Raw genomic sequence first — 54,935 nt, 5'->3', positions numbered from 1 at the left:
GTAATTTGAATACCGGAACATCGACAGGTAATTTGAATACCGGAACATCGACAGGTAATTTGAATACCGGAACATCGACAGGTAATTTGAATACCGGAACATCGCCACAGATTTTCGGTACACCTGTAGATATCGCAACACCAACAATTAATGCCCCCGGCTCAGGCAATCCTACTGGGCAATCAGCAAACACTGTTAGGGATTTATTTTACAACCTCTCAGACAGTAAGGATGATATTTTGCTGTTCTCACTGCCCTCGACGGCTACTGGCAAACAAATCTTAGCCCTATCTGGCAGCGATAATATTACCGGCACCAGCGGCGCTGATACGGTTAACGGAATGCAAGGAGCCGATACAATTGACGGAGGTACGGGTAATGACAGTTTATCCGGCGGTAAAGAGTCAGATTCCCTGGAAGGTGGTGCTGGCAACGACGATATATTAGGCAACAATGACAACGATACTATTACCGGAGGAGAAGGCAATGATACTATCCGGGGCGGTAAAGAGAAAGATAGCCTGACTGGTGGTGGTGGCGATGACTTTCTCTATGGCGATCGCCATCAAGATTTTCTCACCGGTGGCGATGGAAACGATACATTTGTCTTAGCTGGGGGACAGATAGCAGCGCTCAGTTTAACAGATGCAGATGTGATTACAGACTTCAAGACTGGCGACAAAATTGGTCTAACCGACGGGAGTACATTTGGCGGCCTCTCCTTTGAAGATGTCAGTTTGACGCTGAATGGACAATCTGCTGTCAATTCTACAGCAATTAAAGCCGGCTCCAGTTATTTGGGTATCGTTCAAGGGGTGGCGAAAAGCACTTTGACGGCAAATGCTTTTGTGATTCTGTAGCATGGGCTTTGTCCACTCTATTTGAGTGAAATTAATCGCGATCGCCTTTGAGTTTGAGAGGAGGCGATCGCACTTGTATTCTTCCTGTGCGAGGGGCGATCGCACTCATCACCATGTGCCAGTTGCGTCCATGACCACGAATTTCTTCATGTGGTACCCGCCACGTGATTTATCTCGCGCAAATCAATCCAAAATCTAAAATCTAAAATCCTTGCGTCCCCCGAATTGATCTCGCGCAAGTCAATCCAAAATCTAAAATCTAAAATCTAAAATCGAATGACTGTCCTCATCTTCCCCATCCCCCCATCTTTTCCATCCCATCATCCTCTTCTGCTCCTCAGCACCTATACTTAAAATTGGGATCTTACAGTTAATTTTTTTAAACCGAATGTTCAGCATTGACATCATTGTGAAAAATACGCCCGTCTCGCTGTCGGTGCAGCGGAAGTTGGAGGAGGACGCTGAGACTGTTTACCAGCAGGTACTGGCGGCGATTCGCAACTCCCAACCGCAAATTTTGGAACTCACCTGCGAGAAAAATCCTGAGAAAAAGGTGGCTGTACTCAGCAGCGAGATTTCTGGGGTGGTGGTTTCTCAGAAATCGGGGGCGTCATCTACAGGCAGATCCCCTGGCTTTGTCTCGATGACAGCAGAATGAGGGCTGGGGGTGTTGGTGCCGATATGAGCCCGTCAGCCGTTGCTGTGCGGGATTTGGGTTTTTGCTGGCCGTCGGGCGATCGAGTGTTGCAAGGTTGCTCTCTGGATGTACCCAAGGGCGAGTTTTGGATGCTTTTGGGCACTAACGGCAGCGGCAAGTCTACGCTGTTGAGGCTGATGGCTGGGCTGCTGCACCCCCAGTCGGGGGAAATTGACCTGAGTGGGCGAGTGGGTTTTGTGTTCCAAAATCCGGATCACCAATTGGTGATGCCGACGGTGGGTGCGGATGTGGCTTTTGGTTTGGTGGAGGAAAAGCTTTCTAACGTTCAGGTGCGGGAGAGGGTGGCGGAGGCTTTGGAGGCTGTGAATTTGCTGGATTTGCAGCGGCGGCCGATTTATGCTTTGAGTGGGGGCCAGAAGCAGCGAATTGCTCTTGCTGGGGCGATCGCCCGTCACTGCGAAATTTTGCTGTTAGATGAACCGACGGCTTTGTTAGATCCTGATTCTCAGTTGGATTTGGTGGCGGCGGTGCAGCGGTTGGTGAAAAATCGCGGGATTACGGCTTTGTGGGTGACTCACCGTTTGGATGAGTTGAATTTCTGCGATGGGGCTTTTTTGTTGGAAAAGGGCCAAGTTGTCGATCGGGGAGATCCGGCGCGTTTGAAGCAGCGGTTGATGCAAAGCCAAGATGTTTAGCTGTTAAGCAATTTGAGTCATAGTCGCGGCCGGGGCGGGTTTATCTGAATTTCTCACTTGTGTTGTAGATTAGGGTGAACCCGCCCCTACGGTATTTGTGATAATTAACCCGATATAATCTAACTAAATTCACCGCAATCCTCGATCGCGCAACCAAGCATCTGCCCAAATTGTATCGGCTTCTGACAGCGGTGGTATGACTTCCCAGTTGCGATAATCTATCTTGAGGTCGTAACTTGCTATGTCGTAAGTTTGAGTGAATAATTCCTGCAAATTGATTATAGGTTCGGTATCGCCCGATCGCAGCGGCAAAGGAAAGGCAGGCATCGGGTTTTGCAGGTTAAAAGCGTACAAATCTGCTCTGGGACGGCGATTTCCCCGACACACCAAAACACTATAGTGGCTTTCAATGTCATGGCCAATAACTGGCATTTTTTGACCGCGCCGCAATAAATCTATTTCAATTAAATGAGTGCGACTGGATAAAATTTCTTCTCGCTTTTCTTCGTACATTTGTCGTCCTTTTCCTGTGCGCTTATTGCTAGGCGAGAGGATTTCAATCAGGGTGATTAGTTCTTGGTTTCCTCTTTCTCTAATTTCTAAATAGCCTTCCCGAACCTGGTAGGGCATGGGAATATTTACTGTCAAGGGTTGTGTTGGTGGCGCTGCAACGGCTACGTTTGATGTGATTAATTCGGTTGTAGTTCTTGGCTGAATTACGTTTACATTAGGAATGCCAATTGATAAATTGTCGTCAGCGGTTTCATACATTCTCACTTCTACAGACACTAAATACTTAGGACGCAGTTGGGGAGATAATAATCTGGCAATTTCAATAATTAGCCAGTGGTGTAGGGCAGGCCAGAGTTCGGGATGCTCTAAATACGGGTCCATACCGGGAAAGGGAGATGGCATTGATGTGACTCCTTGACTCAAGTCTATTTATAGTTTAGCAACATTTCAATTCAATATTTGTGGAACAGGCATCTTGCCTGTTTTTTGGGCGGGCAAGATGCCTGTTCCACAACATATTTTAATGTTTGTGGAACCGGCATCTTACCTGTTGTTCACACTTTTCAACGCTTAAACTTCGATCGACAATTGCATCGGAATTGGAACGCTGTTTTCATCTAAGACAGACAGCGCATTCACGAAAACAATTGTATGCGGGACTGCGGGCATTAAGCGGCGCAGTGCATTTAGGTAAGATTCGGCATCGGGGCGGCGGCTGAAACGGGCGACTGTTAACCGCTGACAGTTGGGGAGGTGGCGAATTATGCACCAAGGCACAAGTCGATCGCGATATGTCGATTGTTTTGGTATCATAGGAAAATCCTTCCCACTTTTGTGGGTGGTGAATGAAAGGCGATCGCTCTAGATTTCTCAGGTCGGAGGGCGATCGCTGTTAATTGTATATTCATTAAATTACGAGTAGTCGTAATTGTCAAGGGCGGAATGGGACGAATTAGACTGCGAGTTCGAGAACTTGCTCAAGAGAAGGGTTGGACTCTTAGGGAAGTCTCCAACAGAACGGGTATTCCATACACTACGATCGCCACCTATGCCAGTTCTCCAGGTATGGCAACTGTAGACTACACAGCTTTGGACAAGATGGCCCGTGCGTTCGATATTGCGATCGAAGATTTAGTTGAGATTTTGGAACAATAAACTGATTTATCAGCGGGAAGATGGGGCTAATACGGTTGCGAGTTCGATAACTAGCCCAGGAAAAGGGTTGGACGCTGAAAGAAGTCTCTGACAGAACGGGAATTCCCTACAGCACGGTTAAAAAATACGCCCAAGCTCCCAAAATGGCAACGGTGGACTACACGGCTTTGCAGAAACTTGCTGCTGTCTTCGATTTGATGATCGAAGATTTGGTTGAGGTTTTGGAAGGGTAAACTGATTTTTGATTTAGTTTTTGCACTTCTTGCAACAGTCCGTCGGGGGTTGAAACCCCCGCCTCAAAGCTCAAGTCGTCTAAAGACGACTGAAAAGGCGATCGAGATCCCCTTCAATCCTTTTTTTGAAATTTTTAGGATTTACGCACGGGTGGTCAGAAACCGGGTTTTTGCGGGAATACTTCGTTACAGCCCGCAGATTTTGCAAAAAACCCGGTTTCTCTGACGAAGCGCATAAGTCCCGATCGCACTCAATTCGATCGCCCATTCTAAAAATCGCAAAAATCTTCAATTCCGGCACGAATTGCCAAAAGTGCGATCGACCCTGCCAGTCTTGATGGTAAGCTGGTGGTTGACGCTAAAAATTGGGCGATCGCACTTATCAGAGCCTCAATTTCTTTTTCTAAGTTTTCCTGCAACTTCTGTTCGACTTCTAATTCAATTTGCGATCGAAGTTTTGCCTCAATTTCCCGTTCTAATGTTTGGCGTAATCGATCCTCCTGTGCTTTTTCCCGTTGTTGTTGTTTTTCGCGATCGATTTCAGCTCTTTTCTTAATTGCTTCCTCAGCGATGCGAATATTTTCTTCAATGGGTACACCTTCAGGAGTACACATCTGCCCGTACCATGTCGCTTGTGAATCTGGGGGATTACGGCGACCAAAAAATATCTGAATCGCTTCATCATCATGCCGATGCGATAGCACGTAAGCTTTTAATTCGGATCTGCTCATTTCATCAAAGTTCGGTTTCATCCAAAAACCTCCAAAGTCAATTACTAGATACGATTACTTGCAGATCATCACTTACGAAAATATACACTTCTGTGGTTTGAGCATTAAAACGGAATAGTTGAATATCTCGGTAGTAGCTAGAGAACATCTGGCAGACGCGCAGACAGGCTTGGGCTTGTTCGTCAGTGGGATTAATCTGAAGTTCCTCAATTGTGGCACAAACTTTTGAATATAATATAACTTACGCATAGGAACCCAGAAACCGGGTTTTTTCGAGAAGACTTCTTGACAGTGCAAAGACTCGGTAAAAACCCGGTTTCTTTGTCGGAGTGCGTAAATCCCGATCGCATTAAAAAGAGGTAGCTTGCGATTTTTAGTTGGTGGGGGCGGGTTTTTTAGATTGTCTATCTGTGTCATAAAGGGTTGGAAAAACCCGCCACCACAGGTCGATCGAGGATGTGCGATATGTCAGATTTTACGGTTAATTCCCCTACTTCATCTCATAACCAAACAAATTCGGATCGACTTCTCCCAAATTCAAATCAGCCAAACCATACTCAGCCCAACGCCTTTCTACCATCGCCGCCACATCCGGATCTGACTCCAAAACTTCCCCCCATTCGTGATCCGTTTCCGGCGGCATCTTCGTAGTAGCATCAATCCCCATTCTGCCTCCCAAACCAATCTTTTCACTGGCAAAATCTAACGTATCAAAAGGCGTATTCGGCAGAATAAATACATCCCGCACCGGATCGACTTTAGAACTAATTGCCCAAACTACTTGACGCGGGTCGCGAATGTTGATACTTTTATCGACAACAATCACAAACTTAGTGTAAGTAAACTGCGGTAAAGCACTCCAAAATGCTAAAGCAGCCCTGCGCGCTTGACCGGGATATGCTTTATCGATCGAGATAATTGCCGCCTTATAACTCAGCGCTTCCATCGGTAAGAAGAAATCGACAATTTCCGATACTTGCTGCCGCAAAATAGGGGTATAAATACGGTTAAGCGCGATCGCCATCATTGCTTCTTCTTTCGGCGGCCGCCCGCTAAATGTGGTCAGATAAATCGGGTCTTTGCGGTGCGTCATGCAGTGGAACCGCACCAACGGCGAATCTTCGACACCGCCGTAATAACCCATGTGATCGCCGAAGGGCCCGTCGGGCAGAACTTCCCCCGGCGTAATCGTTCCTTCTAACACAATTTCCGAGTCCGCCGGTACTTCCAAATCTACGGTTTTGCACTTCGCCAATTGCACGCCGGAACCGCCGTAAAGTCCGGCAAATAACCATTCCGATAAATCTACAGGAATTGGGGTTGCTGCGGCGAGAATGATTAAAGGATCGACTCCCAGGGCGATCGCAACTTCCAACTTTTTACCAGCCTGCGCCGCTTTCCGCAAGTGCCGCGCGCCGCCCCGCACCGATAACCAGTGTACAGTCATCGTGTTTTTTGACTGCAACTGCAACCTATAAACCCCCACATTCGGCGTGCCCGTTTCGCAATCTTTGGTAATTACCAAACCCAGGGTGATAATTTTGCCCGCATCTCCCGGATAAGGGCGAATCATCGGGATTTTGTTCAAATCCAGCCCTTCTCCCTCAATTACCACTTGCTGACAAGCTGGGAAAAAGTCGCGCCCCGGTTTGGCTTTCACTACGTCAAACAGGACTTTGCCGAATTCTATCGCTTGGGAAATCTTTTTCGGCGGTTTTGGCTGTTGCAGCATTCCCAGTTTTTTGCCGAGCTCTTCTAGTTCGATCGGCTTTTCCATGTTCATCGCCCAGCAAACGCGCTCTTCCGTACCTAACAGGTTGATTGCGACGGGGAATTCGGCCCCTTTGACGTTTTCAAACAGCAGTCCAGGGCCGCCTTTTTGCAGCATTTGGTTGGAAATTTCGGCAATTTCGAGGTCGGAATCGACTAAGGCGCTAATCCGGCGCAGTTGTCCCCGTTCTTCGAGTAGTTTTAGGAATCCCCGCAAGTCTCTAGCCATTTTTTTTAAGAATTGTTAACGTTCTTTTGTTATTATGAGCCGATCGACTGCCACAAGTTACTCCTGAACCGCTCAAAAGATACGTATTTAACGAACCGCGAAGACGCCAAGGGCGCGAAGGAAGAGGAAGAAGAAGATAGGTAATGCCTTGTTGGGTTGGGGAGTAGGCTGCATAATGGGTTACATGAAATGTCCAAGATGCGAATCTGACGAAGTTCGTAAAAACGGCCGTCCCAACGGGCACCAGCGGTATCTTTGCAAAGCTTGCCGCAAACATTTTTTTGACCCGCCCAGTCCGCCGTCTTTCAGTCGCAAATGCACGGAAACACGGTTAAGCGAAGTTATCCCGCAAGGAATCGAGTCTGCAACCACCACAGAGTCCGGCGGGATTGCGATTTTGCTGTTAGATGCCGAAAATCTGAAACTTAAGGTTAATACAGAACAATTCTTAGCCGATTTGTGCGACTATCCCCTGCAAGTTAAAATTGCTTTTGCTAACTGGAAAAATCCGAGTATCGGCAAGTTGGATGCTGAACTTTACGATCGCGGTTACGAACTGATTCACGTTCCGGGCGGTGCTAATAGTGCTGACGGTAAAATGATTGCTTTTGGCGCGGCTATTTTATATCGATATCGGGATGTAAAACAAGTTTTTGTCTGTTCTTCGGACGGTTTGTTAAATCATCTTTGCAATCAGTTGCAAAATCAGGGAGTGACTGTGTTTCGGGTGCGTCGGCAAAATTCAGTTTTATCTGTAGAAAACTGTCAGAATGGTGAGAGCAAGCACTATTCTTGCGAAAGGGAAGAGGAAATCCCTAGTTTTGCAGAATTGGCTAATCAAGTTGCAGAGTTGTTGAAGGCTGAACACAAATCTATTGATGAGCGGATCGCTCGTTTTTCTAGTGTGGCTGAGCTTTTTCAAGAGCGCCACACTATTGTTTTCCCTTCTACAACTTCCCCTGCTGCACTGTCGGAGTCAGCAGAAGACAAAATTTCTTCTGGGACTAAAGAGTGTATAACTCCTCTTGTCGTGGATCTAGATATTGAATCCCAAAAAGTTCCCGAAACCAAGTCAGTCAATTCAATTGGGATTCATTCGCTGGATGCTTTAGAAAAGATACTTGTAGCAATGATTGCGAAAGCGATAGTTGATTTAAAACAAAATGCTATTCCCGTCACAACAATCAAGAAACAATTTTATACTAAATATCAGTGTCATGCCGATTTAATTGTGAAAAATTTTTTGCCGGATTCTAGTCTAATTAATTTTTTTAAATCGCGTCCGTCTGTTTTCAAAATGGAATTGCTCGGTAACGAACATCAAGTGGCGATCGCTCCAAAAGCAGCAGCATCTTCAAAAACACAGTCCTCAGCCGCCCTGGAAGCATCTATAGCAAATATTGTATTGGCATTAACTGCTAAATCTCCAGGCAATTACATTGGCATTAACCAGGTAGCCACCGAATTTCACAAGCAATACGGTCAACCAATTACTAAAAAGCTGCAATCGCTGCATTTGGGTAGCAATTTTCACGATTTTTTGCAGTCATGCCAAAAATTCAAAGTTCAGAAAAAGGGTAAGGAGCATCAAGTGGCGATCGCCAAAGTTACGGATTAAATATATGACTCAAAAGTCATAAATTGTGAGGGTAAGGTGCCCTTGGACGTACCTTACAAGCTATAGCAGTCGCCAAGGTGCTTCGGTAACGCTTGCTCTTGGACTACGCTCATGTACTCCCTGGCGATCGTATTCAAGATTAAGGTCAAACAGACAACTTTTCGCCTCTCAGGTTTTAATCGGGCGGCCCACTTTTCTTGCAACCAGTCCGAGGCTTTAACCCTCTGTTATCGAATTGCTTACCTATTTTTAACCATTTTTGATTAGCTATTGTGATAAATTATCAGAGGACATCAGTTATTTTAAATAACCATCTACTAGCAATCCTTAGTTATTAGTTTTTAAAGCGGATTTTTTGAGTCAGTTTGGAGCGACTCAATTACTGAATAACAATTACTCCATCACTAACTAGCACGAAAAATTAATTATTTTCAAAGTCTCAATACACTCTCGATCGCCAACAATCAAAAGCCCAGGTTTAAATGAAAACTGCCCCTTCGCATCTGCCACCTGAGTCTAAGCTTTGGCAGCGCAATTTAACCTCAGCTATGTGGAAAGAATATGCTTTACACGCTCTATTGGGAATACTCGGATGTATTCCCGCATTCATCACCCTAGGGATTATTACAGTCCTGATTTATGAAACAGCAATTTTCTTCCAAGAAGTACCTTTGTGGAGATTTTTGACAGATACGCAGTGGACGCCGCTTTTTCCCAATAAAACCTTTGGTATTATGGTACTTGCCAGCGGCACATTGTTGACAACGGCGATCGCCATGACTGTTGCCGTGCCTGTTGGCTTCCTCACTGCCATCTACCTCAGCGAATACGCTCCCCATAGAGTGCGTTATCTGCTCAAACCCTTTATAGAAACTCTATCGGGCATCCCCACTGTAGTCTATGGCTATTTTGCTCTGTTATTTGTTACCCCGCTGCTGCAAAAACTTATCCCCAATCTAGCCGGGTTTAGCCCTTTAAGCGCAGGTTTAGTCACTGGCATAATGATTGCACCTATTGTATCTTCTATGAGTGAAGACGCTATTCAAAATGTCCCAAAACGATTACAGGAAGCAGCTTATGCTTTAGGTTTTACAAAACCAGAAATTATCACTAAAATAATTTTACCAGTCGCATTTCCAGGCATCATTGCCTCCTTTACATTAGCAGCTTCTCGCTGTTTGGGAGAAACCCTGATCGCCTCCATTGCAGCAGGACAAAATCCCCAATTTGCTCTGAATCCGCTAGAAGCAGTATCGACAATGACTGCTTTTATAATTCAAGTAAGTTTGGGCGATATACCTATAAATTCTCTAGAATTTCACACTATTTTCACAGTAGGGACGGTCATATTTTTGATGACCTCGATCCTCAACACACTGAGTCACTTGCTTGTCCGGCGTCACCGCGATTTAATGTTAGAAGTCCCAATTGGCAGCCCGGAGGTAAATCAAGAACATTTAGCTATTAATTCTCGGTCAGATATCGCTCAATACTCCCCTCAAAAAATACCGAAATTTACTCACATTTTTCAGCCTGATTTCACCAAACGTCACTTCCTAGATCGAATTTTCATAATTCTCACAGTTATTCCACCTTTGGTTTTAATAACCGTTCTAGGGCTTTTATTATTTGATGTGTCTCAAGATGGTCTCTCGCGCCTTAACTGGCAATTTATCACGTCATTTGCTTCCAGAAACCCCGAAGAAGCAGGAATTTACGTAGCCTTAGCGGGAACTTTTTGGTTGCTGGGATTAACTGCAATTTTCGCTACTCCCATTGGAGTAGGAGCAGCCATTTATCTCGAAGAATATGTCCCCAATAATCTATTTAGCCAATTCCTTGAAATTAATATTGCAAATTTAGCAGCAATGCCCTCTATTATTTATGGCTTGCTAGGGCTGGGAATATTTGTTCACGGATTAGGATTTTTAACTGGCAAGTACAGTTTACTTTCTGCGTCCCTCACCCTATCCGTAATCGCTTTACCCACCATAATTATAGCGACTCGTTCAGCACTGCGCGCCGTTTCCCATAGCTTGCGGGAAGGAGGCACCGCTACAGGAATGACTCGGTGGCAGGTTTTGTGGCATCTAGTCCTGCCATCTGCAATGCCCGGTATTTTAACGGGAATTTTTTTATCCCTTTCCCGTGCAATTGGTGAAACAGCCCCGCTAATTGCGGTAGGTGCATCTGCTTTTATTACCTTTACGCCCGCTTTATCTCTGGAGGGGTTGCACAGTCCTTTTACCGCTCTACCCGTTCAAATATTTAACTGGGTTTCTCGAAGTCAAGCCGATTTCCAACAAAATGCTGCTGCTGCAATTATCTTGCTAATTGGCATTCTATTTGTGATGAATATTTCGGCTATAATATTGCGAGATTGCTATAGCAAAAAACAAGCTTAAAGCATCACAAAGCAATTAGCAAACCTCACCCAAGTAGCAATAAAATTCTGCACCTGTAAACCTAACAATCAAAGGTTAGGATTGTAACAGATAAATTATTGGTTTTTTCTTGCACTCCTATCCGCAATTCCCAATCGCCAATACCCAGTTTATTTCTACCTATGCAAACAGATTTTGAATTGCCAACACCCCTAGAAGCTATTTTGCGCGTCCAGCAACTATCGGTATCCTACAATGACACTTTAGCCATACAAGGAATCAATATGGAAATTTACAAAAATCAAGTTACAGGATTTATCGGCCCTTCTAGCTGCGGAAAAACGACCCTGCTGCGCTGTTTTAATCGTATCAACGACTTAGTTAAAGGCGCTAAAATAACCGGAAAAATTACTTTTTACGATAGAGACATCACAGAGTTCAATCTCATAGAGATTCGCCGCCGCATCGGTATGGTATTTCAAAAACCTAACCCATTCCCCAAATCTATTTACGAGAACATTGCTTTGGGACTTCGCGTCAACGGCTATCGGGGAAATATTGACGAGCTTGTCGAAGATGCTCTCCGTCAAGCAGCGCTGTGGGACGAAGTAAAAGATCTGCTTAATAAAAATGCTATGACTTTATCAGGCGGCCAGCAGCAGCGACTTTGCATTGCTAGAGCCTTAGCACTGCAACCAGAGGTAATTTTGATGGATGAACCTTGTTCAGCGCTTGATCCAATTTCAACTTTACGCATAGAAGAATTAATTAACAGGCTGAAGAAGCATTACACAATTGTTATAGTCACGCACAATTTACAGCAGGCTTCAAGAGTGGCTGACCTTGTTGCTTTTTTTAATATCAAGATTCAAGAAGGAAGGCGAGTCGGCGAGCTTGTAGAGTATGCTTCAGCTCCTTCTATTTTCCTGAATCCTCAACATAAAGCGACTTGTGATTATGTGAGCACTTACAGCCGCATAGAGAGTGTAATTAGTTAAAAAGTTAGGGTGCGTTATATCTAGTTGTAACGCACCTTACTTGAGTTATAGATTATCCAAATCGACCTTCTACATATTCTTGAGTTTGCTGCTTGGCAGGATTGTTAAAAATAGTCTTAGTTTGATTAAACTCGACCATTTCACCTAAATACATGAAAGCTGTATAGTCAGAAACCCGTGCGGCTTGCTGCATATTGTGAGTAACAATTAGAATTGTTACTTGTTCTTTCAACTCGGCAATTAAAGCTTCAATGCTGGAAGTTGCGATCGGGTCTAGGGCAGAAGTTGGTTCGTCAAATAAAATTATCTCAGGTTCCGTTGCGAGAGCTCTAGCAATGCACAACCGCTGCTGTTGGCCTCCCGAAAGATTAAACGCCAAATCATTTAATCTGTCTTTTACTTCATTCCACAAAGCCGCGCCCCGCAGAGCTTTTTCGACTTTTTCATCCATGACGCTGCGCTTCGTTTGACCCCGCACCCGCAACCCGTAGACTACATTTTCATAGACTGACTTCGGGAAAGGATTTGGCTTTTGAAATACCATGCTAATCCGCATCCGAACTTCGATGGGATCTACCTTGCGGCTGAGGATATTAATCTCATCGGAGTCCAGCAAGATTTCCCCTTCGTAACGATTGCCGGGATAGAGGTCGTGCATCCTATTAAAACACCGCAGCAGCGTAGTTTTGCCACAGCCAGACGGGCCAATTAGCGCGGTCACTTTTTTATCATCAACAACTAGGTTGATATTTTTCAGTGCCTGAGTTGAACCGTAGAAAAAATTCAGGTTTCTGACTTCAGCTTTTGCCTTAACGGTAGTTGAAGACGAAGAGTTGGTTGTGATTTTTTTTACCATTTGATGTTTTTGCGGAAAATATAGCGGAGATAAATTGCCAAGCCATTCATTGCCAAAGTCATCGCCAGTATTATCAGGCCTGCTGCGGCAGCGTTGTTTTGAAATTCCGGTTGCGGGCGGGATACCCAGTTGAACATTTGCATGGGCATGACTGTGAAGGGTGACATCAGCCATTTAAACGAAACATAAGGAAATTCGGATTGCAGGGGAGAGTCGGGCAAAAAGGCAATAAATGTGAGAGCCCCAATTGTAATTAGAGGTGCTGTTTCTCCGATCGCCCTTGACAACCCCACAATTACTCCTGTCATAATACTGCCAGCGGAGTATGGCAAAACGTGATCCGAAATCGTTTGCCACTTGGTAGCGCCTGTGGCGTAGGAAGCTTCCCTGATCTCATTAGGAATAGCCCTCAGTGCCTCGCGAGTAGTAACAATTACTACTGGTAAAATCAGCAGTGCTAAAGTCAAACCAGCAGTGAGAATGCTCTGACCCAAGTTTAATTGATATACAAAGAAACCTAAAGCTAAAAGTCCATAAACAATTGAAGGAACGCCTGCTAAATTAGTGACATTAATTTCGATAAAATCAGCAACCCAATTTTTCCGGGCGTACTCTTCCAAGTAAATACCCGACGCAATACCCAAGGGAACCGCGGCTAAAGCTGTTACTAACATTACTAAAGCCGAGCCTACCCAAGCAGACAGTACGCCTGCATCTTCCGCGCGACGGGATGGGAACGATGTCAAGAATTGCCAGGAAAGACGCGGTAAACCATCGATCGCCAAATCAATGATTAATGCTAACAGGACAACCACGCCTACTAGCATCAACAATAAGCCGATCGCAGCGAAAATGCTGTCCCACAGCTTAGCTTTTGCAATTATTTTTCGGATTTCCTGTATATTTTTTACGGCCATATTTTGGGAGTTAGTAATTGGCAATTGATGATTAGTAATTGGTGAGGAGTTTTGATTCTTGTGTTTAGTCAACTCAAGCCTTAAAACTTTCTTTTTATACCAATTTAATGGGTAGTTTCACATAGCTAGATCCCCCTAAATCCCCCTTAATAAGGGGAGTAGGGGTTGACTTTGAGAAGAATCCCCCCTTATTAAGGGCGGAGAGAAGAATCTTGTCCCCCCCTTACTAAGGGGGGTTAGGGGGGATCTGATTGTATGGAAACTCACCAAAAATGGGTATTACCCTTACTTAGTATTAGTAGATTTCCCTGTAACGCTTGCTCAGAAAATGCCCAATTATGTTAAATATCAAAGTCATCAACACTAGGGTAAGCCCCGCCACAAAAATTGTTTGATACTCTAAGCTGGCGTGCGGCAAGTCGCCGAGACTAACTTGCACGATATAAGAAGCAATTGTAGCACCGGGTTCCATTGGATTCCAGGTATAACTCGGCTGCAAACCAGAGGCGATCGCGGGGACCATTGTAAGGCCCACAGCGCGAGAAATTGCCAAAATGTAAGAAGCAGAAATTCCCGAAAGTGCAGCGGGAAAAACTACCGACGTTGCTGTTTGAAATCGTGTTGCTCCCATTGCATAAGCGCCTTCCTTGAGATATACTGGCACAGCTCGCATTGCATCTTCGCCGATCGAACTAATGAAGGGTACAATCATAATACCCACCACCAATCCAGCGCTCAACATATTGAATCCCGGTAAATCCGGCAGCACTATTTGCAACATCGGGGTTACAAATAAGAAGGCAAAGTAACCGTAGATTACTGTGGGAACTCCCGCCAGCAATTCCAACGCTGGCTTCATCACCTCGCGCACCCGACTGTCAGCAAATTCGCTCAGGTAAATCGCAATGATTGTACCCATAGGAATTGCCACCATCATTGAAACTCCCGCAATTACCAAAGTACCCGAAACTAGGGGCAAAATCCCGTAGCGAGGCTCGGAAAATAGGGGAGTCCATTCTGTACTCGTGAGAAATTCCACCAAAGAAACTTGTTGGAAGAAACCCAAGGACTCCGAAACTAGGATGTAAAGAATAGCGAAAGTAGTTACTACTGAGGAAAAGGCTGCGAGGAACAGCAAAAAAGCGATCGCACCTTCGCGCAAATCCCTCACTAGCTTTGGGGAAAACGCGGCTTGTTTGGATAATTTCAGTGATTTTTGAGCCATTAGTTATCAAGAGTTATTGGTTATTAGTCATTAGCGATCGGTCATTAGTAGTGACTCTCGGATTGGCACCCCGAAATATTGATATAATTTTTGTAAGTAAATGCAGCGCCACGATCGGGATTTACGCCAGTAACTAATGACTGCTGACTAAATAAATACCGATAAACTTGCTATCTGGCTTCGCGCTTCAACATTTCCTCAATCGTCAAACCTACAGCTTCTTCGCCACCGAAAATAGTACCTACACGACGCTTGGTAAAATGACCCATAGCAGTTGTATAAGCCTGTGGAGGTAGAGCTACGTACTTGACATCGCGCGCTAGTTTAGCACCGTTCTTGATATAGTATTCGACAAACTGCTTCACTTCCGGTTTATCTGCCGACTTGGCATTAACGTAGATGAACAGAGGACGGGATAGCGGTTGATAAGAGCCATTTTGCACTGTCTGTGCAGAAGGCAATACAGGTCCTCTACCACCATTAATTGCCACTGATTTGAGCTTGCCCTTATTTGCTTCGTAATAAGCGTAGCCAAAGTAACCTATGGCATTTTTGTCGCGAGAAACACCGTTGACTAACACGTTGTCGTCTTCGCTGGCAGTGTAGTCGCCCCGGCTAGATTTAGATTTACCGACGATCGCTTCAGTAAAATAGTCAAAAGTTCCAGAAGCCGTACCAGCACCAAAAAGCTTCAGGGGTGCGTTGGGAAATCCTGCCCGAATTTGGTTCCAGTTATTGATTTTACCCTGAGCTCCGGGTTCCCACATTTTCTTGAGTTCGGCAACTGTCAAGTTTTGCGCCCAGGTATTTTGGTTGTTAACCACCACTGTCAGAGCGTCATAAGCCACGGGGAGTTCTATATATCTAATCCCAGCTTGAGCGCAGGCCTGTATCTCCGCTTTCAAAATCGGTCGGGAAGCGTTGGAAATGTCAGTTTCACCGCGGCAGAATTTTTTGAAGCCCCCACCCGTACCGGAGACGCCCACGGTAACTTGTATGCCTCTGTTGGTTTTTTGGAACTCTTCGGCGACAGCTTCGGTAATCGGGTAGACTGTGCTGGAACCGTCGATTTTAATTATTCTTTGTCCTTGAGCCTGAATCGCTGGGACTGACATACCGATCGCCGCAGCTACAAATGCCGATGCACCGGCTATTGTCCAGCCGTTAAGCTTAAATTTCATCAAATTGAGCGCCATATAATTTGATCCTGTGCGTTAAGTATGATGAGCAGCGAATCCTATAGGAGGATAACAGTCGATCTTTAAATTTTGAATTAATTTAGATTATGAACAGTTTAAATTTTTCCCACCAACTGAGATAATGGACTGTTGAACCAATCTTTTGATGACTATAAAATTGATCGGGAAAAAGCTTAAACTAGAAAGGGCAGCGACAATTGTTTTTTTAAAGAGGCATCTCCAGAAAAGCCAGTTTTGAACAGGCATCCTGCCTGTTCCACAAGAATTATTGGAGATGTCTAATGTGCTATTTGCGATCGTCTTGAAAACTTTGTAAGGTTTTTTGCAAAAATGTCTTCACCACTTCTGAAGCGAGAGTTAGGTGTTTTCGGCGCAACTCTCATGGGCCTGGGCTCAATCCTCGGTACCGGAGTATTTGTGAGTATCGGCATTGCGGCGGAAGTTGCTGGGCAGGGAGTGATTTTGGCTGTAGGTATTGCAGCTTTTGTTGCTGTGTGCAATGGCCTTAACAGCGCTCAATTAGCGGCAAATCATCCTGTTAGCGGCGGTACTTATGAATATGGCTACAAATATCTCAATCCTTGGCTGGGTTTCACTGCCGGCTGGATGTTTTTGTTGGCGAAAACGGCTTCTGCGGCTACTGCTGCTTTGGGTTTTGCGGGGTATTTTTTAAATGCAGTTGGTGTAGCCGATCGCACTTACCTGATCCTAACAGCTTTAGTCGCCCTCGCCGCCATCACTTTAATTGTATTGACGGGAATTAGGCGATCGAATATTGCCAATACTGCCATAGTCTCAGTTACACTCCTATCCTTAGCGGTGTTTGTTGCTGTCGGTTTGCCAGAGGTAAGGTGGGAAATGGCCACCGTACAGAATCATAGCTCGATCGGCTCCATCTTCCAGGCCACCGCCCTGATGTTTGTCGCTTATAGCGGTTACGCCCGCATCGCCACAATGAGCGAGGAAGTGCGGGAACCGAGGGAAACCATTCCCAAAGCCATAATTTTCACTTTGGTGCTGACAATGCTGCTTTACGTCGGGGTAGCAGTAGTTGTCGCGGGCGCGGGGGGAGCCGATAAATTGTCTTTACAACCAGGCGGCACGACTGCACCCTTGGAAGTCATCGCCCGCAGTTTCCGAATTCCGGGAGTTTCTCAACTGCTAGCCGTCGGCGCAATTACCGCTATGTTGGGAGTCTTGCTGAACTTAATTTTAGGGCTGTCGCGCATCTGGCTGGCGATGGGGCGGCGCTTGGATATGCCCAGAGTCTTGGCGCGGCTGAATCCAGAGGGGACAACTCCCTACGTGGCTGTGGTGGTTGTGGAAGTTACGATCGCACTTTTAATCCTCGTCGGCGATGTCAAAACCACTTGGTCATTCAGTGCTTTTAGCATTTTGATATATTACGCTATCACCAACCTCGCCGCCCTGCAACTTTCCCCCGCCGAAAGACTTTATCCGCAGTGGTTGGCTTGGGTGGGTTTGGGGAATTGTCTGTTTCTGGCTTTTTGGGTGGAGAGGCAAATTTGGCTGACAGGATTGGCATTAATTGTCGCCGGTTTAATTTGGCGGGCGATCGTCCGACTCCCGGCGAAAAACTAGAATTGTGATAAATTGAAACAGCATCCCGCATTGTAGAGGGCCATGCCCGATCGAACCTCCGAGCTTGCGACTCAAGAATCTCTCGCATTCAGCGCCATCAGTCGCTATATAGCTCAAACCCTAATTACCATTCAGGAAAAGCATCCCGAATGGATAACTGAAAAATACAGGAAAACCCCCTGGGCCAAACCTGATTTTCAGTCAGTTTTGATTGGAAAATTGACAAAAAGTTTCACAGTAGCCAGCGATACAGATTCCCTGGTGCTGAGTGCGAAAAAATACCTACAAATTCTGCTGATTCCAGAATTCGTTAATTCACCTCAATTCAGTAAATTATGTGCCAAAATTCAGCAGCTAGCCCAATCTCAAACAGCACCAGCTAAATCACAAAACTCAGTTTCGTCAGAACCTCCAACTTCAACAGCCAATCAACCAGCCCCGCTTCCTAGCGGCATTGCTATCTTGCTGCTAGATGTCGAAAACTTGCAACTCACCATCGAAACCGAAAAATTCCTAGAGGGAATTTGCCACTATCCCATCCAAATCAAAGTTGCCTTTGCCAACTGGCGCAGCATGGGCAAAAAAGATGCCGAATTTCACCAGCGTGGCTATCAACTAATTCACGTCCCCCCCGGCAAAGACAGCGCCGACTTAAAAATGGCTACAGTCGGGGCATCGATTTTCGTACATTATCCCACAGCCAAGGAGATTTTTGTCTGTTCGTCCGATCGCGCCCTCACTCACCTCAGCAACACACTGCAAGCCCACGGACTAACCGTATTTCAAGTCCGCAAACAAATAGATAAAATCCTAGTTTTAAACAGCAAAACCGGACAATTGGAAACCCATTCCCTAGTAACCACACCGGAAATAACCCCCCTAGAACAATTAGTTATTCAGCTCAAAGAATTAATCAAAAAAGAGCAAAAGCGTACCTCAACTCAGTGGATAAAACTTTCTACAGTTTCAGCTTTATTTAAGGAAAATTACGGCTTAGTCCTCAATCAAGTTGTTGCCCATCATTTGCTTGGTACTAAAACCAGGGATATATTTGTCAAATATCCCACCGATTTTGTCCTCCACAAACCCTCAGAAACTTCTCAAACTTATGTCACTCTTTTTGAAGTAAGATTATCGCCCCCACCGCCAATACTTAACCAAGAAAATCTGAATAACCACCAGCCAGCACCTGCAACTTTGACCGATATTAATTCTCTCGAAGACTTAGAAAGAGCTCTTGTCAAAATCGTTGGCGACTTAACCGACAACTCTCCTGAAAATTCTGTATTTCTCTCCAATGTTGGTAGTGAATTTCACCGACAATACGGCAAACAAATTACCCAAATAATTAAAGATTTTAATTTGGGTAAGAAATTCACTAAATTTTTGCAATCCTGCGCTTCTCTCCAGCTAAAAAAAGCCGAAAAAGGCTGGCAAGTTTCTCTCAATTAATTAAAAATTAAAATATATAGCCATCCTAAATAATTTGTGAATTTCTTACTCCCTCCCCTTGATAAGGGGAGGGTTGGGGTGGGGTCAAAAATTTACGACTCCTGCAAGGATTGCTATATCAACATCCCCATTACTAGCAACTTGAGTTATCATACAATCTGGACGTAAAGAAATGTAAAGGGATATGCAGGACAAAGTTGTGGTTGTGGTGGGTGCGACTGGCGGCATCGGTTCAGCAGTGGCCCGCAAACTCGCTGATGCGGGTGCGAGGCTAGTGCTCGCCGCCAGAGACAGCAGTAAATTAGACACTTTAGCTAGCGAACTTTCGGCAACAGAGGTACTGTGCGTGCCCACAGATATCACCGATTTGCCACAAGTCGAGACGTTGATGCAGACAACTCTGGAACATTTTGGACAAATTGATGCCCTCATAAACGCCGCCGGTGCCGGAATTCTCAAGCAGTGGAACAAGTTAGAACCCGCTGATTTAGATGCAATGCTTGACTTAAACTTAAAAGGCAGTTTTTACACGTCTCAAGCAGCGGCGAATGTGATGAAAGAGCGCAAATCCGGTCACATTTGCAATGTCATCGGGATTTTGGGCAAGCATTCGATGGCGATGGGAACGGCTTATTGCGCTTCAAAGTTTGGGGTAGTTGGTTTCAGCAAGTGCATGGCAGATGAGCTGCGGCGCTACGGCATTAAGTTTACGCTATTCTATTTTGGCGGGGTGGATTCTCCCTTTTGGGATAATGTCAGTTTGAAGGTAGACAGGTCAAAAATGCTGAGTACCGAAACTGCTGCAAATGCGATTATGTTTGCTCTTTCGGCTGACCCGCAAGCTGTGCCGATGGAGATTAATATTCAGCCGGAAAGTCATTTGTTCTTTTAGCTATTGAGGAGTCAATCGATTTTCGATTTTCGATTTTCGATTTTCGATTTTCGATTTGAGAGGCGACCCCACGGATCAATGCTCTTTCTTGAGGATTTTCGATTTTCGATTTGGGATTGATTCCACGGATAAATCACGTGGCGGGTATCACCTTTGAAATTCGCTTGTCATTTGAAGGCAGAAGACAGCTTCGATTTTCGATTTTCGATTTGAGAGGCGACCCCACGGATCAATGCTCTTTCTTGAGGATTTTCGATTTTCGATTTGGGATTGATTTGCGCGAGATAAATCACGTGGCGGGTACCACATGAAGAAATTCTTGGTCATTTGAAGGCAGAAGACAGCGGCGCCTCAAGCCCCGAAAAATTATCATATCTTTAGGTTTGAGAACTTGCACAGCACCTAATTATGTAGAGTGCTCTTCTGCCGCGCACCTTACCCATATAAGTAGCACGTCAAACCATTTTTTGCCTTAGTCCTATTGGCGAAGGTCTAGCGGTCAAACCTAAGTTATCGCAGACAACGGGTTTGTTTTAAGTGCCGACTTATTTCTGCCTTCAGAGGGAGCTAGGATATTCAATCTTTAGGTTATTATTAAGTGGGCGCGCAATAAAAAGTATGAAACATCTCCATTACTCAGTCCCTACCTGGCAGTTTGACCTTGAAAATCAGCAGATTTTCCATTTTTCAGTTTCCATTTTCAATTATTGATTATGGAGTTCGATCGCATTCAATTTTACGTTGAAAACGCTCAAGTATCCTGCGACTGGTTTGTCGGCCAGTTAGGCTTTCAATCCATAGCAGGTTATGCTAACAGCCACACTCACACTGAAGTTGTCAGCAGTGGCAATGTATGTTTTGTTTTATCTTCGCCCCTGACACCCGCTAGTCCCGCTGCTAGTTGGTTGAAGTTTCATCCTCCAGGGATTGCCGATGTGGGTTTTCGGGTAAAAAATATCGAATTAGCGGTAGCTAGAGCTGGTGCCAAAGGCGCTAAAATCCTGGAACCGATTCAAGAAGACCTAAACGCAGGAGGCTATTTTAAGCGGGCAAAAATCGCAGGCTGGGGCGATTTAAGCCATACGCTGGTGGAGCGAATTGGCAGCCATTCACTGCTATCGGCTTCGGATAAGCTGCCGTTGTTTACCCGGATTGACCACGTAGTGTTAAATGTTGAATCTGGGGATTTATCAAGTGCTGTTAGTTGGTATCAAAAAATATTAGGTTTTCAACCGCAGCAAAATTTTGACATTCAGACTGAGAAATCGGCTTTGCGGAGTCAAGTTATGGTGCACGCTGAAGGTGGGGTGCAATTCCCGATTAATGAACCGGCATCAGCTAATTCTCAAATTCAAGAGTTTTTGAGCGCCAATCGGGGGCCGGGTATTCAGCACATGGCTTTGCAAACTAATAATATTGTGGGGGTTGTTGCCGATTTGCGATCGTGCGGTTTGCCTTTTCTGCCGGTTCCTCCAACATACTACTCGGAATTGCAGCAGCGGCAAAACTATTTGCCCGCAGATTGGCCAGCAATTGCAGCTTGTCAAGTTTTGGCAGATTGGCAAGAAGATACTCCCGCAGCAATGCTGCTGCAAATATTTACCCAGCCAATTTTTGCAGAACCGACTTTCTTTTTCGAGATTATTGAGCGCCGAGTTAGTTTAGTTAACGGGAAACAGGTACAAGCTGGAGGTTTTGGGGCGGGGAATTTTCGAGCTTTGTTTGAGGCAATTGAACGCGAACAAATGAAGAGAGGAAGTTTGATAGATGATTGATAAAAATTCCACTTTTTCGGTCATACAGGCGTGTTAATCAGCACTGCGATATCTTTCCAACCGTAGGCAATTTCTTTGAGGGCAACTCCTGCTCTAGTTGTTTGCTTTTCGTCTACTTTTTCACCTCCTAATAATTCATAAAACCTATAGGCTGAATTGTCTCCTAGTACCCAAACTAGCATCGAGTTCAAACTTAATTCTGCCAATTTTGTGGCAACTGTTCTCACGAGTTGCCGTCCGATTCCTTGACGCTGATATTCCTCCAAAATATAGATGGCAAATAATTCTCCTTTATATACATATTTGCCAGTGCGCTCGCCACCACCCGCAGCAAAACCCACAATTTCTCCCGATTCATTCTCAGCAACGCAGACAAAAACGCCAGTATTTTTGACGTTTGCCAGGATTTCTTGCCAATTGCTTTCTCGCTTTTCATAGGATAAGTGGGCGAGGTAATCTGCTGGTACAATTTCCCGGTAAGCTGTGCGCCAAGTATCTAGATTCACCCGTGCGATTGCAGGTGCGTCAGCGATGTTAGCTTCTCTCACAATCATCAGAACATACTCCTTTCGGGCCCTGAAATTCTATTTTCAAGTCTAGGGCAACTATACGATCGCGCCCTTCTAGTTTAGCTCGATACAGCGCTCGATCGGCTTGTCCAATCAACTCCTCGATCGATGAACCAGCAGCAGGTACAGTAGTAGCGATTCCCATACTGAGAGTTATAAACTCACTTACCTTGGAAGCAGCATGAACAATTGCCGCTGCTTTCAAATCCCTGCGAATTGCTTCAGCTACCTGCTTTGCTCCTTGCACATCAGTTCGCGACAAAATTACCGCAAATTCTTCGCCACCGTAGCGGGCGGCTAAATCTCCAGCCCGCTGAGCGTTGCTAGCTAAAATGTCGGCTACTTGTTTTAAACATTCGTCGCCTCCTTGATGCCCGTAACGATCGTTGTAAAGTTTGAAAAAATCGATATCGCACAAAATTAAAGATAGCGAATCTTTTTCTCGCTTCATCAACTGCCATTCTAACTCCAATTTTTTATCAAAACAGCGACGGTTGGGAATTTGAGTCAATCCATCCACCGAAGCGAGCCGCTGCAATTCCATGTTAGCTGCTTGTAATTCTAATTTTGCTTGTTCTAAAGCTACATTTTGCCGAGCTAATTCTTCACTTTGGCGTTTTTCTTGTTCGTACAAAAATCGGATTGAAGCTTCAGCTTCTTGCAATTCTTGCTCTGCATATTTGCGCTTGACAAATTCTCCTAATTGAGAACTTACTACAGCTATGATCTGAAGTAAATCTTGATCCGGTGGCAGTTCTTCCCGGCAAAAAAAAGTCATTACTCCTACAACTTGGCTCCTAGCGTGAATGGGGAAACCGAATCCCGATCGCAATCCCGCTTCCTCTGCCAAGCGCGATCGCACGAAAGTGGGATCGCCCACAAGATCAGTAATCCACTGCGTAGAACCGCTTCTGGAAACCGCTCCGGGCAAACCCTCACCCGCAGCCAAAGTAATCTGCCGATCGTTTTCGGCAAACTCCCTAACTTCCTCCGCTGCCTGCCAAACTGCCACCCGCCGCCAACAAGGAGTTTCCTCGATCGGACAGCAAAGCGGCAGGCACCAAAGCGGATCTGTTTCAGATTTTATTTCCTCACCCAATCTAGTTTCTTTCTCCGCCTCTGTCGGCGTCCAAAGTTCGCCAAAATCCCACCCAAAACTTTGGCAAATAGCTTGCAAAATTTTCGGAGTTGCGCTATCTAGAGAACTCGATTCTGACAGGATATGAGTCACAGCATACTGTGCTTCTTGACACTTTTTTATGCGTTGTTGCTTGGTAATGTCTTTGCCGATATAAACAAAATCTTGTATAAGCCCGCTATCTCCATCTGGGCTTCCTGGGCTTGTCTCGAAAGTAGAGCATGAAAATGCAACAATCAGCTTTAAACCTATTTTCGTTTGGCAAGCTACTTTTACTTGAGGCCAATATTGGCTTTTAAGTGCAGGAGGTAGCTGGCTGACTTTGCGTAACAATTCCTCCTCTGCCGTAATCAGGGATATGGATTGGCCGATTAATTCCGATTCGGTATATCCAAATAATTTCTGTGCAGCTTGATTCACTTTTTTGATTTTTCCCGATGTTCCGGTTACGAACAAAACATCGCCTAGGGAATTAATAATTTTGTCAATATAATCGCCAGTCGCAGCTAAGTAATCGACTTTCATACTGTTTTCGTTGGCAGCCTGAACCATGCTTTGCTGAGCTGCAATGCTATCTGTCACATCTTCGCATAAAATAATCAATCTGTCAGCATTGGCTTGTGCCTTATAACCAAATATGTACAAATTTAGATACAAATAAGATCCGTCTTTGAGAACTCTGTTAATTGATTTTAACTGAAAGTCTTGCTCTCGTTCTTCAATAATGCCTTCTAGGATTCCTTCAATTCCGATCAGTTCAGGAAAACTATCGCGCACGTCTTTTCCTTCGGCTGCTTCCTCATGAATGTAGGCAAAATCTTGCACTTTTAAAGATATTTCTTTAATCTTAAGTTCCCGATCGACTGCGAGGTATTCCATCCTGCGTAAGGATAACAGCTTATAAAGAAGAATATTCATACTTCTGAGGCTGCTCTCTACACTTAATGTTGGAAGTATTTCGTTATTGTAGAGCATCACTCTCCAAGGTTAGCCGGTAAAGTTAGTTGTTGTTTGGCTGCGATTTCTCAGGGAAATTTTTATACTGGCAGATGTCATCACCTGTTACCGCTGGCTAATTTATCCAAACAGTACACTTTAGATTCTCCAAGCAGTTTTTTGCCTATTTTTAAAATGAGGCAAAATATTAATTTTATCCACTTTTTTTTCAGAAAGTGTCGTCAAAATCAGCCTCAATTGAGGTAGAAATTTATGAACAATATGTAGCGGTTTACACTATTTATCCGGCACACTTTAATTTTAAATTACCCGATGTGGCTGACAACCGCTCAAGTTGATGAACAGCACAGTTTAATTCAAATGTTTGCTTTAATTAGCACCATTCCTATAGACTTTACCTCCCCTAGGTATTTGTGTCAATTTTTGTAAAGAAAGTGTTACCTTTAAATGATATAGTATCGAAGGATTTGTATACAAAGCTTAAAAATACTCTGCTAAATGCTGAGACTTATTACCGACTTTGACGGCCCGATTATGGACGTGTCCGATCGCTACTACCGAGTTTACCAGAAGTGTCTCGCCGAGACTCAACGTGAGGGTCAAGCAGTGCGCGAACTCCCCAAGGCAGAGTTTTGGGACATGAAGCGCGCGCGGGTTCCCGAAACCGAAATCGCCATCCTCTCAGGATTAGACGCTGCCCAAGCCCCCGATTTTGCCCAGAAACGCCGTCAAACCGTCCACACCCTACCCTACATGATTTACGATCGACCAGCTCCCGGCGCTGTCGAAACTCTCGAAAAGGTGCAGCGCGCTCGAGTAGACTTAGCCGTGATGACCATGCGCCGCGTTAGGGAACTAGATGAAGCCTTCAACCGCTGCAATTTAGGGCAATTTTTCCCCGAAAACCGCCGCTATTGCCTCCCCAACGATTACGTTAAAACCGGGGATGTCAAAGATAAGCCCCTGTTGATGGCAAGAGCTCTCGCCGAACTCCCGCCGGCTTCTGACACTTGGATGGTTGGCGATACGGAGGCAGACATTGTAGCAGCCAAAACGCACGGTGTCAAGGTAATTGGTGTTTTGTGCGGAATTCGCGATCGCACCCAACTAGAAATGCACCAACCGGATTTAATTGCTAACAATTTGAGCGAAGCAGTTGAGATTATCTTAGGTGGCAAAAATTAGTCATTAGTCATTAGTCATTAGTCATTAGTTATTAATTGTTAGCTGATGTTATTTTTCAGAGGTCTTGATTTCACAGTTATTAGTTGTTGGTTGCTGACTAATAACTGCTGACTAATGACTGCTGACTAATGACTGCTGACTATCGCAGAAAACTGCTGACCAGCCACAGAATTAAAAACGTAAACACAGCGATAAATTTCTCTGTTGTTATAAATGCCGGACTGACCAAAGAACCCAAAAAGCCTCCCAGCAACAAGCCTATAACCAAGCCAGCCACAGTCAGCAGCACGGCGCGACCAAATTTTTGTTCCTTGCGATTAATAAAATAAAGACAAGAGCCGACCCCAAGAGCCAGAGTCAACTGTAGTAAACCATCATTAGCCGCCGGATAAATACTCAGTCCGCCTAACCCCACATACACCCCAGCCGGCCACAAAATGTCCGATCGACTAGGAGTATCGATTAACCGCTGCAACCAAGCTGGGCTGCCACTCGGAGGAGACGGAGTAAAGCTTGGGGGTGGGGGAGTCAGCCGTTCGGGAAAGCGGATGCGTTCGGGCACTTTAATTTTCCCTTCCTGTCGCTGCCGCAGGCGATCCATGAGGATCGCATCGTAAGCGGCTTCGATCAATTCCAAACGTTTCTTGTCACCGCTGTACTGCTCACCTAGGCGCGTGCGGGCCTCTTGCACTTCATCAAAGGAAGCATCTTCATCGACTTCAAGCAGTTGATAGGGAGTTGGCTCACTCATTGTAATAACCCGCTGAAGACTCTCGTTATAGAGTAATCTTAACAAGAGAGGAAAGCGGGGCGGGGGCGATCGCCGCTTTCCCAAAAGTTTTGCTGCTAGTTTTTGGTGGTTTAAAACAGGAACCAGCAAACCTTACGAAAATAGAAACTAGAAGGCATTTGGCATTCGTAAATAAAAAATAATGAATCCAAAGATTTTTATTTTTATCTTGGCCGTCTAAAATTTTACCTTCTGCCAAATGCCCTCAGAAGGGACTTGTCCCGCAGGCACTCACAATTCCCGACCACTGGACTTTTTTAAGTCGATCGCGGCGGTAGGAAAAAAAGTGAGCCGAGTCAGAATAAGTACAGAAAGGAGCGATCGCCACTTGAGAAACATCGATTCCCAACTGCTGCAATTGCAGAGCATTGCAGAGGCGAACATCCAAGCGTACTTTTCCCGGTTCTGGATCGGCTAAGACAGGCGTTTCTGGCAGTTGGTGCAAAAACTCGCAGATGCCGTCGGCTGTCGCACTAACGCCACTCTTAGGAGCAATAGTGGCTCCCAGTTCCGCTGCTACTTCCACAGATACCTGGTAAACCTTTCCAGCGATCGCCGGCCCCATAGCAATCTTCAGATTTTCTAGTTGACTGCCTTGTGCCACAAGTTGAGCGATCGCCTCTGGTAATATCTTAGCAGCAGTCCCGCGCCAACCCGCGTGAACTGCCGCAACCAGTCCCGTGCGATCGTCAGCAATCAGCACCGGCACACAGTCAGCCGAGCAAACCCACAGCGCCTCCAATTCTTGATGGGCAACCAAGCCATCAGCCTCAGCATAGCTTGGGGCAGCGGTTTCCGGGCCCGGAGCCACAACGGGTGACAACTCACTCGTTTTGAGTACCGCATTGCCGTGTACCTGTTGGAGTCGGTAAACCTTAGCTCCAGGTTCGAGAACTTCCGTCAGATCGATCGGCCCCTGGGGCGAGAAATCGCGAGTAAAAAAGCCGTGAGACCAGCGAGAAAGCAAGCTGCAAGTCAGATAGGGCAAGCCTTCAAAACTCTGCCAGTCCCAACTGATACCGTCAGGTCCTCCGGCGCACTCAGAGCCAGGAAAATTTGTCAAGCGATCGCCAGCTAAAGTCATGAAATCTATCCTTACTCAAGCGAATCATCAAAAAAATGGGCGGAGCGAAGCGGAGGGCCCAAACCCCGTCCTTTTAGGAAGGCTTTACATGAATTTTTGTTAAGCTCTACCATTTCACACAAGACGTGCTATTATGTGAAATAGCGTACTTAAGGTCAGCATGACACAAAAAGCCTTCAGCTATCGATTCTACCCAACGCCGGAACAAGAAAGTTTGTTGCGACGTACTTTGGGTTGTGTTCGTTTGGTCTACAACCGTGCTTTAGCCACAAGAACGGAAGCTTGGTACGCAGAACACAAACGGGTAGGCTATGCTGAGACTTCTTCAATGTTAACCGAATGGAAGAAAACCGAAGAACTAGATTTTCTGAACCAAGTTAGCTGTGTGCCATTACAGCAATGCTTGAGACATTTACAAACGGCTTATACCAACTTTTTTGATGGGCGGGCACAATATCCTAACTTCAAAAAGAAACGCAACGGTGGTAGTGCAGAATTTACCAAGTCAGCATTTAAGTTCAAAGATGGACAAGTCTACCTAGCAAAAAGCACAGAAGCGTTACCCATTCGCTGGAGCCGGACACTACCTGATGGTTGCCGACCATCAACAATTACAGTAAAGCTTGCACCATCAGGTAGGTGGTCAGTTTCTCTGCTGGTAGAGGTTGAAATTGAAGCATTACCTAGAACAGATAATCAAGTCGGTATCGACCTGGGAGTTACAAGCTTGCTCACTCTAAGCACTGGCGAAAAGATTGCCAATCCCAAAGGATTCAAGGCAAAATATCGCAAACTTAGAAGATCGCAAAAATCTTTAAGTCGCAAACAAAAAGGGTCAAAAAACCGTCACAAAGCACGGCTTAAAGTAGCGAAAGTGCATCAAGAAATTACTGATGCAAGGAAAGATAATCTTCACAAGTTAACGACGCGGTTGGTGCGTGAAAACCAAACCATCGCCGTAGAAAACTTAGCTGTGAAGAATATGGTTAAAAACCCCAAACTTGCCGCTTCTATAAGTGATGCAAGTTGGGGGGAAGTAGTCAGACAACTTGACTACAAGTGCGATTGGTACGATCGTACTTTAATTAAGATTGACCGATGGTTTCCGAGTTCAAAACGGTGTGGTAATTGCGGACACATCGTTAACAAGATGCCGTTGAATATCCGGGAATGGGATTGTCCTAATTGCGGGACGCGCCATGACCGAGATATTAATGCGGCAAAAAATATTTTGGCGGCAGGGCTTGCCGTGTCAGTCTGTGGAGCGACTGTAAGACCAGAACAGAGTAAATCTGTTAAGGCTGGTGCGAAACCCCGTAAGGGACAGAAGCAGAAACCTGAATCGTGAGGTTTGGGAATCCCCGTGCGTTTACGCCTGGGTGGATGTCAACAGTGTGGCCGTCACAGACTTCTAGGCAAGTGCCATCGGTTCAAAAAAACCGGATATCGATCGCGACTGAATGCGTAAAGCATTTGAGCTTGTTCGATGTGCAGAAAAAATTGCCTCAAGCCCGGTAAAATCAGTTAGGCCTGTATATAAAGACAAGGATTGCCATACATTCGATCCTGACTTCGAGATCCTTGTGCCCCCTGTTGAGTTGGGAAAAAAAATCGTGAAACCAGTTCCAGACAAGCAAATAACAGCCCATTTGAAAACCAAACAGCAAAAAAAGAACCCTACAGGCGCCCGGACTCGATCGCGCCTTTTGTCCGATCGCTCACTGCTGGTGGGACTGGGTTGTCTTGCCAGTCTGGGACTGCTCAGCAAAGGCTTAGTTTGGGCCCAAGCCGAAACTCCGCCCGCAGAACAAGCCGTCCCCGGCGCAGCAGACCTCCAGCCATTATTTGAAGCTCCTCTCCCGCCCCCGGAACCCGCATACAGCCAAGTGGAACCAGAACCATACCCTGAACCGCAGGCAGAAGTTCCACCGTCCGAGCCTTTCGATCCCGAACCTGCCTGGGAGCCGGAGTACGCCAGCGAACCACCTCCTACCCAATATTATCTGCCAGAGCCCGCCCTGATTCCCCTGCCAGAAGCGACGGCCCAGGAGCCACCTTTTGAAGCGCCAGTTAACCCAGCCCACGCTGAAATCGACCAAACAGACTACAGCATTGGCGCTACCAGCGAGTACGAAGAATACCAAGAGTACGAAGCGCCAACGAGAATAGAGTTTGCAGAGCGATCGACCGGGTGCCAAGGAGAAGGCGGTTTGTGCGCGCCTCCTCCTGTTTCCGAGCCGGTGACGGCAGATGCCGGAGAACCCAACTACAGAGAGGAACCTCCGATCGCAGACGACGGCTATATTGCAGCCCCTCCTCCTCGAAATCTGCCAGAAAGCCTTCCGAGCGATGTTCGGGGAACTGTTGCCGGAAATAGTAGCGGAAATCCTGTCAGTAAACTCGGTCAAGCCGTTCAACAAATAGGCAGCCAGGTTTGGAGGGATTCAAACCCACCGGCATCTGGTTACGCACCCCCGCGCTACTCGCCGAACGCAGGATACTCCGCAGACGCAGGATACTCCGCAGACACCGGCTACTCGGCAAACACTGGATACTCGGCTAACATCGGCTACTCCGCAGACACTGGATACTCCGCAGACACTGGGTATTATGCCGGATCTGCATCTTACGGCGGCGGCGCTCCAGCGCCCAGCATGGGACTTGGGCCGGTTCAAGTCGGTGCCGTTAGTGTCAGCAGTGGCAGCAATACCGGTTTTGCTTACTACAATCTCACGCCGCGTCCCCCAGGCGTCCCCGGCAATGGCAACACCAGCTTGCTGTTCCCGCTATCTATTGCTTCGGCAATTACTTCGCCCTTTGGGTGGCGGACTCATCCAGTTCTGGGCTACGGCAGGTTTCACACCGGAACAGACTTGGGGGCCCCGATGGGAACGCCCGTACTGGCGGCCTATGCGGGTCAAGTGGCGATCGCCGATTGGTTGGGTGGCTACGGTTTGACGGTGGTTCTCAACCACAACAAAAAGTCTCAGGAAACTCTCTACGCCCACCTTTCGGAACTGTTTGTGAAACCGGGAGAGTTCGTGAAACAGGGAGAGACGATCGGCCGCGTCGGCAGTACGGGAATGTCTACAGGGCCTCACCTTCACTTCGAGGTTCGGCAAATGACCGATCGGGGTTGGGTGGCGATCGACCCGGGATCTCAGCTAGAATTCGCTCTGGCAAAAATGATCGGCAGTTTGGAAACCGCCAAAGTACCGCAAATCCCGAAAATGGTGGAAATACAAACCGCTAACTCACTCAAGGATTGGGAAAACGATCTGCCCCAGTTGCCACCTCTGCCACTGGGAATGGACATCGAAGTTCACAACCTCCAGCCGCCATTCCCGGAACTGTTAAAAGCTGACATTTCTAAGCCCAAAGATACCGAAGCCGTCAAACCCAAAACTCAGAAGCAAGCTAACAGGTAAAAATTGGGGATTGGCTAGATTAATTTTCTTGTGGAACGGTCGAAAAGCCAAACCCCTACTCCCCACAAGAAAATTAATGTTTTGTGCAACCAGCACGCTAACTCGTTGTTTTTCCTCGTTACCCGAAAGAGTCGGGTAACGAGGAAAAACTCATAAAAAATGGTAACTTGCAGCTTATGCTAATAGCGCAGCATTTGTGGGAATTAATTTTATTTCTGATTATTGTAGTCGGGCCGATTCCCTTAAGCTTGTCTCTTGCCTTTGAGAATCAGAAAGAAAACAATAACTATTCATTTCCCCATTTTCTCCTCGTACTCCTGACGGGATGGAGTATTGCCCAAGTTTGTATCGGCTTGATTTTAGGAAGTGCCGATCGACTAAATATTGCTGCGGTGATTATAGCAGAAATTCTGATTTGTGCGATCGGCTTCATCCTGATTTATACCAAAAATCACAAAACTTTTACCTTCTCCGAGTGGCAGATTCCCCAACTCAATCAACCTCGGACTCTCTCAGAATCACTAATTATTGTTGCCACCGCTTTGGCTGGATTTGTGCTGTTGGAAACTATCGCAACCAAACCCATAACCAATTATGATTCATTGTGGTTTCACCTGCCTGCGATCGCCCGATGGTATCAAACCCATTCATTTACATTATTAGATGCCACCGGAAATTGGATTTTTGAACAAGAGCAAGCACGAGTATATCCCTACAATTGGCACGTTTTATCTGCTTTGTGTGTGCTTCCCTTCGGAGAAGATTTTCTAGCAGCTTTCCCCCTGGTAATTGCGTGGGTACTTGAGGGAATTGCCGTCTATCTATTAAGCATAAAATTTGGAGCAACCCGAATTCACGGTATGGCAGCAGCATCTTTAGTATTGACAGTACCGATGATGCTCAACCAAGTTAACACCATTCAGCCCGATTTACCGCTAGCTGCAATATTTACAGTCGGCTTGTATCTAGGTTTATCCTATCATAGCAGCCGATCGCAATCCGAACTCTCGCTATTTTTGGCAAACGCAGGAATGCTAGCCGGAATAAAAATCACGGGAATAATCTATGCCGCCTCACTTTTAGGAGGATTAGCAATATTAGAAATTAAAAGATTCGCGGTTAATAAAAAATCTACACCAGCTCATTTTAGAATTCGCCACTTTCTCAAACCAGTGTTACTTGGCGGCCTAGCTTGTTGCTTGCTTTTAGGATGTTTTTGGTATGCGAGAAACTTGCTGCAAATCAATTATCCTGTCGGCGAAGTCGGCGATATTAAAATTCCCTTAGATCCTGTTTCCTTCCCGTCTCCCATAACTGCACCCATACCTCCGGTACAGAAGCAGCCCGCTTCGCCACTTCTAAAGATTTGGCAAAGCACTTTAGCAGCTCAATTTAATCCCAGCAATATTTCCCACTGGAAAACTGTCGGCGTACAAATTATCATTAGATTGCAACTGCCCTTTCTGGCGATCGCGCTTCAGGTATTGGCAGCACCTCTGGCTTTTTTCCAGGGTAAAACTAGAATAATTAATCAAAATAATATTATTTTAATTATACTTCTCGCCAGCACAGAAATTCTGTATCTAATTACACCTTACACGTCCGGTACGGCGGGAGATTCGATCGGTCAACTCAGCCCTTTACTCGGTTTTAACCTCAGATACGGATTTCCCTTTTTAAGCGTACTCGCCGTCGCAGCAGCAGCTACAGCAACTATCTTGAAAACTCCCAATCTAGTTGTTCTGATAGTGGTTTTAGTTAGTGGTTTGTTAGGAATTACTAGCAACACAATTTTTGATTATATTAAAAATGCTTCTTTCACCGGAGATAGTATTGTTTGGGGGAGCTTGTTGATTGACAATTTTAAGTCTAACCCAATAGAAGCTATTAATACTATCGGGAAAATATTAGGCCCCAGTTTGCCAGATATATTAAGATACCCAATATTTTATCTGGTGTCAGTGACGCTGGCTGCGATATTGTGGAAAATCAATCCTGGCTATAGATGGCTAAATCATCTATTTCCCACCCGAAAAAAATCGATTTACATAGTGATAATTGGTGTCTTTATCGGATTGATAGTAATTGGTAATTGGAGGGAAAAGCGAGATTTTGCACGCACCGAACTGTATCGTGGTATTTACGAATATATTGATAAAAATACAGTACCAAATGAAAGAATAGGCTTCTTTTTAAGTTCGCGCAGCTACCTGTTTTACGGGAGAAATTTGGACAGACAAGTCTTATATGTGCCGTTTAGAGCCGATCGACTTTCGGCATGGATTGACAATCTACGGCGAAATAAAATTAGGACTGTAGGATTCGGGCCCCTGACTGGGACAGACGCAGCTACCAGAAAAGCTCTATCTTGGCTGACAAGTGCCGAAGGCCCGCTGGAACCAGTTTTCGGAAAAAATTTTAATACTGAGTCGGTGTTGTATCGTTTGAAAAATTAAAATATAGCAGTTATAATTCAATACGGTTTAGTGGCTACAGGGCTGCAGAATCGGGAAAATCGATTTGTGGAAACACCACACTGCTTAATCGGAGGTATAACGGTAAACGCGCTGCCGAATAACCTCTATTCGACTGGCAGCCAGCAACTGAGCGATTACCTTTACAGCTACTATAATGCAGCGATCGCGCGGAATTTTTCAGTTCTCAAAATGCTGGATTTGAAGGCACTAATATTCAGAAAATGCAGGTGCAAAAATATGTATCTCGCCGTAAATAACCGAGCCAAAAATACCTTATAGGGAGTACATTTGGCGTTGGTTGAGATGGAGGGCAGCGGGTAAATTATCTGGAACAATCTTCTGAACCTGTGCAAGAATTAATGAAGTTAGCTCGTAATAAAATTAGCTTTTATCAACAGCGTATACAGGGAGAAACCCTGAGTCGTTCTAGTTCCTAGACATCTTTGTCACCCTCCCAGAATAAATTGCTAAGGATTGCGAATTAAATAACTTACAATTTTAATTGTTATTGTGGGATGGGCGTCCCGCCCGTCCTTTTTGGACGGGCGGGACGCCCATCCCACTTTCATTGTGGAAGTTATTTAATTCTCATTCCTTAGTTGAAAGAATGAATATATTAAAAAAAATCGTCAAGTTAAATTTATTAGGTCTCCGATAATTGGCAAAAAAAATGATAATAAAACCAGAAAAATTAGGCGGAGATAAATTTTTAGGGCTGGGATTTTTCAAGCATTCCCAGTGCTGCGAGTCAGATATGCGGAATGTGCGCTAAAGAGCGATCGCACAAAAACTGTCGCAGTTGCACACCGATCGCCTCCAGAGAAAAATGAGTTTCCACCCGAATGCGAGCGCGCTTACCCAACTCCCGCCCCCACGCCCGATCGTCTAAAACCCGACCGATCCCCCCTGCCAAAGCGGTTGCATCCTCACGGGGCACAACGATCCCGCCGTCAGCTTCGCCCCCCTCGAAAATATCAGGCACTCCAGGGGCGTCAGCAGCCACAACGGGCAACCCGCAAGCCATCGCCTCCAGCGGTGCAACCGGAAACCCCTCATGCCGAGAAGGCAAAGTATAAACGTCAGCAGCCGAGAGGTACTGTCGCATCAAAGCGCGATCGCGCACATATTCATTCACCCAAACAATGCCCGAAAGCTGCATCTGAGCGATTCGCTGGCTCAATTCCTCCGCGTCGCTACCAGTCCCCACCAGCAACAGCCGCAAATCTCGGTTGGGGCGATCGCGACAGATCCCTTCCCAAGCTTCCAGCAATATATCTAACCCCTTGCGGCGAATCTCAATCCGCCCGTGACAGGCGACAATTTCAGCGTCACCGGGAAAACCCAGCAGTTGCCTAGCTTCAGCGCGATCCATTGGTTGCCACAGTTCCAAATCCAGCGGGTTAAAAATGCGGGCAATCTTGGCTGTCGGCACGCCATAGCGACTTTGCACGCGCTGTACCTCGGTTTGCGAAGCAATAATTAAACCCGCGCTCGCTTTGAGGGCGATCGGGCGCGACAAACCTTCCCAAGGACTAACCTGAAAATCGCCCCCCTGAAACGTGGCAAAAACAGGCAGCCCCATCCGCCACCCCAACCAAGTGCAAGCGTCGAAGCGCGGGTACTCGTATTCTTGGCAGAGAATCGCTTGGCAGTTTTCCCGTCGCAGTTCTGCCGCCAGCAACCCCAGCGGTGTAGCCAGATAAGGAGTAACGCTTTTCACCCCTGCCAACATCAGACGGCCCAGGCCTCGAACCTCTCCAAACATATCCTGAACCGTCCACCCTTGAGGGTTAACCATCTGGCGACGGACAGCTTGGTAAAGTTGAGGTGCGGGCAGGGTGCAGATTGTTGCACCTGTGTCTTTGTGGGTGTAGCGCACGGGTTCAGCCACGCTACCAGAGATGCAGAATAACACTGTCCGCACCCCTGCCCGCCGCAGCGCCTCAATGTAGCCAAACATCCAGCCCCCCGTCATTTCGTTGCAGAAAGCTTCAAAGGAAACCCCGATGGTATCTAAAAAATCTTCGATTAAATCGCCCCAGTGCAGGAGGGCGATCGTTGGTTCTGGTTGGAAATTCATAAATTTTATGGCTTCTGCCAAGCTGATGCTGTTTCCGTTCCCAGGGAATCAGGTTTATGCAGCCAATAGCTTACCCAGGTTACAGGACTCAGGGCAGTACAGAATAATAAGCGTATGAGGGCAGGCAAGCGAGAGAAAGCAAAATCATGGCAGACTACTGTCAGGGGATTGATAAAAGTAGCAGAACTCTGGTAAGGCAAACCGATTAAATCCCTCAGTTGATCGATCCTATAGCCGCGCCGAACGTGACCCCATTCTGCCATCACCTCTGCTTCAGGCGGACAGAGCGGTTTCATCACGCCGTAGTAGGGAAAGCGCCAGTTCTCATTGGGACTGCTCACTAATAAAAAACCCTTGGGTTTAAGCACTCGCAGCGCTTCAGATACAGCTTTTTGGTGGTCGGGAATGTGTTCGAGAACGTCGAACATCGTCACTGCATCAAAGGACTCATTTTCAAACGGTAAATTGGTCGCGTCGCCACAGATGAAGCGTACTTTTTCCTGCAGGTTGCAAGGAACATTTGCATATTTAGGATCGAGGTCAATGTTAGTAATTTGCGCTTGCGGATAAAGTAAAGACGTTAAGCCTCCTTGACCTCCTCCTACTTCTAAAATTTCTTTAAAGGGCATATCTGGGGAAATGCGGTGAATTGCCCGCATCTTTTCTCGGTAAAAGAATCCCAGGGTCAAGGGCTGACCGAAAGGGTTGCGGGCTAAGAAATTGCCCAGCTTTTCTTTATGCGTCTCAAATTTTTTGGTCTCAACAACTGTTGCCATAATCTTCCTCTAATTGGAAAAACTATTGATCCTTCTTTACACGATTTTTGAGGTAAAAGCTGACTCCCGCAAAGCAACCTAATACCTCTGCCAATAGCGTTCTATTAATCCCTTTAAATCCGGTCAAAAGACCGATTAAAAATCGTTTCACATAATAGAGAGGTAAAATGATGAATAAGCGAAGCAAGTTCCCCCAGTGCTTGTAGCGCCCAAACTGAATCAAAAGGGCCGCGATGTGACCCCGCATATATTGGTACATCTGATGTTTCAAGCTATCGAGATCGCCCCGGTGATAGTGATAAACAACAGGGGTCGGATCGTAGTAGCAAATCCACCCTTCCGCCAGCACTCTATACCATAGCTCTGAATCTTCACTGCACCCAGATGCCCCTGCACCCAAGCGTTCGTCAAAGTCTCCTAGTAACTCAAAAGCTTCACGCCGAAAAGCCATATTTGCTCCTGCACCAATGCGCCAAACGGGAGCGCCTAGGTGTTTCGTATCCTTAAAAAATTCAGCGTCAAAAGTCAGAGATCGGTATCCCCAACCAAAGCCCGTATCACCTTTTTGGAATATTAATTGGGCTTCTGTTTCGAGTTCAGCAGGCAGGACGAGGCCGGTTACAGCGATGATCTTGGATTCGCGGAAGCTTTGTGCAATCCTGGCCACCCAGTCAGGGTGAACGATCACATCGTCATCGGTAAACGCAATAATGTCGCCTGTACAGTGGCGGATGCCAGTATTGCGGGCGATGCTTAAACCAGGGCGAGGTTCTAATACATATTTGACTCCAGGGATCTCGGCCACCAGTTGGCGGGTGGCGTCTGAACTCGGAGCATTATCAATCACGATAAGCTCATGAGCAGGTTGGGATAAATTTTGCAGGGATTGCAAACATCGCGCCAACTGTTCTGGCCGATTTCGAGTGCCGATTACGACAGAAACAGATGCGCTGCTAGTCTGGTTCAAGCGTTCCTGCAGCTTGGCCAGGGGTTGCTCTAAGGCAGTCAGGGCATGAAACTCAGGGGGCTGGTGCCACGCCCGATTTTTTTTGTAAACTTCAGGCAAAGGCGCTTTAAAACCTTGCTCTAGCAGGTGGCTACCGACTGCAGGCGCGATCGCCAGCGCCGCTAGATTCGCTAGTTGTGAAGCCGAGATTGGCAACTGATCCTCTAAAATCTCCCGTTCGCCAAGGGGGATATTATGCCACCAAAACACTACATATATTCCGGCGTAGTTGGAAATCAAGGGCAATTCAGGAATATTTTCGCTCAATTCGACATTGAGAACTTTCCAAGGCTTGCTCACAGAAATTACCTCAAGAAATATTATTTATGAGCTGTTTAGCCAGCTAATTTTGCACGCCCCAATATCAAGCTGCGTTCTTCTGGGCTCATGCGAACCACACGGCTAATTCCGGCCCACTTACCACGGACAAAACTCCCATTTATCTCCACTTCCGCTGGATTCATCCGCCCCAAAGCTGCTCTTAAAGATTGAATCAGGACATTTTGGGAAGCTTTCACCGCATCGATAATAAATTTCAACAGCCAATCTCGATAAGAACCAGACCAGAGAAGAGAATCCCCCAAAACTTGAGAGGTTCCTAGACCATAGTTAATGTCGATCAAGTATTTTTGAGAAGTACGCCTAGCCGGAATAAAGTGTCTTAACTGACAGTCGGGAGTGTACCACAGGTCGTATCCTGCTCCGTAAATCCGCAAAGCGATTTCCACATCTCCCCCTGATATGAGCTTAGTTCCGATGCGATCTTGAAGTAACGGTTTATCTATCCAGCCAGTATGAGCGAGGGCTGCTCTATTCAGAACTAATCCTGCTCCCACTAAACAAGATTTTTTTTGGGGTTCTGTACCGTGTTCTTGTTGTGCGAAGGAGTACCCATAATTCAATACATATTTGGCTGGTAGAGTTTCCCAATCTAAAATTACTCGACCGCCAAAAGCGCCGCAGTCGGGATGAGCCGCTGCAAATCTAACAGCTTGTTCCACCCAATTTTCTGCCAGGAAGCAATCGTCATCTACAAAAGCAATCCAATCAGCAGTTGTATTTTTAACGCCACAGTGGCGGGCATAGGTTAATCCTTGCTGTGTTTCTGATACTGTAGAAAGCTGGGGAATTTGCCCCATCACTCGATATTTTTCGACAATTTTCTGCGTATTATCGGTGCAATTATTGTCAACTACTAAAACCCTCCACTCTAGGTTGGGTGAAACTATTTGTTGGGAAATAGCTGAGAGAGCTTTGTCTAAAAGGGGAGCATTGTTATAAGTACAAATTACGATATCGATCGGCGGAAGCTTACTCATATTTAACTATTCTTCCCTGCATTCAATATGAAACATATCTCTGAAAAAACTCTCCTAATTTTAGGCAAATTGCTGCCTAATTTTTTCAATTAGTTTTAAAGAGCGGGGATATTCCCCAAACAGACCTACAACACCGCCCCACAACTCGGCTAGAATCATGGGCGGAGGCAATACATGGCATCCTCTGACACTTTGTTGCAACTGATTTAACTGATTGGCAAACCACCAGGCTACAAGCCAGCGCAATTTCGAGCGTTGGCTCGGATCGGTCTGATAAGATTTTACGACAAAAGCCATAAAACCTAAACCCCACGTCCAATACTGGCGGCGCAATTTTTCATATTCCCGACGGTGTTGGTGAAACACCAGATAGCGAGGCTCATAGACGAGGGGATAGCCAGCGCGAACAACTCGATAAAACATATCTAAATCGCCACCGCCGGGGAGAGGCGCACCTGTATCGAGTGCATCATCAAATCCCCCTAATTTCAGTAGAACATCTCGGCGAAATGCCATATTGCAACCAGCTCCAAATATGCCAGCCCCACAGGGGTATAAGGGATTATAGGGCAAGATTTGACCATAACGAATTTTTTCAAAACCGCGTCGAAAGCCTCCTCTGCTTTCAAATAAAATTTGGGCTTCAGTCACTAACTCATAAGGCAGCACTAACCCTGTAAAACCGCCAGCATCAGGATTTTCTGCCCAAGCTTCCCTCAAGCCTTTGAGCCATTGGCGATCGGGCGTGACATCATCGTCAAGAAAGGCTAATAGTTCGCCCGTTGCTTCCTGCAAGGCGCGATTGCGAGCGAAGTCTAAACCGGGTTTTGGTTCCCGGCCATAGCGAACTCCTGGTAGAGAGTCTACCAATTCCTTCGTTCTTTCATCTGAAGGTGCATTATCAATTACTAACACTTCAAAGTAAAGCTTTTCACCCAAAATAGGTGTTTGCAACTTGAGTAAATGTTGCAGGCACCGCGCCAAGTTGTCCGGCCGATCTTTCGTACAAATTGCTACTGTCAGCGGCGGAAAGGAATCGCCATTTTCGGCAGGAGTTAGCTCTTCTCTAATCGATTCCTGAAGTAACTTAATGCCAACCTCCCGTTCAATGATTTTAGCTAAATCTTCAGGAGAAAGGACGGTCTTGGGAGGAAGAGGCTGCATGATCAAACCAACAGCTTTATCTTTGCGCCGCACAACTAAGGCAATTCCTGTATCCTCCTCAGAAATTATCAGATTTGGGAGGGGCTGTGTCACTTCAATGTCAAGGATGGGATAAGGCATAAATAATTCACCAACTTACTCTTAGTTTTTTACTTAGTTTTGTACGTTACGGTGTTGCAAGTGATAAAGCTTGGCGAAGAGGCCGTCGAGTTTCAGCAAATACTGGAGGTTGCCTTGTTCGATCGCCCTGCCATTTTCCATCACAATAATTTTATCCGCATTTTCTATCGTCGATAAGCGGTGAGCAATGACAATGACGGTACGATCCTGGCTGAGCGTATTGAGGGCATCCTGAATCAAGTTTTCGGCAATACTATCCAGAGCATTCGTTGCTTCATCCAGAATTAGAATATCTGGGTTGCGGACAATCGCCCGAGCGAGGGCAATGCGCTGCCTTTGCCCGCCAGAAAGGCGAACGCCGCGATCGCCCACTTTCGTGTCATACCCTTCCGGCAGTTGGCTGATAAAATCGTGAGCATTGGCAAGTTTTGCCGCCTCAAAAATTTCTGCCTCGGTTGCTTCTAAACGCCCATAGGCGATATTATCCCTCACCGTCCCGCTAAAGATATGGACATCTTGGCTGACAATCGCAATTCGTTTCCGCCAGTCCATTAAATTAAGTTCTTTTAATGAGCAGTCGTCAACATAAATTCCTCCTGACGTTGGCTCATAAAAGCGGCAGAGGAGGCTGATGATCGTAGATTTTCCCGCACCCGATGGCCCCACTAAAGCAGTCGTTTGGCCGCGTTTGAACTCGACGGAGACAGCCTCTATTGCCGGCCGATCTTCAGGATTGTAAGTTAAGGAAACTGACTCAAAATAGATCGCCTGCTTCAGCTTGTCAAAGGGAACTGTACCAGAGCGGATGTAAGGTTTATCCGAAGTGTCTAAAAAAGACATTACCACTTCAGCAGAACAGGCGGTAGAGACTAAACCTAACCTCGCGATATCTAGTTGTTGCACCTGCGGTTGCAAGCGGTAGAGGATGAATAAAAAAGTCAGCAGCGTTGGCATAGCTGACTGGTTTTGCAGGAGGGCGATCGCCAAAATTGCTAGCAGGAGGAGTGCGGAAAAAACTTCATAGAGCGGATTGATGAGCCCTCCCAGCATATCGAGTTGCAAAAAGGTGTTTCGCACCTGCAGGGAAGCGCGATCGAAGCGTTCTTGCTCGTAAGATTCCCGTCCAAAGGAGCGGATGGTTTTCATCCCCCCTAATCCCTCCCACATTCGGACAGCGAGCTGAGAATTGGCGTCTACTGCTTGCTGTGCCAGATGTTTGACTCGCCGCGTCACAAACTGGATGAACTGTGAGATGAGGAAGAGCGCTATACTGATAATTAAGGTGAGTTGCCAAGAGATGAGCAGTAACAGCGTCGCCAGGACAGTAATCGTACAAGCAGACGTAATCAAGTTAACAAACAAACTCAAAGCTTTGCTAGTCTGCCAACTCTCTGTTGCCAAAATATTCATAATCTTTCCCGATTCGCTGCGCTCTAAGAAAGAGTAGCTAACGGTTAAAGTTTGGTTAAAAATTTGGCAGCGCAATCGGTTGCTAATTCGCGAATTTAACCAAGCAAAAAGCAGAGAATTACTATAGACAATCAGGTTTTTGATGAGGATGCTGACTAAAATACAAGATGGAATGATTAAGGCGCGGTAGCCAGCAGGGACACCAGCGAATATCTGGTTCAGAGAATCAATGAAAGAATTGCCAGTTATAGCCTGAGCTTGTTCTTGCTGTAAAGTTTGCAAAAAGGGAATGAATAAGCTAATGCCAAAGCCGTCGGAAAGGGAAGCAAGCATACCCAAGGAAATCATTGCCGGGATAGCCCAAGGATAAAGCTTGAGGAGGGGTAGCAGAGTTCTAATAGCCTGAATTTCTTTTTTCATAAGACAACTCTGCCTTTGTCGGTGGCGTGGCGCTAATTTTTACTTAAGGGAGCGTGTCAATATTTGGTTGATTTCGCTGGACAAGGAGGGAAATTGACTGGTGAAAAATGTTCCCTATCGTTACCATGAATTCGATCTTTTTGCGCCGGAGCTCTACCAACACCTCCCGGCCCATCGGTGGGTTCTCAGAGTATGGCGTATCTTCTACTCTCACAGGTGCATCTAGAGCATCCTGATGTTTCCCAGACTGGGATAATAGGTTTAGAAGGCTCTTTCCCAATACTATGTAAAAGCCAGAACGTAATAAGGGTGAGATGCACTCAGTTTTTAAAGCTTGGAATAACCAAAAGAGCGCGGTGCGATCGCGGCCGTTGCGGCTGCTTTGGTTCGCTAAGTACAGCAAAAAATTACTGGTAGATAATCGGTGCAGGAAATCGGGAATTTCGGGATGCCGTTGCTTGGCCGCTTGCAGCATCAAAGATTGAGAATTCGCCATTGCCGTATAGTTGGTAGACATAGTGTTATACATTCTGCGATAGCCAATGGAAAATTCCGGCACGGCTCGAAATTGATAAAGCTCTGCTATCCGCAGGTATAAGTCCCAGTCTTCACAGCCTTGAGCATTCCTTTCCTTCAATGTCTTGTCATAAACCCCCACCTTTTCCAAACAACTGCGACGGATCATAGAAGCACTCGCGTTTCCTATAAAGTTGTGGCAGATTAGGGTGGCGTACACGTCACCTTCAATTCTAAAAGACCGGAATCCTCCTGTTAGCAATCCTTTTTCATCTAAGTCCACTGTCCACGAATAGACTACCCCTACTTCTTCCCCTCCCTCCAACATAGATTCAACTTGTTTTTCTATGTTTTCAGGATACCAAATATCATCGGCATCAATGGGGGCAATATATTCTCCTCTGGATTTCTGAATTCCTAAGTTTCGAGCAACAGCGACTCCAGAATTTGGCTGTTTCAGAAGCTGGACGCGAGAATCTTTTTGGCCAAATTTTTCGACAATTTCAGGAGTTCGATCTTGGGAACCGTCATCGACTACTAAAACTTCAATTGCTGGATAAGTTTGAGCTAAAACTGATTTCAGAGTTTCTTCAATAAATGGCTCAGCGTTGTATGCAGGGATAATGACTGAGACGAGAGGTAAAGTGGGAGATTTTTGAGAATCTGGCTGCATTGCTTTTTAACAAGATTTTTCATTTTTTTTTCTTTGTAGATTGGCATATCTACCTTACACTCGTCGCAGTCAGGACTTACACAGTCGCTGGAAGAGATAGCCGAGAAACCCCTAATAAAAATTGTACCGCCTTCTCTGTTCAACGTCAATGGTATATAGCACGTATCAATGAGTTGTGCAAAGCAAGAGAATGGTGATATACTACAACTAAAAGTTATATTCTAAATGATAAAAAGATGCTAGTCTGCCCACAGCTACTTCGTTCAGCAATGATTTTTATTGTTTCATTGATTACATAAATCCGTGTTCTGCTAAGAATTCGGGTGTAATTGTTCCTAAACTGTTGATTGCGGAATCTTCTTCCCAAGGTTCGGGATGGGATTTTGAGCCGCTGCGGAGAAATTTGGCGACATATTTGCCCAGAATATCTGCTTCTAAGTTTACTAAACTTCCTGGTTGCAAATAGCTGAGGTTTGTCTCACCAAAACTGTGGGGAATGACAGCAACTTCAAACCAATTACCGTCAGCATCGCAATCTGCCACGGTTAAGCTGATGCCGTTGACGGCGATGCTGCCCTTGGAAACGATGTAAGGTGCGATTTGACGTTGCCATCCCGAATTTGCTACAGGTGGGGCAGTAAAGCGCATATCCCAAGCGTTGGCGGTTTGGGTGGATGTCGCTAAAGTGCCGATCGCATCTACGTGCCCCGTCACAAAATGTCCCCCCAATTTGCTACCGGCGCGCAGGGAGGTTTCTAGGTTCACCAAAGCATCGGGGAATGATCCCAGAGTTGTGCGCCGGAGGGTTTCTGGGGAAGCGACGGCGACAAAACCCGTCGCAGGCAGAACTTCCACTACCGTCAAACAGACTCCATCCACGGCTACGCTGTCCCCAATGGCCAAATCTTGTAAAATTAGGTAGGAGTTGTTTGAGGTACAGGAAATTTGGAAATAATCGTTGCCTAACGACTTCAGCTTTCCGAGAGATTGAATCAGTCCTGTAAACATAAGTATTTTTCCTTAGTCGATCGCCTATTTACATCAAACCACAGTCACAAACCAGACGCAGGAGGTTTTGCCGTCCCCCTGTCCCCCGGAGTCAATCGAAAATCTAAAATCTAAAATCTAAAATCGATAGTCCCAGATCAGTTGCAGATTCAGGCGAAGATCGAGTCATACTGGATTTAGGTCATCTTTATGTCCGAGTTTTCTACCGCCTTGCAGTTTCTTAATTCTGTCAGTAACCCAGCCCTAAAACCAGGGACTGAGCTTGTAAGAGCAATCGAAGCAAGCTGTGCTGACGGGCCTCAGCCTTAACTGGCTACGTTATTTGAGTCACGACACCGGAGAATGCGACGCTAGTTTTCCGCTCTGTCATTTGCAATTAAACAGTCTTAAGGTAACAGAGACAGTGTTGCAAGTCTAACAAGCTCTCATAACATTGACCGACAAGCGAACATTACCCCGAAAGGGAGCCGGAGACAACCATATCTCCAAAGAGGGGCAACCATACCCCTCTACCCCCGAAAGGGGAAAGGGGATTCAAGGTGGTGGTCACTCTCGCGTAGTCGAATGTGTTGAAACCGCCCATGTTGTTTCCCTCTCAGGACTAAAGTCTCTGAGTTTCCCACTTACCGAGTATTTTTATGATTGAAATGAAAGTCGCTGGAATTGCCTTAGATGCAGCCACGCGCAGTCCTATTGTCCTATTGAGAGACGCTACTGAGCGACGGGCTTTGCCTATTTATATCGGTCAGGAGCAAGCAAAGGCTATTATTAGCGCGATCGAAGGCCACAAGCCTCCTCGGCCCTTAACTCACGATCTGATGGTCAATTTTTTAGAGTCATGGAGTCTTACCTTGGAGCGCATAGTTATTCACTCGCTGCAAGATAACACGTTCTATGCCGTCCTGATCGTCCGTCAGGGAGAAGTTAAAAAAGAGATCGATGCCCGACCTAGCGACGCGATCGCCCTAGCCTTGCGAACGAATAGCCCCATCTGGGTGATGGAAGAAGTCGTCGCCGATGCTTCGATACCTGTCGATCGAGATGCTGATGAGGCCGAACGCCGGGCCTTCCGGGAATTTATCTCAAACCTCCGTCCAGAGGATTTGATTAAGAGAAGCGGCTTCAGCCCGGGCGAAACTTCCTAAACTTTATGCGCTATCGACGGTTTGGCAAAACGGAGTTGCACCTGTCTGTATTTTCCTTGGGAACCATGCGCTATTTGGCTTCTGAGGAAACTGCCTGTCAGACTGTACAACAGGCTGTGTCTCAGGGAATCAATCACCTGGAAACGGCTGCAGGTTACGGTTGCAGCGAGGACTATCTTGGCGCGGCCCTTTCGGCTGGCTTGTCTGTCGATCGATCGCGCCTCCACATCACTACAAAAATTTCCCCAACCGAGGATGCAGCAGCAATGGAACGCTGCATCGACGCATCCCTCAAACGCCTGAATTTAGACTATATCGATTGTCTGGCAATTCACGGTTTGAATACTTGGGAACATTTGGCGATGGTGCGATCGGCCACAGGCTGTATGCAAGCAGTACGCAAAGCCCTGGCTGATGGGATCATTCGGCACGTCGGCTTTTCGACTCACGGGCCTCTGGATCTGATTTTGGCTGCAATCAATACAGATTTGTTTGAATTTGTCAACCTGCATTATTACTATTTTTTTCAGCGCAACGCCCCGGCAATTGAACTCGCCAAAGACAAAGATATGGGCGTTTTCATCATTTCCCCAGCCGATAAAGGAGGGCAACTCTACACGCCCCCGGAAACTCTCGCACAATTGTGCTCGCCTTTCTCGCCTTTAGAGTTGAACTATCGATTTTTACTTAGCGATACTAGGATTGGGACTTTGAGTGTGGGCCCTGCAAATGCCACAGAATTAGAGCAACCCCTGAAATATTGCGATCGCGACTTTCCCCTCACCAACGCCGAAATCGCTGCGTTCGATCGGCTAGAATCGGTTATTGCAGACACTTTGAAAACCGACAAATGCAGCCAGTGCTATGCCTGTTTGCCTTGCCCGGAAAACATCAACATTCCCGAAGTATTGCGACTCCGCAATCTCGCCGTCGGGTGCGACATGACTGACTTTGGCAAATACCGCTATGCCATGTTTGAAAATGCCGGACACTGGTTTCCCGGCAGCAAAGGCAACCGCTGCACCGATTGCGGCGAATGTTTGCCCCGGTGTCCCGAAGAGTTAGACATCCCAACCTTGCTCAAAGATACTCACCAGCGACTCGGTGGCAAAGCAGGCAGGCGGTTGTGGGATTGAAAAAAAGGTGTGAAGCAGGGAAAAGGTCGATCGAGCGTATCTAAGTGTTGCAATAATTACGCTAAACTTTGGTTTAAACTGACATCTTGCACCATTCTCCAGAACAGGCAAGATCCCTGTTCCACAAAGAATTAATTTCTTGTGGGGAGTAGGGGTTGGGCAGGAGAGCCCGCCCATAAAAACCTTATTGAAAATGGTGCAACATCTCTGTTTAACTAAATTTACGATACAGTCGATCGATCAACTACTTCGTTTTACGACTGTATGGAGGAGCATCCCGATTTTGCAAAAAGCGTTTTTGAGGAGCGAGTATCTTGCACAGCAAAGCCTACATCTAACCGCGAACACTCCTGTGAAAGCACTCATTTGGATGCTCCCAACACACTTTAAATAGGAGCCGACTATTATATGTAAAAACAACTAAATAACACCATCTGATTCAACAGCTAGAAACCGATTTATTTGAGAATACCCCAGTCATTTTCTTGCTGGGTTGGCGGCGAGAGGCAACAATTTTATGATGAGTGATTAACCGAACTCGATATAAAATCTAAAATCGTTCAACTGAGCACTCACGCCGAAGTCTAAAATCTAAAATCTAAAATCTAAAATCTAAAATCTAAAATTGATCGCCTGTCATCTATAACCGATCCCGCATCTACTACTATGGCTCATACTCAGTTAAACGACAGCCAGCAAAATTGTCTGCAGCAAACTAAAGTTGCGACTTCCGAAAGAAGATTGAAAGCAGCTTTCAAGCCGTGTACCTACAACTTATCTGTTACCAGAAAACAGCTAATCGGACTGCTGACTTTACAAACAATCTTGCCCGTCGGACTAACGGCTGCAGCACTTTGGCTAACATCGGCAGTTGGAAGCAATCAACTGCAAAATCAAGCTAAATCAGAACTGAGCCTTAGTGAAATTAACTACAATCTCAAACTCGATCGCGCCGCCGACCGTTTGCAAAACTCCTCTGACAGCAAAACGATCGCCCAAATAGCCTTAGCTTACAACAGCGGTAAAAAAGTATCAGATTTGCAAAAATCTGTCAAGCAAATTATAGAAAATCAAGTCACAACAGGGGAAATAGACAGCGCGGCATTAGTTGGAAAAAACAGGCAGATAGTGGTTAGCGTCAACTCTAACCAGAAGGGAAAAAGTTTTAACCTGCAAAAAATAGTCGATCGAGTATTCGCTACAAAAGAGTCAATTACGGCCACCGAAATCATTGCCAACTCAGAAGTTAAGAAACAATTGGGATCTTTGCCGGCCGGAAAGGGATCTCGCCCTGTTCTCCTCAACTACGCAGCAATTCCCATAAAAGATCCCAAAAATCAGACAGTGATTGCTGCCTTAGTCTTAGGAGAAATTATCAGCCAAACTTCGGCAGTTGCTAGCACCAAAACCATCAATTTACAGGGCGGGGGATATCAGGCTATCTACGCACCGCTGGCTGACGGCAAATTTGTTTTGGCAAGTTCGCAAGCAGTTACAAAAAACCAACAGTTACCAGACTTGCTGGCAGAGAAATCGCTGCTGAAATCTGCACTCGCAGCAGGCGGCAAACCAGTCGCCGGAAACGTACAAACAGGCAGTCAAACTTATGCTGTAGCTGCCAAATCCCTTGGCAATTTAGCCGGAAAACCAGCCGCAATTTTAGTGCGATTCATCCCCAAAACATCAATAGAAACTTGGGGGGGCAATAACTGGCTGCTGGCAATGTCTGCGGCTGCCGTTATCCCGTTCGCCTTGGGAGTTGCCGTCACCCGCCGAATTGCCAAACCCGCTAACTCAGATTTATCAACAGCAGAGGGGAATTGGGCATTTAACTCCAGCGCCGAACCGCAGCAGCGATCGCGGACATTTGATATAATTTATGACAATTTAAATTTCGGCGAATTCCCCGATTTATTTCCTAAAAAATCTAGTTTAGATGGTCAATTAGCAGTCGATTTTCGATATAAAAAAAATGCGGGCGCTCGACCGATCGCAAATCCCCACATCCCGCTCGCTTTCCAACCCCTAGAATTGCCCGAAAACTCCGTCTCAAACCAGTCGCGGCAGGTAAATACAGAAAATACAGAATTAGAAAAAAGCGCGATCGCCTTAAATCAAGTCCAGGAAGCTTGGCAAGACTTAAATCGCCTCAACTGGGAATTGCAGCCAGAAATACTCGATCGCCAAAACACTCAAAAAGCCCTGCGAAAGAGCGAAGCACTACTGCAAGCTATTTTAGACAACTCAACAGCAGTAATTTACATCAAAGACCTTGACGGAAAATACCTGCTCACCAACCGCCATTTTGACAATTTGTTCGACATCGCAAAAGAGCAAATAACAGGGAAAACCGACGGCGATATTTTTCCCCAAGACAAAGCAGCAGCCCTGCGAGAAAATGACCTGAAAGTTCTCGAATCCTCCTCGCCCCTAACCCTCGAAGAAATCATTCCTCAAGACGACGGCCCGCACACTTATATTTCTCTGAAATTTCCCCTCTGCAACTCCGAAGGTAAAGCTTATGCAGTCGGTACAATTTCTACAGATGTGAGCGATCGCAAACTTGCCGAACGCACCCTAGAAAAAGCCAAAGCAGAACTAGAAATAGAAGTCGAACAGCGCACCCTATTCCTCAAACAAGCCAACGAACTCTTGCGGTTTGAACTCGCCGCCAGAGTCCGCGGCGCCATCACAGTCAGACAAATGACGGCTCAAGTAGCCCGACACGCCAGAACAGTTGACGGCATTCTCGGTGCTTCTCTTGACCTAATTTTTCTAGTAGATCGATCGGGGAAATACACCTATGTCAGCCGCACCGCGGCTCAAGCTGCCGGCATGAACCCCAGAGAAATGATTGGCAAAACCTGGCAGGAATTAGGCTGGCCACCAACAATTATGCAGCGGGTTCACCAAGAATGCCAGGGCATATTTGCCACAGCCGAACCCGTCAAAGGCGAAGTAATTGTCCCCACGGCAAACTGGGGAACCCGCGACTACGAGTACATTCTCAGCCCGGTATCGGCGACAGACGGCAGCGTCGAAGCGGTGGTGGCGACACTGCGGGATATCACCGAACGCAAAGACGCTGAGGAAGCATGGCAGTTGGCTAAAGAAGCCGCAGAACTCGCCAACCGCGCCAAGAGTGCTTTTCTGGCAAACATGAGCCACGAGTTACGCACTCCCCTCAACGCGATTATCGGCTACAGCGATATGCTGGTGGAAGATGCCGAAGAGTTGGGCAACTTAGAGGTTGTCTCGGATTTAGACAAAATTCGCACTGCTGGGAAACATTTGCTGCGCCTAATTGACGACATTCTCGACATTTCCAAAATTGAAGCTGACAAGATGGAGATTTACCTCGAAAGCTTCGATGTCGGCGGCTTAATCGAGGAGGTGGCAACAACTATCAAACCGCTAATGGATAAAAACGGCAATACTTTGGAAGTATTGAGTTCTGACAATATCGGCGCCATGCACGGCGATTTGATGAAAGTGCGACAGGTAATGCTGAATTTGCTCAGCAATGCTGCTAAATTTTCTGCTAATGGGGCGATCGTACTTACTGTCGAAAGAATTACCAGTGAAGAATTAAAAAATAAATATCAACCGAAAGTTGCTCAAATGTTAATTTTGGATGCAGATTTTTTAATTTTCCGAGTGACGGACACGGGCATCGGCATGACACCAGAACAGCAAGAGCGACTGTTCCAACCTTTTACTCAAGCGGACAATTCAACTACTCGCAAGTACGGGGGTACTGGTTTGGGACTGACTATCAGTCAGCGTTTTTGTCAGATGATGGGCGGCGATATTGAAGTTACTAGCGAGTTAGATTGCGGTTCTACTTTTACTGCTTGTCTGCCTGCTTCATTGTTTAGGCGATCGGAATTTTAACATGACAGTATCTACGGGAAATATATAAAAAAGAAAATACTAATTATGAAATACGATGTTGATACCCGCAGGCATGGCATTTTGACAAAAAGTTTATTTTTGTTCGCGATCGCCTGTTATGCGTGCCTCGGAGCCTTGCTCTGCGAGCAATCTGCGGCTTTTTCCCAGGAGCCTGTCTGCCCGACTGGCAGCGCTGCTAATTTCCCGTCGCCCCCGCTTTCGCAAACCGAAAAAAGCGTGCCGAGTCTGTGGTTAGCTCAAAAACTCTTTGGCGGAAAATTGCTCGATCGCTGGTTTGTCGATCCCGGCAATACTTGGGTAATTATCATAGTCAATCGCCAACTTTGGAGTTTGCTCGATTATATGGAACGCTATCAGTTTGTTAACCGCTTTGGCACTGTCGCCAACGATTATGGTTACAATGTGCGAGTTTGCAACCGTCAAGGCACTGCTTTGGCAGTTTATTCGTGCAAGGGCGATCGGCTTAACTGTCGGATTGAGTTAGAATCTCTCTCAAATCCAGGTCTTCGAGGAGGGGTGAAAGGCTTTTAGATTAGTGTCCTTACAAGAGTTAGGACACGGCGCCGTGCCTTTGGGAGTGTCAACTTAAGGTCAAACCCATAGTCCGGCAAGGGTTGAAACCCCTGCCTCAAAGCTAAAGTCGTCTGAAGACGACTAATGAGTTCTTCAGTCCTCTTTGAGAGGACTTTAGCTATTAGACAGGGGTTTCAACCCCTGGCGGGCTCGCGGGATGACTGTAATTTAACTTCTCACTACTTGCCGAATTTCTTGCCAGAGCGATCGATACAGCGAAATGCCCGCATCCCCAAACGGCAGCAGAAAGTCGCTAGCAGCAAGAATCTTAGCATCCGGCAACAACACAGAATTAGTGCGAACAGCTTCCGGCAAATTCTCGGGTTTCATGCCGACAATTATCGGCGAACTAGCTTTTGCGAGCAAAGATAATTGAGGAGCAACCCGAGGTTGTAAGCAAAAATCAATCCATTTGTCAACTAAAGAAACTGGATTCCCCGATGCTGGTTCTACCCACAAATCTGTCCAAAGTGCAGTTCCCGAAACCGGAACTACTAAAGCAATATCCTTTTGAGTTTGCAGCAGTGGCAGCAAGTCCCCAGAGGAACCTACTGCCAACCAAGTATCGCCTAAAATTAATGGTTGCAGGTAAGCGTCAGAACTATAAAGTTTAACTTGTTGGTGCAGATTTGCGAGTTCTTTTTTGAGATTTGGGACTTGATCTAATTGCTGCGTATTGTAAGATTTTCCGAGTTTTTTTAATGTTAAACCGATAACTTCTCTGGCACTGTCTGGCAGAGAAATTCGATCGCGCAATTCGACTCGCCACAAGTCTTTCCAATCTGTCGGAGTCCACCCCAAAGCCTTAAATTTGTCGGTTCGATAGGCAATTACCGTACTTCCCCAGCGGTAAGGTGCAGCCCACACTTTACCTTGAGGATCTAATTTACCCTCATCGTTGCGCCTGACGAGTTTTTGCCATCTTTCGGGCAATTGTGACCAATTAGCAAACTTACCAGGATCGATCGGCTTAATCAATTTTTGCCGAATTGCCAAAGTCAGCCAGTAATCTCCCAACATCACCAAGTTAGCTTGATTTTTTGATTCGGGAACCCGTTTCCACTCCTGCAACAGGGCGAATAATTCTTTTAATTGTGCTTCTTGCGTTACCTGTAAAAGCGGAGACGGTTGTACATCGCGCCTAAATTTGCTTACCAGTTGGGCCGGAATACCGTTTTTGAGCGATCGAATTTTGAGAATCGGCTTCGAGTCGCACCCTGCCGCCAATTGACTTAAAGTTAGGGTGGCGGCCCCCAATAGCAAAGACCTTCGTTTCACCTGTCAATCCGCTTTTCTAAATATTGACCCATCGTTTTGTGTTCTACAGCCGGGGAAATAATTGTTTGTCGAGTCCGGTAGTGGGCGCCGATTTGTCTTATTTCTTTTTCAAACACAGAGCCATTGTACTCGGTTCTGCTGCCAAGAGAGTCTGTTTGACCGAAAGCATCCAGGATACAATCCCCCGAATTTATCCATGGGATCAATTCTAAAATCTAAAATCTAAAATCTAAAATCTAAAATCTAAAATCTAAAATCTAAAATCGCGCAATCGATTGGCTCTTGCCCTGATTTTACCTTCTACATTGTCGATCGAGCTTTCCGATGCCGAAAACTCCGTCAACTTAACGCCTAATTTCTGTGCTGCAAGTTACTTTGAGCCAGTTTTGCTCGTCAGCCCGGTCGATCGACTGCATCTGTGTTACATTTTTTAATATAACGAAACAACGAGAGCGCTGCCATCTGCCGTTAGATGACGCTTTTTACACAACCGAAGTGAAAAACTATTTTTATATCGGCGACAGATTAATAACTAAAAAAACTAAAAACCAATTTATCTAAATCCTGAAAGCACTAGCGAGAGCGAAGTCAATCTAATAGGACGCTCTGCCATCCGACTCTCAGAAACCCGACGTTTTATCTCTGATTCAAGGTTTGAACGAAGTATGGAGGTTAACCAACCCGGTTCCTGTGTCCAAGACTATGTAAAACCTAAAATCTAAAATCTACAATCGACTCACGAATGGCGAGCGATTATCTTCAGGCTGGCTCCCTAAATCTACCGTCAGAATTAGAAACACAACAATTACGTCAAAAATTAAATAATTTAGTGATAAATCCAAGTTATGTAAAGATTTACCTAAAATGTAAAGATATTAAGTTACGAGCCAAAGGATAATTGTATGGAAGCGCTCCGCCAGCAAGTTACAGTATTGAGCCAACAAGTCGAGGCCCTCTACAAACTCATAGAAAACCTCAATGAAAAGCTCTTGGAGTCGGCCAAGGAGACGAAGCTGACTCAGCAACAGAGAAACGATCGCTCTGGAACGCTAGGAAATGATCAAACCTCCCCCTATCAAAGCTACAGCAGTCTCGACGGCCTCCTCGAACACAAAGACATACTGTTAGATGACAGCTACTTCGACAAAAATTCTCAAAGCCTGGAAAAAGAGCTGAGCGCTGAGATTCAAATCCAGCGCTTAACAGCTCAGCTAACAGCAGCTTACAATCGAATTGCAGCCTTGGAAGAACAGTTGCTCTCCAAAAGAATGCACTCGCAACATCTAGGCGGGCCTAATTAAATATTGCTACCGGGTATCGGGTATTAATTTCAGAAAAAATACAATTTGCGTCGATTTATGCTCGTCTACTTATAGAGTGATTGTAGGGAGTTTTTGGTCTCGCACAAGTAGGATGGAAATAGCATATTAAGGCGAGATTTGGTATAGAAATAGCAATCCTCTTTGTTTGGTGAACAAGATTTTTTTTGATGAACCGCAGAGGGCACAGAGGGCGCAGAGAGAGAGCAGAAAGAGCACAAAGAGCACAAAGAGCACAAAGAGCACAAAGAGAGAAGTTCGCAAATCCGGGATCGATTGCTATAACTACGTACTTAATTTTTAACTTCACACCGCGAGGCTAAAGCTTCAACAGCGTGGAGGAGTTGAGTTGGAGTCCAATTTGCAGTCAAGCCACTGGCGATCGCACACGATCCCGCACCGACCCCTTCTTTAACATAGCCGCGATCGTAAGCTTGCAGTTGCCCGTAGCGAGAACCCGCAAAACTTAGCTGCGCGGCGAACAGAGGCACACCGCCGATATCATTAGCAAGTCCTACAGTGTCTCCTGTAGGGTCTTCGGCTACCCAGCGCGTAGTCCCCACCGCAACTTGTTCGGGACACCATAGCAGAGCATATTCACGGGCTAAGGCTTGCATCAAAGCGTATACTGCCAGCATTTGCGTACCCCCGGCCAGAAGCACCCCGCAAGTCCGACTCGCGGCGATCGCCATTCCCGCCACCGCTATTTGCATCGGATCGCCCACCGCCGCTACCAATTCTAGGGGAGTGCTGTTTTGTCCGTTAATTTCCCACTCAGCATTATTGAGTCCCGCTGTCACCGCAGCCAATTTTTGAGCGTGATTGCAGCGAGGATGAGAACTATTCACTTTGCCTGCCGCTGCAATACCCAAACCCATTAACACGCCCAAAGCAGTAGTCGTTCCCCCAACTACGCACTCCCCTAAAATTAAATAGCTGCCATTAGTTTGAGCAGCCAATTTAGCTCCCCAAATTAATCCTTGTTCGAGCAAATGTTTGACTGTTTCGAGTTCTAAAGCATTGCCAGAAATCAGACACTTTGCCGGAGTGCCGCCCAAATCAATTGCAGGTACGGTAGGTGGGAGGGGCAAACCAGCATTAAATAGGTAAAGCGGCAGTTCCAAAGCTTCGACTACAGCGCGAGATATCAGTACCGGCGAGGCACCCGCTTCTAGGGGCGGCAAAGGATATTGGGGCGACGGTTGGGGGCCGTTATACAAAAATTCTGCATCGGCTAAACAAGTAAATTGTCGATCGTGCGGGGTTGCTCCTGCTGCTGAAATCCCCGGAATTAAGCCTGTCGCGGTAAATCCTAACACGCAGGCAAATATCGGTTTTCGTCCTCGATAGCGATCGAGCCATCGCTGCCCCTGTTCAATTTCTGTATAAATACCAATCATAAATTAGTCATTAGTCAGTAGTCAGTAGTCATTAGTCAGCAGTCATTAGACCTCTGCAATAATTATTGTGGAACAGGCATCTTGCCTGTTCAAGACTTGCTTTGCAGGAGAGGTCTATTAGTTATTAGTCATTAGTTATTTAGTAGCCATTAGCAATTAGCAATGCCCGATGCCCCATGCCGCATGCCCCAGGCCCAATAACTACTCTTCTTGACACTCCCCTGGCTAAAGCCGAGGGGATTCTTGATTCGCAGAATCAACTTGCCGATGCAGAATTACTTCAACAT

At 46.1% G+C, this 54,935-nt stretch carries 46 protein-coding genes and 1 pseudogene; 23 read left to right on the top strand and 24 right to left on the bottom strand.

What is annotated here, in order from left to right:
* From QT984_RS16355 to QT984_RS16345, 3 genes are all read left to right on the top strand, one after another.
* Positions 1-860, top strand: an 860-nt coding sequence (locus QT984_RS16355) for a calcium-binding protein (protein ID WP_333212295.1), incomplete at its 5' end; no start/stop codon positions are given.
* A 388-nt stretch (positions 861-1,248) separates the two neighbouring features.
* The gene (locus QT984_RS16350) at positions 1,249-1,518 is read left to right on the top strand and encodes a hypothetical protein (RefSeq protein WP_190663726.1); all 270 of its coding nucleotides are present in this window, start codon (positions 1,249-1,251) and stop codon (positions 1,516-1,518) included.
* A complete protein-coding gene (locus QT984_RS16345; protein ID WP_445251574.1) occupies positions 1,515-2,213 on the top strand; it encodes an energy-coupling factor ABC transporter ATP-binding protein in 699 nt (232 codons plus the stop codon). Before QT984_RS16350 ends, QT984_RS16345 begins: the two co-directional genes overlap by 4 nt.
* A gap of 129 nt (positions 2,214-2,342) precedes the next feature.
* Here QT984_RS16345 and QT984_RS16340 read toward each other — a convergent pair whose 3' ends face one another.
* Both QT984_RS16340 and QT984_RS16335 read right to left on the bottom strand, forming a co-directional pair.
* The gene (locus QT984_RS16340) at positions 2,343-3,128 is read right to left on the bottom strand and encodes a DUF4058 family protein (protein ID WP_333374436.1); all 786 of its coding nucleotides are present in this window, start codon (positions 3,126-3,128) and stop codon (positions 2,343-2,345) included.
* A 168-nt stretch (positions 3,129-3,296) separates the two neighbouring features.
* Positions 3,297-3,539: a hypothetical protein gene (locus tag QT984_RS16335; protein WP_333055211.1), complete on the bottom strand. Its 243-nt coding sequence runs from the start codon at positions 3,537-3,539 to the stop codon at positions 3,297-3,299.
* A 129-nt stretch (positions 3,540-3,668) separates the two neighbouring features.
* Between QT984_RS16335 and QT984_RS16330 the strand changes: the two genes are divergently transcribed.
* Together QT984_RS16330 and QT984_RS16325 are read left to right on the top strand one after the other, a co-directional pair.
* Positions 3,669-3,881, top strand: a complete 213-nt coding sequence (locus tag QT984_RS16330) for a helix-turn-helix domain-containing protein (protein WP_172192515.1) — start codon at positions 3,669-3,671, stop codon at positions 3,879-3,881.
* 20 nt (positions 3,882-3,901) lie between these two features.
* Positions 3,902-4,114: pseudogene (locus QT984_RS16325) on the top strand (helix-turn-helix domain-containing protein).
* Between the two features lie 269 nt (positions 4,115-4,383).
* Here QT984_RS16325 and QT984_RS16320 read toward each other — a convergent pair.
* The 3 genes from QT984_RS16320 to QT984_RS16315 form a co-directional block, all read right to left on the bottom strand.
* On the bottom strand, positions 4,384-4,866 hold the full coding sequence (locus tag QT984_RS16320; protein ID WP_333055213.1) for a DUF6887 family protein: 483 nt from the start codon (positions 4,864-4,866) through the stop codon (positions 4,384-4,386).
* 16 nt (positions 4,867-4,882) lie between these two features.
* Positions 4,883-5,041, bottom strand: a complete 159-nt coding sequence (locus QT984_RS29820; RefSeq protein WP_445251910.1) for a DUF6888 family protein — start codon at positions 5,039-5,041, stop codon at positions 4,883-4,885.
* Between the two features lie 294 nt (positions 5,042-5,335).
* Positions 5,336-6,844 carry a UbiD family decarboxylase gene (locus QT984_RS16315; protein ID WP_333055214.1) on the bottom strand — a complete coding sequence of 503 codons (1,509 nt, stop codon included), beginning with the start codon at positions 6,842-6,844 and terminating at the stop codon, positions 5,336-5,338.
* A 184-nt stretch (positions 6,845-7,028) separates the two neighbouring features.
* Between QT984_RS16315 and QT984_RS16310 the strand changes: the two genes are divergently transcribed.
* The 3 genes from QT984_RS16310 to pstB (QT984_RS16300) all read left to right on the top strand — a co-directional run bounded on the left by QT984_RS16310 (position 7,029) and on the right by pstB (QT984_RS16300) (position 11,844).
* Positions 7,029-8,462: an IS1/IS1595 family N-terminal zinc-binding domain-containing protein gene (locus QT984_RS16310; RefSeq protein ID WP_333212307.1), complete on the top strand. Its 1,434-nt coding sequence runs from the start codon at positions 7,029-7,031 to the stop codon at positions 8,460-8,462.
* A gap of 482 nt (positions 8,463-8,944) precedes the next feature.
* The gene (gene pstA / locus QT984_RS16305) at positions 8,945-10,867 is read left to right on the top strand and encodes a phosphate ABC transporter permease PstA (RefSeq protein ID WP_333374434.1); all 1,923 of its coding nucleotides are present in this window, start codon (positions 8,945-8,947) and stop codon (positions 10,865-10,867) included.
* A 161-nt stretch (positions 10,868-11,028) separates the two neighbouring features.
* Positions 11,029-11,844: a phosphate ABC transporter ATP-binding protein PstB gene (pstB, locus tag QT984_RS16300; protein ID WP_333374432.1), complete on the top strand. Its 816-nt coding sequence runs from the start codon at positions 11,029-11,031 to the stop codon at positions 11,842-11,844.
* Between the two features lie 52 nt (positions 11,845-11,896).
* Here pstB (QT984_RS16300) and pstB (QT984_RS16295) read toward each other — a convergent pair whose 3' ends face one another.
* The 4 genes from pstB (QT984_RS16295) to QT984_RS16280 form a co-directional block, all read right to left on the bottom strand.
* The gene (pstB, locus tag QT984_RS16295) at positions 11,897-12,700 is read right to left on the bottom strand and encodes a phosphate ABC transporter ATP-binding protein PstB (RefSeq protein WP_333055219.1); all 804 of its coding nucleotides are present in this window, start codon (positions 12,698-12,700) and stop codon (positions 11,897-11,899) included.
* Positions 12,694-13,689, bottom strand: coding sequence for a phosphate ABC transporter permease PstA (pstA, locus tag QT984_RS16290; RefSeq protein WP_333055220.1), 996 nt, complete (start codon positions 13,687-13,689; stop codon positions 12,694-12,696). Before pstA (QT984_RS16290) ends, pstB (QT984_RS16295) begins: the two co-directional genes overlap by 7 nt.
* Before the next feature lie 223 nt (positions 13,690-13,912).
* Positions 13,913-14,842, bottom strand: coding sequence for a phosphate ABC transporter permease subunit PstC (pstC, locus tag QT984_RS16285; protein ID WP_333055221.1), 930 nt, complete (start codon positions 14,840-14,842; stop codon positions 13,913-13,915).
* 170 nt (positions 14,843-15,012) lie between these two features.
* Positions 15,013-16,038, bottom strand: coding sequence for a PstS family phosphate ABC transporter substrate-binding protein (locus tag QT984_RS16280; protein WP_333244745.1), 1,026 nt, complete (start codon positions 16,036-16,038; stop codon positions 15,013-15,015).
* A gap of 333 nt (positions 16,039-16,371) precedes the next feature.
* Here QT984_RS16280 and QT984_RS16275 point away from each other — a divergent pair, with 333 nt between their 5' ends.
* The 4 genes from QT984_RS16275 (at position 16,372) to hppD (ending at position 21,762) form a co-directional block, all read left to right on the top strand.
* On the top strand, positions 16,372-17,643 hold the full coding sequence (locus QT984_RS16275) for an APC family permease (RefSeq protein ID WP_333263177.1): 1,272 nt from the start codon (positions 16,372-16,374) through the stop codon (positions 17,641-17,643).
* A 42-nt stretch (positions 17,644-17,685) separates the two neighbouring features.
* Complete coding sequence (locus QT984_RS16270) at positions 17,686-19,095, top strand: NYN domain-containing protein (protein WP_333055226.1); 1,410 nt, start codon at positions 17,686-17,688, stop codon at positions 19,093-19,095.
* A gap of 184 nt (positions 19,096-19,279) precedes the next feature.
* Positions 19,280-19,987, top strand: a complete 708-nt coding sequence (locus tag QT984_RS16265) for an SDR family oxidoreductase (protein ID WP_333055228.1) — start codon at positions 19,280-19,282, stop codon at positions 19,985-19,987.
* Between the two features lie 713 nt (positions 19,988-20,700).
* Positions 20,701-21,762: a 4-hydroxyphenylpyruvate dioxygenase gene (gene hppD / locus QT984_RS16260; RefSeq protein WP_333212120.1), complete on the top strand. Its 1,062-nt coding sequence runs from the start codon at positions 20,701-20,703 to the stop codon at positions 21,760-21,762.
* Between the two features lie 20 nt (positions 21,763-21,782).
* Here hppD and QT984_RS16255 read toward each other — a convergent pair whose 3' ends face one another.
* Both QT984_RS16255 and QT984_RS16250 read right to left on the bottom strand, forming a co-directional pair.
* The gene (locus tag QT984_RS16255) at positions 21,783-22,316 is read right to left on the bottom strand and encodes a GNAT family N-acetyltransferase (protein ID WP_333212118.1); all 534 of its coding nucleotides are present in this window, start codon (positions 22,314-22,316) and stop codon (positions 21,783-21,785) included.
* On the bottom strand, positions 22,297-24,348 hold the full coding sequence (locus tag QT984_RS16250) for a diguanylate cyclase domain-containing protein (protein WP_333374429.1): 2,052 nt from the start codon (positions 24,346-24,348) through the stop codon (positions 22,297-22,299). Before QT984_RS16250 ends, QT984_RS16255 begins: the two co-directional genes overlap by 20 nt.
* A 576-nt stretch (positions 24,349-24,924) precedes the next feature.
* On the opposite strand from QT984_RS16250, the gene QT984_RS16245 reads away from it, so the two are divergent.
* Positions 24,925-25,611, top strand: coding sequence for an HAD family hydrolase (locus QT984_RS16245; RefSeq protein WP_333057969.1), 687 nt, complete (start codon positions 24,925-24,927; stop codon positions 25,609-25,611).
* 139 nt (positions 25,612-25,750) lie between these two features.
* Here the strand turns inward: QT984_RS16245 and QT984_RS16240 are convergent, their stop codons facing one another.
* On the bottom strand, positions 25,751-26,362 hold the full coding sequence (locus tag QT984_RS16240) for a CPP1-like family protein (RefSeq protein WP_333057970.1): 612 nt from the start codon (positions 26,360-26,362) through the stop codon (positions 25,751-25,753).
* Between the two features lie 244 nt (positions 26,363-26,606).
* Positions 26,607-27,485 carry a peptidoglycan editing factor PgeF gene (gene pgeF / locus QT984_RS16235; RefSeq protein WP_333057971.1) on the bottom strand — a complete coding sequence of 293 codons (879 nt, stop codon included), beginning with the start codon at positions 27,483-27,485 and terminating at the stop codon, positions 26,607-26,609.
* 160 nt (positions 27,486-27,645) lie between these two features.
* Here pgeF and QT984_RS16230 point away from each other — a divergent pair, with 160 nt between their 5' ends.
* The 4 genes from QT984_RS16230 (at position 27,646) to QT984_RS16215 (ending at position 33,669) form a co-directional block, all read left to right on the top strand.
* On the top strand, positions 27,646-28,833 hold the full coding sequence (locus QT984_RS16230; RefSeq protein WP_333057972.1) for an RNA-guided endonuclease TnpB family protein: 1,188 nt from the start codon (positions 27,646-27,648) through the stop codon (positions 28,831-28,833).
* A 265-nt stretch (positions 28,834-29,098) separates the two neighbouring features.
* On the top strand, positions 29,099-30,913 hold the full coding sequence (locus QT984_RS16225; protein WP_333057973.1) for a peptidoglycan DD-metalloendopeptidase family protein: 1,815 nt from the start codon (positions 29,099-29,101) through the stop codon (positions 30,911-30,913).
* A 176-nt stretch (positions 30,914-31,089) separates the two neighbouring features.
* Entirely contained in the window at positions 31,090-33,369 is a 2,280-nt protein-coding gene (locus QT984_RS16220; RefSeq protein WP_333212109.1) for a hypothetical protein, read from the top strand.
* Between the two features lie 66 nt (positions 33,370-33,435).
* Entirely contained in the window at positions 33,436-33,669 is a 234-nt protein-coding gene (locus tag QT984_RS16215) for a hypothetical protein (protein ID WP_333314297.1), read from the top strand.
* 469 nt (positions 33,670-34,138) lie between these two features.
* Here QT984_RS16215 and QT984_RS16210 read toward each other — a convergent pair whose 3' ends face one another.
* The 8 genes from QT984_RS16210 to ribE form a co-directional block, all read right to left on the bottom strand.
* Complete coding sequence (locus QT984_RS16210) at positions 34,139-35,470, bottom strand: glycosyltransferase family 4 protein (protein WP_333374426.1); 1,332 nt, start codon at positions 35,468-35,470, stop codon at positions 34,139-34,141.
* 5 nt (positions 35,471-35,475) lie between these two features.
* Positions 35,476-36,246 carry a class I SAM-dependent methyltransferase gene (locus tag QT984_RS16205; RefSeq protein WP_333263170.1) on the bottom strand — a complete coding sequence of 257 codons (771 nt, stop codon included), beginning with the start codon at positions 36,244-36,246 and terminating at the stop codon, positions 35,476-35,478.
* Between the two features lie 22 nt (positions 36,247-36,268).
* Positions 36,269-37,552: a glycosyltransferase gene (locus QT984_RS16200; protein ID WP_333212103.1), complete on the bottom strand. Its 1,284-nt coding sequence runs from the start codon at positions 37,550-37,552 to the stop codon at positions 36,269-36,271.
* 35 nt (positions 37,553-37,587) lie between these two features.
* Positions 37,588-38,571 carry a glycosyltransferase gene (locus QT984_RS16195; protein ID WP_333057979.1) on the bottom strand — a complete coding sequence of 328 codons (984 nt, stop codon included), beginning with the start codon at positions 38,569-38,571 and terminating at the stop codon, positions 37,588-37,590.
* Positions 38,572-38,631: 60 nt separating this feature from the next.
* Positions 38,632-39,855 (bottom strand): glycosyltransferase, encoded by a 1,224-nt coding sequence (locus QT984_RS16190; RefSeq protein ID WP_333374423.1) that lies wholly within the window; start codon positions 39,853-39,855, stop codon positions 38,632-38,634.
* 33 nt (positions 39,856-39,888) lie between these two features.
* A complete protein-coding gene (locus QT984_RS16185) occupies positions 39,889-41,685 on the bottom strand; it encodes an ABC transporter ATP-binding protein (protein ID WP_333057981.1) in 1,797 nt (598 codons plus the stop codon).
* A gap of 43 nt (positions 41,686-41,728) precedes the next feature.
* Complete coding sequence (locus QT984_RS16180) at positions 41,729-42,874, bottom strand: glycosyltransferase family 2 protein (protein ID WP_333057982.1); 1,146 nt, start codon at positions 42,872-42,874, stop codon at positions 41,729-41,731.
* Positions 42,875-43,165: 291 nt separating this feature from the next.
* Positions 43,166-43,882, bottom strand: a complete 717-nt coding sequence (gene ribE / locus QT984_RS16175; RefSeq protein ID WP_333057983.1) for a riboflavin synthase — start codon at positions 43,880-43,882, stop codon at positions 43,166-43,168.
* A gap of 638 nt (positions 43,883-44,520) precedes the next feature.
* Here ribE and QT984_RS16170 point away from each other — a divergent pair.
* The 4 genes from QT984_RS16170 (at position 44,521) to QT984_RS16155 (ending at position 50,609) form a co-directional block, all read left to right on the top strand.
* Positions 44,521-45,027, top strand: coding sequence for a bifunctional nuclease family protein (locus tag QT984_RS16170; RefSeq protein WP_333314292.1), 507 nt, complete (start codon positions 44,521-44,523; stop codon positions 45,025-45,027).
* Positions 45,028-45,032: 5 nt separating this feature from the next.
* Positions 45,033-46,163, top strand: a complete 1,131-nt coding sequence (locus QT984_RS16165) for an aldo/keto reductase (protein ID WP_333374421.1) — start codon at positions 45,033-45,035, stop codon at positions 46,161-46,163.
* A 666-nt stretch (positions 46,164-46,829) separates the two neighbouring features.
* A complete protein-coding gene (locus tag QT984_RS16160; RefSeq protein WP_333374419.1) occupies positions 46,830-50,057 on the top strand; it encodes a PAS domain-containing protein in 3,228 nt (1,075 codons plus the stop codon).
* Between the two features lie 45 nt (positions 50,058-50,102).
* A complete protein-coding gene (locus tag QT984_RS16155) occupies positions 50,103-50,609 on the top strand; it encodes a hypothetical protein (protein WP_333374417.1) in 507 nt (168 codons plus the stop codon).
* 210 nt (positions 50,610-50,819) lie between these two features.
* On the opposite strand, the gene QT984_RS16150 is transcribed toward QT984_RS16155, so the two are convergent.
* Complete coding sequence (locus QT984_RS16150) at positions 50,820-51,929, bottom strand: extracellular solute-binding protein (protein WP_333374415.1); 1,110 nt, start codon at positions 51,927-51,929, stop codon at positions 50,820-50,822.
* Positions 51,926-52,135 (bottom strand): phycobiliprotein lyase, encoded by a 210-nt coding sequence (locus QT984_RS29815; protein WP_445243076.1) that lies wholly within the window; start codon positions 52,133-52,135, stop codon positions 51,926-51,928. The genes QT984_RS16150 and QT984_RS29815 overlap by 4 nt, the downstream gene beginning before the upstream one ends.
* Positions 52,136-52,204: 69 nt before the next feature.
* Between QT984_RS29815 and QT984_RS16140 the strand changes: the two genes are divergently transcribed.
* Both QT984_RS16140 and QT984_RS16135 read left to right on the top strand, forming a co-directional pair.
* Complete coding sequence (locus tag QT984_RS16140) at positions 52,205-52,363, top strand: hypothetical protein (RefSeq protein ID WP_333057988.1); 159 nt, start codon at positions 52,205-52,207, stop codon at positions 52,361-52,363.
* Between the two features lie 468 nt (positions 52,364-52,831).
* The gene (locus QT984_RS16135; protein WP_242715966.1) at positions 52,832-53,230 is read left to right on the top strand and encodes a hypothetical protein; all 399 of its coding nucleotides are present in this window, start codon (positions 52,832-52,834) and stop codon (positions 53,228-53,230) included.
* Between the two features lie 311 nt (positions 53,231-53,541).
* Here the strand turns inward: QT984_RS16135 and cobT are convergent, their stop codons facing one another.
* Positions 53,542-54,648 (bottom strand): nicotinate mononucleotide-dependent phosphoribosyltransferase CobT, encoded by a 1,107-nt coding sequence (gene cobT, locus QT984_RS16130; RefSeq protein WP_333057989.1) that lies wholly within the window; start codon positions 54,646-54,648, stop codon positions 53,542-53,544.
* Positions 54,649-54,935: the final 287 nt, after the last annotated feature.

The sequence above is a fragment of the Microcoleus sp. Z1_B2 genome, assembly GCF_036700325.1.
GTDB lineage: Bacteria > Cyanobacteriota > Cyanobacteriia > Cyanobacteriales > Microcoleaceae > Microcoleus.
This window is presented reverse-complemented; position numbering and strand designations above follow the sequence as displayed.

What these genes read in the sequence shown, in the direction of transcription:
- QT984_RS16205 (WP_333263170.1), bottom strand. Translation starts at nt 36,246, where the DNA reads ATGGCAACAGTTGTTGAGACCAAAAAATTTGAGACGCATAAAGAAAAG.
- cobT (WP_333057989.1), bottom strand. Translation starts at nt 54,648, where the DNA reads ATGATTGGTATTTATACAGAAATTGAACAGGGGCAGCGATGGCTCGAT.
- pstA (WP_333374434.1), top strand. Translation starts at nt 8,945, where the DNA reads ATGAAAACTGCCCCTTCGCATCTGCCACCTGAGTCTAAGCTTTGGCAG.
- QT984_RS16330 (WP_172192515.1), top strand. Translation starts at nt 3,669, where the DNA reads ATGGGACGAATTAGACTGCGAGTTCGAGAACTTGCTCAAGAGAAGGGT.
- QT984_RS16315 (WP_333055214.1), bottom strand. Translation starts at nt 6,844, where the DNA reads ATGGCTAGAGACTTGCGGGGATTCCTAAAACTACTCGAAGAACGGGGA.
- QT984_RS16180 (WP_333057982.1), bottom strand. Translation starts at nt 42,874, where the DNA reads ATGCAGCCAGATTCTCAAAAATCTCCCACTTTACCTCTCGTCTCAGTC.
- pgeF (WP_333057971.1), bottom strand. Translation starts at nt 27,485, where the DNA reads ATGACTTTAGCTGGCGATCGCTTGACAAATTTTCCTGGCTCTGAGTGC.
- QT984_RS16185 (WP_333057981.1), bottom strand. Translation starts at nt 41,685, where the DNA reads ATGAAAAAAGAAATTCAGGCTATTAGAACTCTGCTACCCCTCCTCAAG.
- QT984_RS16255 (WP_333212118.1), bottom strand. Translation starts at nt 22,316, where the DNA reads ATGATTGTGAGAGAAGCTAACATCGCTGACGCACCTGCAATCGCACGG.
- QT984_RS16135 (WP_242715966.1), top strand. Translation starts at nt 52,832, where the DNA reads ATGGAAGCGCTCCGCCAGCAAGTTACAGTATTGAGCCAACAAGTCGAG.
- QT984_RS16310 (WP_333212307.1), top strand. Translation starts at nt 7,029, where the DNA reads ATGAAATGTCCAAGATGCGAATCTGACGAAGTTCGTAAAAACGGCCGT.
- QT984_RS16265 (WP_333055228.1), top strand. Translation starts at nt 19,280, where the DNA reads ATGCAGGACAAAGTTGTGGTTGTGGTGGGTGCGACTGGCGGCATCGGT.
- QT984_RS16245 (WP_333057969.1), top strand. Translation starts at nt 24,925, where the DNA reads ATGCTGAGACTTATTACCGACTTTGACGGCCCGATTATGGACGTGTCC.
- ribE (WP_333057983.1), bottom strand. Translation starts at nt 43,882, where the DNA reads ATGTTTACAGGACTGATTCAATCTCTCGGAAAGCTGAAGTCGTTAGGC.
- QT984_RS16320 (WP_333055213.1), bottom strand. Translation starts at nt 4,866, where the DNA reads ATGAAACCGAACTTTGATGAAATGAGCAGATCCGAATTAAAAGCTTAC.
- QT984_RS16350 (WP_190663726.1), top strand. Translation starts at nt 1,249, where the DNA reads ATGTTCAGCATTGACATCATTGTGAAAAATACGCCCGTCTCGCTGTCG.
- QT984_RS16160 (WP_333374419.1), top strand. Translation starts at nt 46,830, where the DNA reads ATGGCTCATACTCAGTTAAACGACAGCCAGCAAAATTGTCTGCAGCAA.
- QT984_RS16210 (WP_333374426.1), bottom strand. Translation starts at nt 35,470, where the DNA reads ATGAATTTCCAACCAGAACCAACGATCGCCCTCCTGCACTGGGGCGAT.
- QT984_RS16240 (WP_333057970.1), bottom strand. Translation starts at nt 26,362, where the DNA reads ATGAGTGAGCCAACTCCCTATCAACTGCTTGAAGTCGATGAAGATGCT.
- QT984_RS16270 (WP_333055226.1), top strand. Translation starts at nt 17,686, where the DNA reads ATGCCCGATCGAACCTCCGAGCTTGCGACTCAAGAATCTCTCGCATTC.
- QT984_RS16165 (WP_333374421.1), top strand. Translation starts at nt 45,033, where the DNA reads ATGCGCTATCGACGGTTTGGCAAAACGGAGTTGCACCTGTCTGTATTT.
- QT984_RS16170 (WP_333314292.1), top strand. Translation starts at nt 44,521, where the DNA reads ATGATTGAAATGAAAGTCGCTGGAATTGCCTTAGATGCAGCCACGCGC.
- hppD (WP_333212120.1), top strand. Translation starts at nt 20,701, where the DNA reads ATGGAGTTCGATCGCATTCAATTTTACGTTGAAAACGCTCAAGTATCC.
- QT984_RS16220 (WP_333212109.1), top strand. Translation starts at nt 31,090, where the DNA reads ATGCTAATAGCGCAGCATTTGTGGGAATTAATTTTATTTCTGATTATT.
- QT984_RS16190 (WP_333374423.1), bottom strand. Translation starts at nt 39,855, where the DNA reads ATGCCTTATCCCATCCTTGACATTGAAGTGACACAGCCCCTCCCAAAT.
- QT984_RS16345 (WP_445251574.1), top strand. Translation starts at nt 1,515, where the DNA reads ATGAGGGCTGGGGGTGTTGGTGCCGATATGAGCCCGTCAGCCGTTGCT.
- QT984_RS16230 (WP_333057972.1), top strand. Translation starts at nt 27,646, where the DNA reads ATGACACAAAAAGCCTTCAGCTATCGATTCTACCCAACGCCGGAACAA.
- QT984_RS16280 (WP_333244745.1), bottom strand. Translation starts at nt 16,038, where the DNA reads ATGGCGCTCAATTTGATGAAATTTAAGCTTAACGGCTGGACAATAGCC.
- QT984_RS16155 (WP_333374417.1), top strand. Translation starts at nt 50,103, where the DNA reads ATGAAATACGATGTTGATACCCGCAGGCATGGCATTTTGACAAAAAGT.
- pstB (WP_333374432.1), top strand. Translation starts at nt 11,029, where the DNA reads ATGCAAACAGATTTTGAATTGCCAACACCCCTAGAAGCTATTTTGCGC.
- QT984_RS16275 (WP_333263177.1), top strand. Translation starts at nt 16,372, where the DNA reads ATGTCTTCACCACTTCTGAAGCGAGAGTTAGGTGTTTTCGGCGCAACT.
- QT984_RS16335 (WP_333055211.1), bottom strand. Translation starts at nt 3,539, where the DNA reads ATGATACCAAAACAATCGACATATCGCGATCGACTTGTGCCTTGGTGC.
- QT984_RS16195 (WP_333057979.1), bottom strand. Translation starts at nt 38,571, where the DNA reads ATGAGTAAGCTTCCGCCGATCGATATCGTAATTTGTACTTATAACAAT.
- pstB (WP_333055219.1), bottom strand. Translation starts at nt 12,700, where the DNA reads ATGGTAAAAAAAATCACAACCAACTCTTCGTCTTCAACTACCGTTAAG.
- QT984_RS16340 (WP_333374436.1), bottom strand. Translation starts at nt 3,128, where the DNA reads ATGCCATCTCCCTTTCCCGGTATGGACCCGTATTTAGAGCATCCCGAA.
- QT984_RS16250 (WP_333374429.1), bottom strand. Translation starts at nt 24,348, where the DNA reads ATGGAATACCTCGCAGTCGATCGGGAACTTAAGATTAAAGAAATATCT.
- pstC (WP_333055221.1), bottom strand. Translation starts at nt 14,842, where the DNA reads ATGGCTCAAAAATCACTGAAATTATCCAAACAAGCCGCGTTTTCCCCA.